This window comes from Bacillus sp. ISL-51 (genome assembly GCF_018613535.1).
Classification (GTDB): domain Bacteria; phylum Bacillota; class Bacilli; order Bacillales; family Bacillaceae; genus Bacillus.
In genome coordinates this window covers 1-57544 of record NZ_JAGGQB010000004.1, presented here as the reverse complement: position 1 = coordinate 57544, position 57544 = coordinate 1, and the positions used below count along the sequence as shown (strand labels likewise).

Sequence of the window (57544 nt, the reverse complement as noted above, 5' to 3'; positions counted from 1 at the left end):
CATTAGTATCATCGGGTTAGTTGTGAATATATTGGTCGCATGGATTATGCTGAATGGTGGAGATACAAAGAATAATCTGAACATAAGAGGAGCTTATTTACATGTGATAAGTGATATGCTCGGATCTGTAGGTGCCATTCTAGCTGCGGTACTTATTATCTTCTTTGGGTGGGGCTGGGCAGACCCATTGGCTAGTATAATTGTGGCTCTTCTTGTTCTAAGAAGCGGTTACAATGTGACTAAAGATTCCATTCACGTATTAATGGAAGGAACTCCAGAAAATATTGATGTTACTGACATCATTCATACAATTGAAGAGACAGAGGGAATTCAAAACATTCATGATTTACACATATGGTCTATCACAAGCGGATTGAATGCTCTTTCTTGCCACGCTGTTGTTAACAATCAACTGACCATTTCAGAAAGTGAAAGTATTTTACACAAAATTGAACATGAGCTTGAGCATAAAGGCATTACGCATGTAACTATTCAAATGGAAACAGCAGCGCATAATCACGACAATACGATCCTTTGTCAGGCGAAAATTGAGAAGCCGCGTGACCACCATCATCATTAAATTTTTTCTCTTATTTTACAGTGAGGAGATTAGTTAGTGTTTTACATATTTTGTCTGCTGGTAATTAAGATAAAATTGGTGGGGTGATTAATGCGTACGACACTATAGTAATCGGAGCTGGCCAGGCAGGAATTTCAGTAGGATATTATCTAAAGCAGTCTGATCAAAAGTTTACCATTTTGGATAAAAGTAATTAGGTGGGGGAAAGCTGGAAAGAACGGTATGACTCATTAATTTTGTTTACTTCTAAAATGTATAGCTCTTTGCCTGGAATGCATCTTGAAGGAGAAAAGCATGGATTTCCTTCAAAAAATGAAATTGTTGCTTATCTAAGAAATATGCTGAAAGATTTGAAATTCCAATCCAATTACGGACAGAAGTAATAAGTGTCCTAAAATTAAAGAATCATTTCTTAATAAAAACAGATCGGGAAGACTTCATTCAAAAGAAAGGCGATCCTGTATTTGGCTATGAATTAAAACATGCAATAAAACAGAAGGAGATCATCTAAAAAAAAGAGTAATATCCGGAAAAGAAAATGAAATCATTTTTAAAGATTCATCTACTTATTTGGGCTACTGGTTTTAGTAATCCCCTTTGTCGGATAAAAATAAAAGGTGTTTTGGATAAAGAAATACATCATAGAGGTGTTTCACCTGTAGAGGGATTGTGCTTTATTGGTTCAGCGTTGCTTCAAGGTGTAGGAAATATGCTGAATACATTGTAAAACAAATTAACAGTGAATAAACTGAGCAGAGCAGTAACTCATATATTTACTGCTCTATTTTTGTGTGAATAAGTGTAGTTAGGTTACTGTGTCAATCCGCAAAAGTTTCGCTGTAACCGCTGGTATCTCCTGACTTTTAATAAGAGGCACCCTGGCTCACTGATTGTGCAACATTCTGCCGTACTTCCCGAGCTAAATGTGCGGCACGTAAGGAAGCCTCCCAAATAGCCGAACTAACTGCAGATTGACTGATTGATAAGGCCTGTTGTGTGGATGGAACCATTGGTCTTAGGAGATTTTCTGCCTCGTCTACAGATGACGCGTATTGGCGGCCGGCTGCTCTTCGCAGGTCTGCTATAGCTGCAGGAAAGTTTGACCATAGACGAAGTATTGAATTCATGCAGCCAACCATAAGAGGAAAATGAGGAGCCCGGCCTTGCCCGGAGGCTAGAAGCTCCGCTGCTCCTAAGGCGGAATATACGTGATAACTCAATGGAGTAAGGTATTTCGCGTGTACAATATGAAGTTCACGTAATCCCCAGGTATCTGGAAGGAATCTGAATTCCGAACTCATACCGCATCCCAGAGCAAGTGCTCTGCTGACAACTTGCAAATGTTTCACTACTGCAGCCATTGATTTTTGGAAGGAGGATGAGTGTATTGGAATTTGTTGAATCGTAGATAAAAGGCTTCGCATTTTATGATTTGCCTGACTTAAATCAGGCTGTTGTCTGAAATCATAAAAATAATACGGGTTAGAATAATAATACATATCTGTACACCTTTCATTAAAGACTTTTAGGAGCAGGATATGCACCTAACTCGTTTTTGATAAGGGCATTTGCCCAAATTAAGCAATCAAAATATTGTTGAGCCTAAATACTTTGTAAGTGTTTAGCCCACGCATATTCAGTTTAAGAAAAACTCCTTGTTAAAAGGGCTTTTCTATTCTTAAAATATGGGTTCACATAGAATGCGTGCTTTCACTTCACGTTTTGCCTTTCTAATTTAATCCTTACGAGTACAAGTCGAAATAGTTCAAATAACAAGAAGTTAAAAAACATCCAAACCCCGCCATATACATATCCACTCACTATGCCGCTTAATATTTACAATCGCGAAACCTATTAATAAGAGTAATCCTGTTAAAGGAGCCACAATGGGTAAATCATTTTTTTTTCGAAGAAGCAAAAATATGCAAGTTCCATAAATGATAATCATCATAGTGGCATTTAGATCTGGAAAATTGGCGGAATGAAATTTCCCTTATGAAAAGTGAAATTGTTTTATAAACGGTGTGATCATATAATTGAATGAAAAAAGGAAGCGTATCATGCCGATCAATTCTTTTGAAAACTATCCGATGAGCTGGAAGCCGACGATTGATAAAACGGAAAAGCCCATTTATAAAGCAATTGCAGGGAAATTGGAACGTCTGCACGGGCAAAAACGCAAGGGAAAATAGATGTTTTAGTTGCCCTAGCAGTAGCTTCTGGTGGTGCTCCCTCCGGCATGGCAGTGGCTAATGCAAGTTATGCAATACTATCTTTAGCAGGAGGGCTATTGTCCTTAATTCTTATTCCAGTTGTCATTTGGTCAAGGAAAGCTTGAGGTAAGTTTATGAACCTTAATGGTTACTGAACATTTGGAATAATCGTGTCAAAGTAACCAATGAGCCGCAAGAGCTTATGATCCAGCAGCCATTTTTGATGGCTGTTTTTATTAAGCCAGCGACAGGTTAATATAACTTTAACGTAAGCATTTGTTTATGTTTTAAACTTTACATGGGGGAATCTTTATGATATGGTACTTATTACTAATGTTGACAAGAAAGAGGTGAAAGCAATGATAACCGTTTTTAGAATTTTGTATGGTAAAGATGCAAAAATTGGAAATCGTTTGGCGTACAAAGGGAGCAGTCTGTCCTTTTTTAAGCCAAATAACCATACAAAAACAGTTATCGGAGCTTTTTCTCTATGGCAAATAAACTATAGTTCAATGACATAATGTCCTTGTTTATTTGTGCATAATTATTTAAGCGTAACACCGATAATTGTGTCGGTGTTTTTTTGTGCCTAATTTTTATAAAAAGGTTAGATGATAACTCCCTTCTATTTACTCAAACAAACTAGAGTTATATGGAAGGATGAGAAAACATGCAGCAAAAAAACAAGTATATAAGAATTCAAGAGTTCTTAAAGCAGAATAAATTTCCTGATTTTAGAATGAATCAAATCACAAATGCTATATTCCGAGGGAGAATAAATAATTTTAATGAAATAGCGGTTCTTCCTAAATCCCTAAGAAAAATGTTAATTAAGGAGTTTGGAGAGTCGATTTTAAATATTGCTGCTTTAAAAGCACAACATTCTGAACAAGTTACAAAAGTCTTATTTGAAATTTCAGGAGACGAAAAAATAGAAACGGTAAATATGAAATATAAAGCTGGTTGGGAGTCATTTTGTATATCCTCGCAATGCGGTTGTAATTTTGGTTGTAAATTTTGTGCAACAGGGGATATTGGTTTAAAACGCAACTTAACGTCAGATGAAATTACTGACCAAATTTTGTACTTTCATTTAAAAGGACATTCAATTGATAGTATTTCTTTTATGGGAATGGGAGAAGCATTAGCTAATGTACAAGTTTTTGATGCTTTACATGTACTTACAAATCCGGAGTTGTTTGCTTTAAGTCCTCGCAGGTTATCTATTTCTACCATAGGTATTATTCCGGGCATTAAAAAAATGACTCAAAACTATCCGCAGGTCAACCTGACGTTTTCATTACATTCTCCTTTTAATGAACAGCGAAGCAAGTTAATGCCAATTAATGAACGCTACCCGTTATTGGAGGTAATGGACACATTAGATGAGCATATACGTGTGACCTCAAGAAAAGTTTATATTGCTTATATTATGCTGCCGGGGGTTAATGATTCTGTTGACCATGCGAATGAAGTAGTAAACCTTTTAAGAGGCAGATATAAGAGAGGGAACCTGTTCCATGTAAACATCATTAGATATAACCCAACTGTTAGTTCACCTATGAGATTTGAAGAAGTAAATGAGAATCATGTTGAAAACTTCTATAAAAAATTAAAGTCAGCAGGAATTAACGTTACCATCAGAAGTCAATTTGGCATTGATATAGATGCTGCTTGCGGGCAATTGTATGGAAACTATCAAAAAAATAATAACCAATAAATAAAGGCGGGAGTAATGTTTAGAACGGGGGAAGCACCCTAAGAGCTTATTACTGACAATAAATTAAAATGATTAGGCGGGTAATATATTAGGAAGAAAAATAGGCATGGCTCAAGTGTTTAGTGATAGTGAAGATTCTATAGTTGTGACAGTTGTTGAAGTGGAAAAGAATGTTGTGTTACTGAAGAGAACGCAGGAAAGTGACGGATACGATGCAATACAAATTGGATTTACTGATAAAAAAATCCGAACAAAACAGGGATCAGTATAAAGTTAAAAGAGCAATAGCGGAGGGATTTTATCGTTAGTATTAATTCCGGCGGTGATATGGTTTCGGAGAACGAAATGATACGCTTCATTATTCGGTTTGACTTCATATTATTTCATTTGATAACATAAAATGGTTATCGAAAATGAAAAAGCAAGATACTCGTTTTTATAAAAAAAGGAGTCATAACGTTGTTGAAAAGGTTTTTTCTTGTTTTTCTTACGCTGATGATGTCTATATTTGTTTTATTCACGGCTGCTGAGGATTCTCCCGGCGAAAATGTCATTTCATTTGACGAACCTATGATTTTATTGATATCACTTGGAATCATTTTATGTTTATTCATCCCTCCATTAGTCATGTCCTTTTTTGGCAGCTTAGTTGTGAGAATCATATCCGGAGTCTATCAATGTTTTATCGTTCTCACTTTTGCGGGGCTTATTCCAATTGGATTTCTTATTCCCAATGGTTTTTTGACAATCCTTGTTTCCATTGCGGGAACTTTGGTCAGTTTAGCCAGTGTTGCGGTCACCTTATTTGTTGGCAGGACAGAGAACACAAGGAAAATAAGAAATGATACTGAAAATAAGCTTTCGTAAGCGGTCATGCGGTTTGACAACAATAACCCGCGTCCCAAAAACACCAAGTGTCATCGACCTTGGTGTTTTTTTAATTCCGGCAGCACGCCATTTCGAAGGGACTTAGAAAATCAGCAAATTTGGATATATGGTGTGTCTCTTGTTATCGGAGGAATAGCGGAGATCGCCATTTACCAAAATTGCTCCGCTTACGTTGATTGACACCTCACATCATGAATCGAGCTGGTCCATCTTGACGAACTTTATGATAAAGAAAATCGAGGGAACCATAGAGAGGGAACATAACAGCTTTTTCTATCCTATCAATCTTGATTTATCCTTTTTTCAGCTTGACTTTTTTACTGCAGACTTTTAAAGTGTGAAATGTTGCTTAGACTGTGATTAGCGACTTTAATGCTGAAAAGAGGTGGTTTACCCAGATGAACAATAATAAGAATCCTTGGGCTTTATTGCCATTAGTCTTATTCGTAGGGCTTTTTGTCGGCTCTGGTCTGGTGACCGGAGATTTTTATAAATTGCCGATCTTGATTGCAGCGATCATAGCATCAGCTTTTGCGTTATTATTTAACCGGAAGAAATCGCTCAATCAAAAAATAGAATGGTTTGCTTCCGGAGCGGGACATCCTGATATTATCATTATGGTTATGATTTTTATATTGGCAGGTGCCTTTGCTTCAGCGGCTGAGGCGATGGGAGCGGTGCACTCAACTGTCAATCTGGCTTTAAGCATTATTCCGCAGCAGTTTTTGCTGCCGGGGCTGTTCATCATTGCTTGTTTCATTTCTATATCAATGGGAACATCAATGGGAACGATTGCGGCGGTTGCTCCGATCAGCGCCGGTTTGAGCGGAGAGCTTGGCATCTCCGGAGCGATTACGATGGCAGCCGTTGTCGGCGGAGCTATGTTTGGAGATAATCTTTCTTTTATTTCCGACACGACCATTGCGGCAGTCCGGACGCAAAAAACACAGATGATGGATAAATTTAAAACGAACTTTCTGATTGTATTGCCCGCTGCTATTGTAACTGTTATTATATTGTTTTTTATTCCGGCAGGCCACGCAGGCCATGCGGGTGCTGAATCTTACAGCTGGATCAAAGTGCTTCCTTATGTCGCCGTGTTGGTCTTCGCGTTACTCGGTTTTAATGTGATGGCTGTCATTTTCGGCGGATTGGTTTTAACGGGAATCATAGGATTAGCGGGCGGCAGCCTGACGTTTGACTCTTATTTTAAGGCGATTACGGATGGAATTGCCGGAATGTCCGATCTTATCATCCTGTCCATGCTGATCGGCGGAATGGTCGGCGTTATGAAACAAAACGGCGGGATCGACTATTTACTGGAGTTCATTACGAAACGAATCCGTTCGAAAAAAGGTGCTGAAGCCGGCATTGCCGGACTGGTCAGCGTTACGAATCTGGCTGCGGCCAATAATACGATCTCCATTATCGCAGCCGGGCCGATTGCAAAAAACATCGCTGATAAATTTAACATCGACAATAGAAAATCGGCAAGTATTCTGGATATCTTTTCGTGCATGATACAAGGACTGATCCCTTACGGCGCGCAGCTGTTATCGGCCGGGAAATTCGGAAATATTTCACCCGTCAGCATCCTGCCATACTCTTTCTACCCCGTTTTAATCGGGATCTGCGGCATCGCCGCTATTATGTTTGGACTGCCGAAGTTTACAAGAAATACGAAATAAGAGATAAAAAAAGGCGCCGTTCGGTGCCTTTTTTGCATCACTGGGTGGTGAACAGAATGTAACGTGATGTTCATGCTCCGTTCATGTTTTATTTTTAAAGTAATTAGGGCGCGGTATGAATGGCGCTGACTGAAGAGATCATTACTGGTTTAGGTAACGGGTCTCTTTTTTTATGGGAAAATTGCCATTAAAGCTTTGTTTGCCTCACTATTCTTTTCCGTTCATGATGAAATTATTATTGCAATCAGCTGTCCTTAAAAGCGGGCAGAAAAAAATCACAAGATAGGAGTCTTCATATGATTCATAATCTCATTGCGGATAATGACAGACCTATCCTGCCGGGCCGGATGATTATTTGAAGACTTTCGAACCGAAAGAATTAATCTACCGCATAAAAGCATTACTGCAGTACATTCCTGTGTTTGAAAAGGGACAATTAAGTGTCCAAAATCAATTACAGAAGAAAATGTTCCTGTTTTAATGGATATAGAAAAGATGGTTCGTGTTTATGATAATCTCTTTATGAATGCGTTAAAGTACAGTACAAAACCATCTGAGTTATTCATAAGCCTCAAAATAAAAGGTGAGAAAGCGATTTTGAAAGTATCAAACAAAGCCGAAACTGTTCCTTCTGACGATATAAACCAACTGTTTGAACGGTTTTTCAGAGGGGATAAGGCTAGAACAGATAATCAAGGAACCGGACTTGGACTTGCCATCTCAAAAAGAATTGTTGAACTGCATAGCGGTCATATCCATGCAGATTACAGCGATGGCTGGCTGAGTTTTATTGTCGAACATCCAATTTATCATGGCTTGCGGGATTAAACGTTCCATAAGCCTTTTTTCTTAGAATAACTTAAGAATCCTTAAGAAATTTACCGAGTGTTTCTTAATTCTCATTGCTTATCATGTCATTGAAAGCGAGGAGAGTGGAGAAATTGAAAAATAAATTTGTCATATTAGGTTTATGGATTTTAGCCATTTATTGTTTAAAGGAATTTGACTTATTGTCACTTGATATGAATGATTTAACGGAATTTATATCTGGGCATGCAAAATATGCGATGCTGCTGTTTTTGGCACTGTGGGCGGCAAGGCTGCTCTTTTTTATTCCGGGTGTAACTCTGATGTTTTTAGGGGGAATATGTTTTGATCCAATCATTAGTATCTTATTATCAATGGGCGGCCTGTTTCTGAGTGAAACTTTGGTTTATATTTTCTCAAGAAGGTTTGCCAGTAAAAAAACAATTCAGTTTCTAGAACGTAAATATCCGGACTTAAAAACGTTACTGGAGGCTTACAATTATAAGTTTTTAGCATTGGGGATGATTTGTCCGGTAGCCCCTACAGATGTGATTTGTTTTTTATCGGCGGCAGTTGGATTAAAGTACAAGGCATACATTATAACCGTATTGATTTCAAATATCCCTTTATTGATATTATCCAGCTTTGTCGTCATCAACTTTAGTGAGTCTTTTGCAGGCATTGCACTTATTATTGTTTCATTTATATTCGTTACGATCTTAACAGTGAGAATATGGAACAGCATGAAGCGAAATTTTTCATGAAACGTGATTTTTGTTCGGAAAATTACCCTGATGATGGAGGATTTTAAAAGAAGAATACACCAAAAATAAGCTATCAGCTTGGTTCTGACGGCTTATTTTTGGCGAAAGACTATTTCTCTGTGGCGAAATAAAGCAAAGCTATGACCGGAAAAGTGATTCCAATCCATAATGTTATACTCCATCCGCCTGAGGCGTATGCCCATCCTCCAATTGATGATCCTATAGCGCCGCCCAGAAAGAAGATTGCCATAAATAATCCGTTTAATCGACTGCGAAATTCAGGTGCCAACGAAAAAATTGAACGCTGACTGAGTACGAGATTGGCAGATACACCCATATCTAACATAATAGCTGCGGCCACTAGAACTGCTATTCCGACGGGAGAGCTGCTCTGAATCACTAGCGGCAGTAATAAAGAAATGATAACAACACCAAGTGCTATTCCAGTAGCAAGCCGTGTCAAGCCGCGATCAGCCAGACGGCCGCCTGCGGGGGCAGCGGCTGCACCCGCAATGCCCGCCAGTGCGAATAGTGCTATTTCCTTCTGAGAAAAATGAAAAGCAGGACCTGACAATAATAAAGGAACAGTCGTCCAGAACAAGCTGAAAGCTCCAAATATAAACGCATGATAGATGGCGCGGCGGCGTAAGACTGGAGTCGTGCGCAGCAACTTCCACATTGAACCGAGTAAGGCAGTATAGTTTGTGTTTGCGGTCGGTTTTCTTGCAGGGAGCACTTTTGATAATACGGTTGCCAGGACAACAGTTACCGCGGCTGACATAGCAAATATTGCATTCCACCCCCAGATATCAGCGACTAGACTGGATAACGGACGGGACAGCATAATACCGAGTAGCAGGCCGCTCATGACATTGCCGACAACGCGGCCGCGGTCAGCTTCTGAGGCAAGGGATGATGCAAAAGGTACAAGCACTTGTGCTGCGATTGATCCTGCCCCGATGAAAAATGAAGCTGCTAAAAAAAGTGTTCCTTGCTTCACAAATGCTGTTGCAGTCAGAGCCGCTGCGCTTAAAAGCAGTGATACAATGACAAGTTTTTTGTTATCGATAATATCTCCTAAAGGGACAAGAAATAGTAAGCCGGCAACGTATCCAATCTGGGTTAGTGTGACAATCAATCCAGCACTGCTGCCAGAAAGTCCAATTGAAGCACTAATTAACCCTGCCAAAGGCTGTGCATAGTAAAGATTAGCGACAATGATGCCGCATGCAGTTGCGAGAAGTATGGTTAAACTGGGTGAAATCCTCTGATCTGCTGTTTGTTTGGTTACTTTATCCATATGAATGAACTCCTTTTTAAGTGGTTTTTATGATGTTAATTTACTGGATGCTTATTGTGGAGAGCATATGATGTTTGATAAATGATTTGCTGATTCATCTCCTTTACGCAGACTTTTAGTGATAAGGCTTTGGGGATTTTTGAGTTTAATAATGACTTCCCTCAATTTTATAAACTAAACGTTTAGTTTATATTTATAAAGAAATAATATACTAAACGTTCAGTTTTGTAAATGGGTTTCTGTTTTCTTTTTTTATTCAGGTTAAGTATACTGAACGTATAGTTTATATTTAGGGAAGGAATGATTCATGTGCAGAATAAACGAGGACGGCCGCGTGATGAAGGAACGCATAAGGCGATTCTTTCTGCAGCCTATGACCTATTGTTGGAAAATGGCTTTGACGCGGTGACAGTCGATAAAATTGCAGAACGTGCTCAAGTAAGTAAAGCAACGATTTATAAATGGTGGTCTAATAAGGCTGCCGTTGTCATGGACAGCTTTCTTTCGACCGCTGCGGACAGACTGCCTGTGCCAGATACAGGATCGGCAGTAAATGATATTTTAACCCACGCCACGAACTTAGCAAGGTTTTTGACAAGCCGGGAAGGAAACGTTATTACGGAATTAATAGGTGCAGGGCAGTTGGATGCAAAATTGGCAGAAGAATATCGCACACGGTTTTTCCAACCCCGCCGGCTCCAAGCTAAAGACCTTTTAGTAAAAGGGATTCAGAAAGGAGAATTGAGAGAGAATCTTGATATTGGTGTAAGCATAGATCTCATTTACGGACCGATTTTCTATCGTCTGCTTGTAACCGGTGACGAGGTGGACGATTCCTATGTGCATGATTTGGTGATGAATGCGTTTAGAGGAGTTCAAGCTACCTGAATAATAGGTGGAATCAGGTTCAAAGATCATTTGAAAGAGATTTAGACTCCTGCTGCCTATGGGCATCTTTTTCGCTGAATTAGATTTCCAATCTTCAATGATAATTAATTTTGAAACGATGGGGACTCGCTTGGATTTATCCAGATACCAAACAATCCTGATATCTTTTTGGCTTTTCAGCCAAGGACATCCTCAAAAGGAAAATCAGCTTTTTTCAATGATTAAATTAATGCAATTTGTTGCAAATGCTTACGTAGGGGTAGTGGATGGTGGTTAAAAAATGGAATGCCTTATCCACCTCGTGTCATGGCAGAAAAAGGTGGGGAATTGTTAGAGAGGATTGTATAATTACCTACTATCAAAATCCTCCATCGCATCAGTTACCTTCCATTTTCTTGCTGATAGAACAGCTTTCTTTCATAAATGATGAGTTAGAATCAGCAAATGTCCTAGAGAAAGTCCGCTACTCCTGCGGTTAAAGTCATGCCATATTTAGCGAGTTTCTTTTGAAAAATAGGAGGTTAAAACATCATAAACAATAGGCAAAGAAGTAAATCCTTCATTTTCTAAGAAATGACCCCCGTGTTGGACTTCATAAAACGCAGCGTAAATTTGTTGTGCCAGATCCTTGCTCCATGCAAATGGCACAATTTGATCGTCCGTAGAAGCAATGACAGCACGACGCTTTGCGGACTCAATCAATTTCTGATCATCAAACGAACCCTCAGTAAATTCATCCAGCATCTTTAAATTGGGCAATGATTCGGCAAAGCCGGAAACGAGTATGATTCCGCCCAGTTGTTCGCGCAATTGGGTACGTTCCAAAAACCTCAAAATGGCGGGGCACCCTAAGCTGTGCGCAACCAAATAAGTATTTTTATTTAAAGTGTGTTTATACAAAGAAAGAGTATCAAGCCAATTTTCAAGACTTGGCTGGAGCGGATTTTTCTTTCTTCGTTTTGGAACCATACGTTTCCCTGCTGCAGATAAGACAGCCGGTACTAACGTAATTGAAGCTAAAACAGCCATTAATACACTAAGCCCTGCTGTTAAACCCATCGCAGACATAAAAGGAATGTTAACTACAGTCAATCCACAAAGCGCGACGATCAAATTCATTGTAAAGGAAACTGAATGTCCTGACCGTTCTTTTACGAATGAGTAATCCTCACTAAGCGGCATGTGAGTGTCTTAAAGTATTACTGGAGGACCATATGCCGCCATATCTAAAGAGATTGGACGGTATTTAATGACGTTCGATTTATTTGAATCTGATATGAAGTTTAATCTAAAAACGTTCTCAAATATGGTCAGCCATCTTCTCATCAAGCAGGACTAAGTGGTAATAATATTAAATTCCATAATCCAACGGGATACAGCTGGGTAAAGAAATAAATGAACATGCCGGCCATTATTTCTAGCTTCTGGCGATTTTATGCCATGCGAATTTTGTGATGCATGTAATAAACACTCAAAATAAACAGTGAAAATGAGAGGCTATAAAAACAAATGCTGAGGGTGCTGCCCCTCAGCATTTGTTTTATAGGATTGGCAATTCATTCACGTATCAATATTTTGCAAATTCAGCTTGGCTTGTTCGGCTTCCAAGGATGGTACCAGCTTTTTTCCTTAGCATTAAATGGACAGGATTGGGCGTTTTTAAAGTAAAAGAAGCAGAAGAAACAATTCATCTTTAAAATATGTCAAAGTGTACACAACAGACACAAGCTCAGCATATATTGAATGATACTTGTGTTCAGTTTAGAAAGGAGAAAAAAGACTTTGACAACATATCGGATCTTGTCCTTTGACGGAGGCGGTACCTTAGGGGCTTTAAGTTTACAACTTATAAACAGATTGTCTCGACTAACACCAGAGCTAATTAGACGAACCGATGTTTTCTCGGGAAGTTCAATCGGTTCATTTATTGCCCTTGCGTTAGCAAGCGGAAGATCGCCGAAGGAGACCCTCGAGTATTTTAAGGAAAAAATCCTGCCGGCATACAGCATTTCCCGGCCAGGAGGACCTGTTTTTAATCAGCAATTGCCATATTCCGGTTTTATTGAAGCGGTAGAGTCATTTTTTCCATCAGGTCTTCGTCTTAAAAACTTTAGAAAACGAATTGTTGTCCCTGCATTTCATTTATACTCACCGGAGCTGAACCGCTGGACTCCTGTGTTATTCCACAATTATCCCGGCTCTCCCTATTTAAATGAGAAAGCGAGTGATGTCATCCTGCGCAGCAGCGGTGCTCCCGCGACGCAGCGAGCCTATCAAAACTACGTGGATGGGTACGTAGTGGCAACTAACCCTAGTACAGCCAGTATCGCGTTTGCTGTGGGTAAAGCCAACCAGCCGCTGGATCAAATTGCAGTATTATCCATTGGAACGGGTGAAACCCCGACTCAGTTAAGAAGAGATACGAAGGGATGGGGGATGGTGAGTTCAGATAACATACGCCCCGAAAATCTGAAGGACCTTCCTCCGAATTGGGGAGTTCTTTTCGATCGATCGCCCGATGAGCCGTTACTTCCGTTTCTTTCGATTGTCGCTGGCGGAAATGGTTACTATGAATCCATGGTCAGTTCTCAACTTCTGGGAGATCGTTTTTTCCGTTTAGATCCACGGATTCCTAACTACTCCAAAACGGACCCTTCTGTGGTTCCCGCTGTCATATCAATTGCTAACAAAACCGATTTACAACCTGCAATTCAATTTATAGAGAAAAACTGGAGCTGACAATATATTCCGTATTTAAAGAAGAGGGCAGGAGCAGGTATTCCTATCCTCTTCTTTATGCGGTCTATAACATTTGCCGCCTCAAAAGAGGGGATCAAATAATCCCTCTATTTTTAGCAAGAGGTGTTTGCAGATTGTACGGCTGCTTTCTAAATCGAATGATGAGTTCTGCGATGACAAGGTTAAGAACAATGGCTCCATAAACACCAATCGTGTAACTAATATCATGGACCAATCCGAATTCCTTATTGCAGGCTGAAGTAATCAAATGAATAAATAGATTAGTAAAGCAGAATAAATAACTTCTGATGATCCATTCTTGATGCTTGCTGTATTGCTTTCGTCTGGCTTTGAATATTGCAGTAACCGTCATCGCAGGCCAAATGATATTCACGATATTAAAGGCGATGCTTACACTTCTTCCGCCGGTTGAGTAGGGAGCCATATATCCTGATGTAAGTGTCACGATAAGTACCGAAATGAAATAGAAATATCCATTTAGTTTGTGTACCCTAGGTATACCTGTCAACATTCTTCTTGAGAAGTTAATAGCCCCGGTGAACATAGCCAAACACGCAAAAATGACGTGCACATACATGACATTTAACCAAAGCGGCAGGTTAAATGATTCACGCAGCACAGTTTTATGACTCAGAAAAGACGTTGATTTTGGATCCTTTATCAAATTCAAATACAGAGTGTAAAAAATAAATACTAAGATAAAAATGAGAATGGCTGTGTACAAGTGCTTCGTTTTAGAAGCAAGAAACTTACTCTGTTTCAGTTTGCTTTCCTCCTTTAGCTTGCGGTGCAAATGCAATCACGGCAAGGTCAGAACAGACAATATTCGAGACCGAACCGTCCGGTCTCTTTTTTAGTATACATCAGCTGTGTGAATAATCTTTGTGCAAAATTTGAACTTTGCGAAAGGAAAAACGGGATGCGGAAAGGGGAAAAGACCCGAGCTTTTATTATTAAGAAATCTGCCGAATTGTTTAATCAAAAAGGGTATGCCGGTTCCTATGTTAAATCGATTTTAGATGAAGGAGCAGCCAACGGTGAATTTACACATTAAAATGCTGATTCAATCTGATATGAACCGAAAATAAAACATACCAAATGATATTGGTATGTTTTATTTTTATACTGATGACGCGCCGCCAAGGTTAATGAATAATCATCACGTCTCTGAGCGAAATGTTTTTCCTACTTGTCTTCCTAAATCAAAATAATGTCTGAAATTATAAATAAGCGGACTCCATTTTAAAGGGTCAATATGGTTTTCGTTCAATATGATGCTTTCCTCGGCATGAAAATGTATCACTTGTGTTTCTACAATCGCAAATGATGTTTCATATTCTGGAATCCGAATATGTTTCACTTCTGCTTCAATTTGGATAGGGCATTCTTTAATGCGTGTTGGTAAAACTGTTACCGAATCTAATGGTGTTAGCCCTGCCGCCTCGTATTTTTCTTTTTTGTAAGTAAACCCGATCTGTTTCTTCAAAAGCGGTATATCCTTCTTCCCGCTATAAGACGAAATTCTTTCAACGTTCTCCCATAAATCCGGGCTGGGTAAGTTTATGACACATTCCTTGTGCCTTTCAAGATTTTCAATTGCTTTTCCTCCCAGTCCTACTCCAAGGACAATACAGTTTCCGAGAGCCCACGAAGAAGACATAGGGCTAATATTGGTGGTGCCATCCTCATTCAAAGTGTTAAGAAGTAATGTTGAAGTGCCGTAATACATAATTTTTGGTTTGATTTCTTTAAAATGATTGTCCAACGCGTATGCCTCCTTATCATCATTCAATTTTTATTGTAAAGGTTTAACATTTCAATTATCATCGAAATATGAATGTAAGGAGGACAAGCATGAATCCTAATATTGCAAAAACAGTTTCGCTGATATCTGATCCCACACGTTCTTCCATTCTTCTCAGCCTAATGGATGGAAGAATACACCCTGCAGGCGAGCTTGCATATCTCGCTAACATTAAACCTCAAACTGCAAGTTTTCATCTGCATAAATTGCTTGAAGCAAAGCTAATCAGTGCAGAGAAGCATGGAAGGCATCGGTATTATAAATTATCTGACGCCGATACTGCAAAAGTGATCGAACAATTGCTTCATATTTCGCCTGATTCTCAAGTGAGATCGTTAAAGGATTCAAGAGAAAAAAGCGACTTGCATTTTGCCCGCACCTGTTATGATCATTTAGCCGGTTTTATCGGCGTGCAAGTTGCAAATTCAATGATCGAGCAAGGTCTTTTAAAAAAAGCCGATTTAAACTTTGAGGTCACTTCCGAAGGGGTTCTTTTTTTAAAGAATTTTGGTATTAACGAAGAACAACAAAGAAATAAGAGAAGAGCATTTGCGCGCTGCTGCTTAGACTGGAGTGAGCGTACACATCATATTGCCGGGGCATTGGGGAATGCGTTACTAGTAAGAATGCTGGAACAGGAATGGATAGTTCGTAAGCCTAAAACAAGGGCTGTCAAGATTACACAAAACGGAAGAGCCGCATTTGAGAAATACTTCAACATTAATATTTGAAGAAACAAAACGATGAATAGGAGAGACAATAACAGTTCAACATCCAGAACTAAAGCTATCGATTTCCATCGTTTATTGTTTAATCAACGCCCGTTATAATCAGATATAAGGTTTTATGCATTTCGTAATAGGAGGAAATCATGGATAATAAAAATATAGCTTTAATTTTAGTAGATATCCAAAAAGCATTCGATGATAAAAAATGGGGAGAGCGAAATAATCTTAACGCTGAGGAAAACACGTCTAAGATCCTTCAATTGTGGAGGAAGAAAGGATTTACAGTCATCTATATAAAGCACAAGTCAGATAACCCCCGTTCGGTATTCCATCCGGACAATGAGGGATATGCTATAAAAGACATAGTAAAGCCTATTGATGGAGAAGTAATAATAACAAAGAAAGTGAACAGCAGCTTTATTGGCACTAATCTGGAAGAATTTCTAAAAGAGAATAAAATCGAAACAGTTATAATAACAGGCTTGACTACACCTCATTGTGTCTCAACAACTGCAAGAATGAGTGCGAATTTAGGTTTCAACACATATCTGGTTTCAGATGCTGCGGCAGCTTTTGGGATGAAGGACCAAAACGGTACATATTATGATGCGGAAACGATACACAATATATCTTTAGCGACATTACACGATGAATTTGCAACAATACTTACAACAGATCAGCTGCTTAGTTATTGTCATTAAAAGTGCCTGTAAACCAAGTCCGTTTGAGTACAAGAATTACTTTGCCCCTTGTCTCGTAAAATGAGAATAGGAGGCTTTTTTGTATAAGATTATTCTTAATGGAGGGGTTTATATGAATATTGAGCTGCAGGAAATAGAATTGTTACATTCAGATTCCGGTCCTTATGGAATAGCTATCTCACAAGAAGGAAAGGTATGGTTTACTCAACATAAAGCAAACAAAATCAGCTGTCTTACTCAAGATGGAACAATCAAAGAATATATTGTTCCGACTCCTGATGCAAGAGTGATGTGCTTGGCCATATCTTCAATAGGTGATGTTTGGTTTACTGAAAATGAATCTAATAAAATCGCAAAGCTTACAACAGCGGGCATTTTTACAGAGTATCCTTTACCGCAACCGAATTCAGCGCCATATGGAATTGCTGAAGGCCTAAATGGTGATATGTGGTTTACAGAAATGAATGGAAACCGTATTGGGAGGCTGACAGCAGAAGGAGAAATTCATGAATATGAACTGCCGAATAAAGCATCATATCCTTCTTTTATTACACTTGGCTCCGATAACGCCCTTTGGTTTACTGAAAATCAAAACAATGCTATCGGCAAGATAACTGAATCGGGAGAAATAACGGAATATCCAATTCCAACACCGGGAGCAGGACCAGTGGGGCTTACAAGGGGAAATGATGATGCACTTTGGTTTACAGAAATAATAGGGAACAAAATAAGCAAGATTACTATTTCAGGCGACATCACTGAATATGATATTCCTACACCAAATGCACGGCCTCATGCTATTGCTGCGGGAGCAGAATCTGATTTATGGTTCACGGAATGGGGCGCAAATAAAATAGGAAGGTTGACAAGAGAGCAATCTTTTGAAGAGTACCCGATTAAAACATCTAATAGTGAACCTCACGGAATTGGATGCGATAAAGATGGTAACGTATGGTTCGCATTAGAATGCAATAAAATCGGAAAATTAAGCTTGCTGAAATGAGAGGAAGGGGCCATATATAAGGCCCCTAATCTTACGAAGAAACATACCAATCCTGTTTTCTTTTAAGACAAAAGGAATTTTTTCATTTTGTCAGCTTTTATGCAGATATGTCTCCTATCCGCATCCAAGTCCTCTCTGCTGCAGCCAATGATACCAAGGAATTAGAGGCTTTTGGTATTTTTTTATGCGTTCATTTCCTATGAGGATTTGGGCGTTTTTTATGATGACATCAGCTCATGACAGCACATCCGTGAATGGTTTGTCCAGAACAATCATTTACACGCGGCTGTCATGAGCTGTCTTTATTTAGGTATTGTACTTGATGTTACAATTCACAGCTAATCGAAAACAGCTGCAAAGCTATTTTGTTAGATCTCAATGGCCTTCATAATTTGCGTTACTGCCAAATCAATTTTTGAATGACTTACTCCATCTTTCGCTTGTGTTGAAATCCCATACATAAATGCTTCAAACATGGCACACAGAGCTGCAGCATCTGCTGAGTCAGAAATTTCTCCTTCTTCTTGTCCCCGTCGAATACACGTCTCCAATTTACTTCGGATTAAAGAACGTTCATAAGAAAGCAGATCTCTTACGTGATTATTTTTATCTGAACAGACACTTGCCGATAGGACCAGCAAGCAGCCGGAAGGGTGATCAGAATCTGTCTGCATTTTTGCAGATTGCCTTAGTGCTTTCTCAATCGCTTCTTTTGCAGTTATTGAAGTATCGGTCAAACAATCCGTTACTTGTCCATATGAACTTTTGTAGCGGTCAATAACTTCCTTAAACAGCGCCTCCTTGGAGCCGAATGCGGCGTAAAAGCTTGCTGATGAAATACCCATCACCTCTTTTAGCTGAGCGAGGGACGTCGATTCAAATCCTTGTTCCCAGTACAGCACCATGGCTTTAGAAATCGCTTCTTCCTTGTCAAATGCACGCGGACGGCCGGTACGGGCCATAAGGCCACCTCCCCTGAATCATTAATTATATACTAATCGATCCAAAATTAATTGACAAGATTTTATGTATGGCATAACATATGGATTAATCGATCCAAAATTAAATTGAAGGGAGAGCAGCAGCCAACGTATTTAAACAAAATGAAGGAGTTGTATAGATGCCTATGTCAGCTGGTATTCAAGAACAAGCCGCAAAAAAAATCCCTTGGTTTGAATTATTAGCCCTTTCAATGGCCGGCTTTATTTGTATTATGACCGAGACTGTTCCTGCGGGTCTGCTTCCGCAAATCGGTGATGGACTAAATGTATCAGCCTCCTTTGCAGGGCAACTGGTTACGTTGTATGCGCTCGGTTCGTTAGTTGCGGCAATTCCTGTCACATTTGCAACACAGAGCTGGCGGCGCAAACCTTTGCTCCTTTTCGCGATTGTTTTGTTTCTTGTTTTTAACAGCGTCACAGCTTTTTCTTCTAACTATACGGTCACTTTAATTGCCCGATTTTTTGCAGGGGTTGGTGCAGGAATTGTATGGAGTATGTTAACGGGTTATGCAAGACGGATGGTTTCTCAAGAGCTTAAAGGCCGGGCCACGGCCATCGCTATGGTCGGCACCCCGATTGCGCTTAGTCTTGGCGTGCCTATCGGAACTTTTTTAGGGGGGCTGATGGGATGGCGTGCTGTTTTTATAATCATGTCTTTGCTGTCTCTTGTTCTTATCATATGGATTATCCTTAAGGTTCCTGATTTCTTCGGAAATTCAAAAGCTCTGCGTGTCAATGTGTTTAACGTATTAACGATCCCCGGGGTGCGGCCTATTCTAACGGTGGTCATTCTTTGGATGGTTTCTCATAATATTTTGTATACCTATATTGCTGCATTTCTTACCCCGGCAGGCCTAAGCTCACAAACAGGCACAGCGTTATTAGTGTTTGGGGTCTTGTCTCTCATTGGAATTTGGGTTACCGGATTATTCATTGATAAGCGGCTTCGTCTGCTTGTTTTGCTGAGCCTGCTCGGTTTCTCAATCGCTGCATTATTATTTCAATTTTCGGGATACAATTCAATTGTTATCTTTGTCGGTATTGCACTCTGGGGAGTGGCCTTTGGAGGGGCGGCTACCTTATTACAAACAGCGTTAGCCCAAGCCGTTGGGGAAGCTAACGTTGACGCCGCTATGTCTATGAATACAACCGTTTGGAATATCGCTATTGCCGGCGGCGGGATTTTTGGGGGAATTCTTCTTGATCACGCTGGCAGCCAATCCTTTCCTGTCATCATGTTTTTATTAATTTTTGCAGCTTTAATGATTTCATTTGTCAATAAGAAACACGCATTTCCTTCTAAATGAATCATTGCGAACAAGGGCTGTCCCAAAAATTCACCTATCGGCTTTCATGAAGAAACATACCAAATCACGTTGGTATGTTTTTTATTTTCTCTTACACCTCTGTTTGCAAATAGATAGATAGCAGCTCAGTTACAACGTTCAATAAACAGAGAAAAAAGTTTCTTCATATCATCATGTTTCTTTGTGAGCATTTCCGGGTGCCATTGTACACCGACGACAAATAAATCACCTTGTCGTTCTATTCCCTCGATGACACCGTCTTTTGCATAAGCTGTTGCTTTAAATGACGGAGCGACGTCTTTTATGATTTGGTGATGGAACGAATTAACCATTGCTGAATCTCCAAACAAAGAGTGTAGGTGAGAACCGGCTTCAAAAGAGACGCAATGGGTTTTTAAAGACGGCTCTTTCTCCTGGTTATGCTTAATATATGCAAAAGAAGCATATGTCAAATCTTGATATAAACTGCCGCCGAATGTGACATTTAATATTTGCACTCCGCGGCAAATAGCTAAGATTGGCTTATTTAATGCAATAGCTGTTTTTATCAATTGCTGTTCGTACGTATCCCGATCCGGAAACGTTCCGCCTAATGCCTGTAAAGGTTCTTCCCCGTATAATTGCGGATTCACATCTTGGCCGCCTGACAAGATCACGCCATCCAGCCGGGAAATCTGCTGCTTCAGCATTTCCGGCTGCTTAATAACCGGTAATATAAACGGCACACCGCCGGCTTCTGCCACAGACTGAACATAGTCATTATTTACATAAGCCCGATCATAACCCGGAAAAGGGCCGGATTGATCAATCTTGATATTTCCTGTTATTCCAATCAATTGGGGCATCCTTCGTGCACCTGAGCCTTTCTTTGGTGTATATTTTTTTCGTATTATTTCAGGCAGTTCTCATGAACATAGATTTTACGTATGTCTTTCAAATTATTCTTGATTTATCAATAGCTGCAGAGAAAGGGAAAAAGGTTTAGCCGTTATGAAAAAGACCAGAGAATATTCAGAGAAGGCTGCCTTGACTGATTTTACATCCGACGAAAAAGAAACGATTCTTATTTCAATTGAAAACTGTTATTTGCCCTCTTGAATTATACAAATTATCCTTTTTATTCATTTTTTGATGAGATGTTTCTCCTTCATATTCCGTGCTGTTTTAAACCTTGTAGAACCTGTACATAAGTGCTACACTCATCGGAAATGGCGAAACTAATCCTTAAGAATCAGTCTATTCTTTAGGGGGATAGGAGTTAATTCTAATGAATGAGGGATTTAGCGCAAAAAGGTTTGATCACAGATCATGACAGGGAAGTGACGATATGATTGAATTTAACAATGTATCAAAACAGTACAAAGACGGCACGTTTGCTGTGAAATCATTCAATGCAGTGATAAATAAAGGCGAATTCTTTGTCATTATCGGGCCCAGCGGCAGCGGTAAAACGACAACATTGAAGATGATCAATCGCCTCATTGAATTGACCGGCGGTACGATATCTATAAATGATCAAAAAATAAGTGAATATGACATTCATGAGCTGCGCTGGAATATAGGATATGTTCTGCAGCAAATCGCTCTGTTTCCGAATATGAATATTGAAGAAAACATAGCTGTCGTCCCCGAATTGAAAAAATGGAATCGGGAAACAATCAAACAGCGTGTCAATGAGCTCTTAGAAATGGTTGGTTTAGATCCTGAAATATACCGTGAAAGAAAACCTCATGAGCTTTCAGGAGGCCAGCAGCAGAGAATCGGTGTCGTGCGCGCTTTAGCTGCAGATCCTGAAATGATCTTAATGGATGAACCGTTCAGCGCCCTTGATCCGATGACAAAAGTGAAATTGCAGGATGATATGCTGGATTTACAAAGAAGAATACAAAAAACGATTGTCTTTGTCACCCATGATATACAAGAAGCATTAAAGCTTGGAGACCGGATATGCATCATGAATAACGGTGAAATTGTTCAAATCGGCACACCTGATGACATTCTGCATCAGCCTGCCAATGATTTTGTAAGAGACTTTGTCGGAGTGCAAGAAGGTATAACAAATGAAAAAATGAATCTTGAAGACATCGTACAGCAAACAGACGCTGCACAATCGAATACTTCTGAAACAGTTTCTGTATCAACCTCTTTACAGGAGGTTCTGGATAAATTAACACAACATGATCAAGTATTTGCTGAGGGTAATGGTGAGATGATTGGCGTCATCACCAGACAGGCGTTTATACAGTATCTGGCTGATCATATTCAAAAGAGAGGTCACATGAATGAATAGTTTTTTACATGAAGTATCAGACAGGAAAGGACAGCTGATAAACGCGCTGCTGGAGCACATTCAAATTTCTCTGATCGCTCTCTTTTTTGCCGTTATCATATCTATCCCCCTTGGTATTTATCTGACGAGAAAACAAAAGCTGTCAGAAGTCATCATAGGTATAACAGCCGTATTGCAAACCATTCCGTCGCTGGCTCTGCTCGGTCTTCTCATTCCTATAGTCGGTATAGGGAAAATACCTGCTGTTATCGCACTTATTGTTTATGCGCTGCTGCCTATATTAAGAAATACATACACAGGGATTAAGGAGATTGATCCTTCCTTAATTGAAGCTGCCAGAGCTATGGGAATGAACAGCAGAAAGAGGTTAGTAAAGGTAGAGCTTCCTTTGGCGCTGCCGGTAATAATGGCGGGAATACGAACTGCCATGGTTTTAATTATCGGCACTGCAACATTAGCGGCTCTTATTGGGGCCGGAGGTTTAGGTGACTTAATTCTTCTCGGGATTGATAGAAATAATACAGAACTTATTCTTATTGGAGCTATACCGGCTGCCATCCTGGCTATCCTGTTTGATTTCCTGCTTCGGAAGCTTGAAAAAGTTTCTTTTAAAAAATCATTGGCTGGTATTGGAGTACTGGCAGCAGCCGTCTTAATCGTCCTGACCATATCAGTTTCTTTTGGACAGGAGGACAAAAACATTGTCATCGCGGGAAAGCTTGGTTCTGAGCCTGAAATCTTAATCAATATGTATAAGCTTCTTATTGAACAAGAGACCGATTTACACGCGGAATTGAAACCCGGTTTCGGCAAAACTTCATTTGTATTCAATGCATTAAAATCAGGGGATATTGACATTTATCCGGAATTTACCGGCACGGCCATTTCTGAGTTTTTAAAAGAAACACCCGTAAGTACAGATGAAAAACAGGTGTATGAACAAGCGAAAAAAGGAATGCTTAAAACATTTGATATGGAACTGCTCAAGCCGATGAAGTATAACAATACGTATGCATTAGCAGTACCGAAGCAATTAGCTGCCGCATACAATCTTAAAACCATATCGGACTTAAAAAGTCATCAGAACAGCCTGAAGGCCGGTTTTACTTTAGAGTTTGCCGATCGGGAAGACGGATATCGCGGCATTCGGAAAATGTATGGAATCACATTTTCGAATCTGGTGACGATGGAGCCGAAACTTCGTTACAATGCAATCAAAACAGGTGATATTCATGTAGTAGATGCTTACTCAACGGACAGTGAATTAGAACAATATAAATTGTCTGTACTGAAAGATGACAAGCACGTATTCCCGCCATACCAAGGTGCTCCGTTGGTAAGAAAAGAAACATTAAAAAAATATCCAGAGCTGGAGGGCGCGTTAAATAAACTTGCGGGAAAAATAACAGATCAAAAGATGCGGGAAATGAATTATGACGTGAACGTAAAGGGGAAAAGTGCAGAAGCAACAGCCGCAGCATTTTTGAAAGAAGAAGGGCTTTTGAAATAGCTTCATCATAGCAGCCTTAGTAAAAAGCCTCGCGGATGAATCACCCGCGAGGCAGATTGCAACAATACCAAGGGTTTAAGGGCCTTTGGTATTTATTATTTTCTGTTTTGATCAGAAATAAAAATTCAAAACGGCCCGCCCCGTTTTACAGCCGATTTAGTGTTTTTATTTGTTCCGTCAGCTCTTTAAACTTCTTATCGAGTTCTGGGTACGCTTTATCATTCGGGGTCATGAAACTAAGCTTTCCCAGCACTTCCTGTCTCTCTGTTTCCAGCTTTAAACGCAATTCATCCTGATCATCTCTTTTTGAAGAGGTTTCTTTCCATTGCCTTTGGACGCTGCTGTTTGACATGACGAGCTGATTGTCCGTTGTTTTTTCGAGAAAGTATCGGTCGTGTGAAACGATGAGCAGCGTTCCGCTATATTGTGCTAATGTGTCTTCGAGCTGCTCGCGTGAAGGCAGGTCAAGGTGGTTTGTCGGCTCATCTAATATAAGCACATCTTTTTCCTCCAGAATATATGCCATCAGCTTGCACTTTACACGCTCGCCCATACTCATCTTTTCGATGGGTTCTGTCCATTGCGATGCCGTGAAACCCAGATGCTTCATGATCGTTTGAACCTTTCCTCTCGCCGCGAATGTTTCTTTATAAAACAGCTGCTCCGGCGTCTGTTCGAGCGGCAAGTCGAATACTTCCTGCGTTAAATAGCCGATATTTGCAGAGGGTGACATCCATATATCGCCTTCCGCTGTTTCCTGTCCGAGGATGACTTTCAATAATGTCGTCTTTCCGCTGCCGTTCGGACCTGTTATGGCAATCTTCTCACCGTGCTGAATGGTGAAATTGACATTTTGAAATAGCGTTCGTCCGCCAAACGATTTTGTTAGATTTTTCACTTCTAAAAACCGCTTTCCCGCCTTATGATTTGTTTCAATGGAAAAGCGCACATCATATTCCGCCTCAACCTGTTCAACTTTTGCTTTTTCCAGCTCTTTTTCAAGGCGTTTCTGTTTTGACTTGATCTGGGCATCCGTACGTTTTGCTTTTACCCGATGGTATTCTTTAGTGCCTTCCTGTTTCGTCGATTGTGCATGGGCTTTTTTCGACCAGGCAGTGAGCTCATTCATTTGGGCTTCGATCCGCTTAATCATGTTCTGCTGATTTTCAAATTCCCGCTGCTGAGTCAGCCTTTTCTGTTTGCGAATCTCCATATAACCGGAGTAATTGCCTTTATGTTCAATCAGCTTTTTTCCTTCAATCGACCATATTTTTGTCGTCACGGCATCTAAAAAAGCGCGGTCATGCGAAACGAAAATAATGGTGCCTTTATAGTTCTGCATTTGTTTTTTAAGGATTTCTAAACTTTGTTTATCGAGATGGTTTGTCGGCTCATCTAATAACAAAAGATCAGCAGCTGTTGAGAAACCTTTTGCCAGCCGTGCTTTCAGCTTTTCTCCGCCGCTTAACTGTGTAAAGTCATGAGCCGGCACATTCCATTTTTCTAATAATTTCACTTCTGAAGGCCCCAGATCCCCGGAAGAGTGCGACTCGGTTTCTTGTTCCACCATAAAAACATTCTGGCCTTGCTGCATCCATTGGATATATCCTTTTGTGGGAGCTGCATCATCGTTGATCAATTGCAGCAATGTAGATTTACCGGCGCCGTTTTTGCCGATGATACCGATGATGTCCCCTTTCTGAACACTGGCATTAATATCTTCAAACATGCAAAAGCTCCCTGCTTCATAGCTGATGCCGATTAATTTTAATAATTCTTTCATAAGATCATTCCCTCGCTTTAAGGGAGAATTAAAAAAATCCTCCCAATTGATTTGGAAGGATTAGCCGTACCTGTACATCATCAAATAAGCTATTTTTCAATAGCTGTGTCATTTATAGAAAATGGGCAGACTAATCCTATTTTTTCTGATTTGAAATATGCGATTTCAAACGTTAAAAATAAGATTAGTTAATCATCGTCCACCCATCATCCCTTCTCATATTAATAAAATCAGTGTATCACACACTTATCCGCAAAGCAAAAGGTAAAAGCCTTTTTATTCCAAACCCGGGGCTTCCCACTCTTCTTCTAAAACGGCATAATAATATTCATCCCACCATTCATTATCATGGGGGATGCATTTTTTGAAAAAGCCTTCCCGTCTCATTCCGATCTTTTCCATCACCCTGTGCGAAGCAATGTTTTCCGGCTGGCATGTCGCAATGATCCGGTGTAATTTCATCTTTGTAAACCCGAATGCCAGCACGGCTCGTGCCGCCTCTGAAGCATATCCTTTGCCCTGATATTCCGGGTGAAACACCCATCCGATTTCATACGTATGATCACCAAAATACTTAAAAAAAGCAATGTGGCCGATGACCGTTTTTTCATCCTTTAATACAACAGGAAACTTCTCGGCATGGTCACCGCTGTTTTCAGTAACGAATTTCTTGGCATCTTCTTGGGTAAAGACACCCTCCGGTATATACTTCATGACATTCAGATTTGACGTGTACTGATAGACATCTTGCCAATCTTCCGGTTCAAATGTCCGGATTACGAGCCTGTCGGTTTTGATATTCATTTTATGTTCTCCCATCAAAAAAAGTGTTCATCTATTACTTCGATCGAAAAGATGTAAAAACCTTTGAGCGGGGAGGGCCGAATATAAAAAAGCTTGCAGAAACACTCTGCAAGCCGTTATTTCTCATTCGCAGCCGACGGCAGCTCCGTAAAGCCGAACTTTCCTCCGACCGCTTCTTTTACCTCATGAATGACAATAAATGATTTAGGATCTATCTTTTGGATGTGATTTTTGATTTTTAACAGCTCATTCTTTTTAATGACAACATAGATAATGCGCTTGTCTTTACTGTCATAATATCCGTATCCATAAAAAATAGTGGCCGCGTTTCCGTATTCGCTGGTGATAGCCTTGGCAATTTCCTCGTATTTATCAGACATGATGGTCAGGGCTTTTTTATTGTGGAAGCCCTCAATGACGATATCAACGATTTTAGCGCACAAATATACGAATATAAACGTATACAGCGTGTTATTGATACCAATGGCGAAAACCGAAGCGAATATAATGACACAGTCCATATAAAACATGCTCTTTGAGATGTTATAGCCCTTCGTATAATTTAATAAATACGCTAAAAGAGTCGTCCCGCCGGTAGAACCGTCAGCAATGAAAATCAAAGCCAGCCCCGTTCCCATTAATAATGCTCCGAACACAATACCGAGCACCATGTCGTGAACGCCAAACGGAATAAAGCTTACGATACTGAGAAAAACAGAGGTCATGCCTGTGCCCAGTATCGTGTATAAAATTGTTTTTTTCGCTAAAAATTTATAAGCCAATCCGATAAAAATAAGATTCACGACCAGAGTGGTGATACTTGCAGGAATATGAAATAAATAATATAAAACGAGAGCTATCCCCACGGTACTGCCGTCACCTAATTGATTTGGGATCACAAAAAATTCAACAGATGCAGCAATAAGAAAGGCTCCGATTATTATCAGCAGGATATCCTTACAAATTGTCTTCATGTGCAAACCTCCTCCGCAGTCAGAATGTATATAGCAAAATAAAAACGCCTCAAAAATTATCTAGTGAAAACTAAATAATTTCTAAGACGAATGTATGTTAAAGCTTGTTAGTTCACTCTGTAAAGAATGTTCAATATCGAAGATTATATAGACACCTGCACTTCTTGTCAATGCTGTAAAAAATCGTTTTTCTGCTTAAGTGAAATACAGATGTCACGCAATGTTTTTTTATTTTAATAAAATAATTTAAGTTTTTTAAGCACATTCTTTGTGTATCAATTAAAAGGTATGTTATATTTTTAATCGTTTTGGATGGTCGTTTCTTCTTTTTATTCTAAATTTGTTTCTCCGCCTCGGAAGAGATAGAAATCATGTTTGATTCGCGCAGGAATAAGGAATGATATTAGAAGAAAGTTTTTTCTATCTATCACCAAGAGACATTTTATGTAATACAACAAAGAAAGGATGATTATGTTGGAAAGAATCTTTATCAGTCCATCAAAGTATGTACAAGGAAAAAACGCAATCGAAAAGATTGGTGAGCATCTGCAAGGCATTGGTGAACAAGCTGTCGTTATCGCAGACAAAATCGTTTGGGATATCGCGGGGCACAAAGTCGCAGATGAATTAAAGAAAAAGAATATTTCCTCAGAGGAGGTTGTCTTTAACGGAGAAGCCTCTCGGGAAGAAATCAAAAGAATTGCCGGCATTGCCAACAACGCAGGCGCATCAATTGTCATCGGTGTCGGAGGCGGTAAAACGCTTGATACGGCCAAAGCCGTGTCGGATGAAATAAACGGCTACACCGTCATTGTTCCGACGGCAGCTTCGACTGATGCACCGACAAGCGGGCTCTCTGTTGTTTATTCCGAGAAGGGCACCTTTGAAAACTATCGGTTTTACAACAAAAATCCTGACTTGGTTTTGGTCGATACGAAAATTGTCGCAGAAGCTCCGCCTCGTTTCTTATCGTCAGGCATTGCTGATGCGATGGCCACTTGGATAGAGGCGCGCAGTGTCATCGAGAATGGCGGTAAAACAATGGCAGGGGGAATCCCTACGATAGCCGGAGCAGCCATTGCGGAAAAATGTGAGGAAGTGCTATTCAAATATGGCCATCTCGCCTATGAATCCGTGAAAGCGAAAGTCGTCACTCCTGCGTTGGAAGCGGTGGTTGAAGCCAATACGCTTCTGAGCGGTTTAGGCTTTGAAAGCGGCGGCTTGGCTGCGGCACATGCCATTCATAACGGTTTCACCGCGCTTGAAGGGGAGATTCACCACCTGACTCACGGAGAAAAAGTAGCGTTCGGCACCCTCGTTCAATTGGCTTTAGAAAAACATTCATTAGAGGAAATTGAACGTTACATTGAGTTTTATATCAGCTTGGGACTGCCTGTTACACTTGAGGATATAAAATTAAAAGACGCCTCTAAAGAGGACATTATGAAAGTGGCCGAGGCTGCAACGATAGAAGAAGAAACAATCCATGCCGGCTTTAATGTCACGGCTGAAGACGTTGCTGATGCGATTATTGCCGCTGACCAGTATTCAAAAGCGTTTAAAGAAAAGCAATCGCGTTAAAACACTGACCGCGTGTCTAATGACCGAGGGCCGTTACGGCCCTTGGTTTTTTAATGTGAAGCTGCAATGACCCCATTTTGCTCCGCAACCATTCTTCTTCGTGTGTTCCTCGCCTGCCATTTATCTTTTTAGCGGTAAAACAGCTTGAAAACATTAAAAAATAAAGAAAAAATTATGATACAATATATAAATGTTTTGCTGAATTATGAGATTATAAAGGAAAGGTGAGAACGATATGCTGCACAATCCGACTGGTAAAGAGCGGCTTGCTCTGGCGTTTCTTCTTGGCATGCTTGCCATACTGGGGCCGCTTAATATAGATATGTACTTGCCGAGTTTCCCGGAGATTGCCGAGGATTTAGGCGCCCGCGCTTCGCTTGTCCAGCTCAGTTTAACGGCCTGTCTGATCGGGCTTACGATCGGCCAGATTATTGTCGGGCCTGTCAGTGACGCACAGGGGAGAAGAAAGCCGTTATTAATATGTATTTTTTTATTTGCCCTGTTTTCACTGTTTTGTGCTCTCGCCCCGAACATTACGACATTAGTCATTGCACGTTTTCTTCAGGGGTTCACTGCGTCGGCGGGGCTTGTCCTGTCCCGTGCCATCGTCAGGGATGTATTTACGGGAAGAGAACTTTCCAAATTCTTCTCGCTGTTAATGGTTATCACTGCCGTTGCCCCGATGGTGGCGCCAATGACGGGCGGCGCGATTTTACTGCTGCCATTTGCCTCATGGCATACGATTTTTCTCTTTTTAACCTTCATTGGATTTTTGCTTGTTCTGATCATTGCGGTCAAGCTGAAGGAAACGTTGCCGCCGGAAAAGCGCATTCCAAGCTCGATCGGGAATTCTGTACGCACAATGGGCGGCTTGCTGAAGGATCGGTCATTTATCGGCTATGCGCTGACGGTCGGTTTTATTCACGGAGGCAGCTTTGCTTATGTATCCGGAACGCCTTTTGTATACCAGGATATTTATGGCGTATCGCCTCAGGTGTTTAGCATTTTATTCGGCATAAACGGTTTGGCCATTATTACCGGAAGCTTCATTATAGGACGTTTCGGAGGGATCATCCACGAGAAAAGCCTGCTTCGAATCGGGGTCATTACAGCTATGCTTGCAACGGCCGTCCTGCTTGTCATGACGATGATTCACGGCCCGCTGGCAGCGCTGGTGATTTCAATTTTTATTTACATGATTACAATCGGAATGACGCTGACAAGCACGTTTACGCTGGCAATGGAAAAGCAGGGGCACCGCGCGGGAAGCGCAAGCGCCTTGTTGGGCATGCTGCCGCTGCTTCTCGGTTCCATCGTTTCGCCGCTTGTGGGCATGAATGAATCGACAGCCGTCCCGATGGGGGCTATCATGTTTACGACGTCCGTTCTCGGTTCTATTGCCTTTTTTACATTAACGAAACAAACGGAGAAAGCCAAAAAGGAGTGAAATGATTTCACTCCTTTTTCGTATGCAGTCATTCATATTTCTTTAATAATATGGCTGAATTGTGGCCTCCAAAGCCGAATGAGTTGGAGAGGCCGAGCGTTAATGCCTTATGCCGAGGGCCATCCGTTACGTAATCCAAATCACACACGGAGTCAGGGCTCTCCACATTAATCGTCGGAGGGATGATTCCGCGTCTCAGGCTTTCTGCCAGAGCAATCGCTTCAACCCCGCCGGCCGCACCCAGCATGTGGCCGAGCATTGATTTATTAGCTGTAACCGGAATGTCATAGGCAAGCTCTCCGAATAGTTTTTTGATTGCCAATGTTTCAGAAAGATCTCCGGCTTTTGTGCTTGTTGCATGGGCGCTGATGACATCAACTTCATCCGCTGACACATTTGCTTTCTTCAAAGCGTTTCTCATTGCTGCATATGCACCTGTTCCTTCCGGGTGGGACGCTACCATATGATAAGCGTCTGAGCTTGCTCCGTAGCCGAGCACTTCACACAATATAGGAGCATTTCTGCCGATTGCGCTCTCCAATGATTCCAGTACTAAGATGCCGGCGCCTTCACTCATGACAAAGCCATCACGATCCGCATCAAACGGTCGGCTTGCGGATGCCGGATCTTCATTTCTCGTTGATAACGCTTGGGCATTGCCGAAGCTTGCTAATGATAAGTTCGTGATCGCTGCTTCTGCACCTCCGGCAAACATAATATCTGCGTCATCGTTTCGGATCGCGTTGAATGCTTCTCCAATGGATGTGTTCCCGATCGAGCATGCTGTGACGGGAGAGAGAGAAGGACCGAGCGCGCCTAATCTGATGCTGATCTGGGCGGCGGCCGCATTCGAGATCATCATGGGCACCAGGCTGGGGCTCACTTTTCGGGGGCCCCGTTCATTTAATACATGAACATTGTCAATCAGTGTGGTGATTCCGCCGATTCCGGAGCCGACATACACCCCGAGACGTTCACGGTCAATCTTATCCAGCTGAATGTGTGAGCTTTCCAAAGCCTGTTCGGCCGCTGCTAAGGCAAACTGACTGAAACGGTCCAGCCGTCTAGCTTCTTTTTTGCCCCATCTTTCTACTGCGTTAAAATCACGGACAACTCCCGCTATTTTTGTTTTGGAGCTGGATACGTCAAACGAATCTATTAAAGATATTCCGGATTTCCCTTGTATGAGATGAGTCCAAAGTGTATCTACATCATTGCCCAGAGGTGAAATAACGCCCATTCCGGTTATGACAACTCTTTTCATAGTCATTCCTCCTTCAATATGTTTCTATTTTAACTTGTCAGTATCCTATTACAAGTTGTTGTTTATCATAGTATAATAAATACTATGTAAGAAAGGAGAGGTAACATGATACCAGAAGCGAGGCTTCAAGCCCTTTCAGAGTTTTTGAAAACGCAGCGGGCTAAAATTTCTCCTCAGATGGCCGGATTGCCGATGGGCACCCGGAGAAGAACACCGGGGCTTCGGAGAGAAGAGGTCGCCCAGTTAGCCGGCGTGAGCACGACATGGTATACGTGGCTGGAGCAAGGAAGAGACATTAAAGTGTCTGCGGCGGTCTCAGATGCGGTCTCAGATGCGTTACAGCTGAATAAAGATGAAAGAAATTATTTATACGCGCTTGCTTTAGACGAAGGCGTAAAACAGACTTTCTCCCCCGAAGAAGAAACCATTATCAGCCCGGCGCTTACGAAAATGGTGCAGGAACTCCGTTATTGTCCAACCATCATTTCGGACAGACGATGTCATATTGTGGGATGGAATCAGGCTGCGGCTCATGTATTTTTAGATTTTGAACAAATACCGCCTGAAAAGCGGAATCTTATTGAGCTGCTGTTTTCGAGAAAAGAATTACGAAGTTTAGCCGTGAACTGGGAGCATTTTGTGAAAGGATTTATTGCCATTTTCAGAACCTATTACGGTCAATATGTAGCGGATAAATGGTATTCACAGTTTATTGAAAAAATGGAGCATGCCTATTCGGAATTTCATACATTGTGGAATGAGAGCGAGGTCAGCTCAGCCCCGGAAGTCTTGATTGAGTTCCGCCACGCAAAAGCCGGAAAAATGGTATTTAACCTGACTTTATTACAGGTTCAGGGCAACAGCGATTTACGATGCAGTGTCTATACCCCGGCAGAAAATACCGAAACAGAATCAAAGCTTAAACGGCTGATTGAAAACAAATAAAAATACGAGGGGCGCCGGCCCCCCGTATCAGGTTATTAAAATAATAGCATCAGCCCGGCGATGGCCGGTGTCAGAAAGATGGCTGACTTCAATATGAATTTTGGCACCAGGTTGGTGAATTTTGCGCCGACATATGCGCCGCACATCGTCCCGATCAAAACTTTTACCAGCAAGATATAATCTACAAATCCTTCAGTAACATAACCAAGCCCTCCGCCTATGGCGAGAGGAATAATGACAAGCATGGTGGTGCCGACCGATTGGCGGATGGATAAATTCAAAAGAATCATCAAACCGATTTGAATGAAAGGAGCTGAACCGATACCGAACGTTCCCGACAGGATACCTGCGATGATTCCCAGTAATACGGCTTTCACCCACATGTGCAGCTTGCTTTGCCGCTCGGAATTCACGGATTTTTCTTTTAATACAAATAACCTGACTAAAATGAGAAGAGCTGATAAAAACAGCATTCCCGCAGTCATGTAATGCAGTAAATCGGCGGGGATAAGGGAAGTGAGTTTTGCCCCGAAAAATGAACCGAACGCCGCGAAGAAACCGACGATTATGCCGATCTTCATCTGAATATTGCCTTCTCGATAGTGACTGAATGCTCCCGATAAACTGGTAAATGCCATGCCGGCAAGGGAAGTCCCCAAAGCCGTATGAATCGGTATATGAAAAAGCATCGTTAAGAGTGCAATAACAAAGCCAGCTCCTCCGGCTCCGATAAAACCGAGGATAATCCCAAGAAGAAACATAACGAGTATAATAAGCACAATTTTCTCCTCCATTAGCTGTCTGAAAGATCTGTTCCATTAGAAACCGCCGATTAAAAAAATCGACTGTCGACCGTCGTTCAATATATTTATTTTATCTCAAATTTTAGACATAGACAAGAACAGTTTATCTCTTCCATACAGAAAATAACAAAAGAAACAGCCGGCTTACAGCTCTTTCACCATCACCTTTTCCCCGTTGCAATCCAGTTCTCCATTGTATTCAAAGCCGAATTTTTGATAAAGGCGCAAAGCATGCTGATTATCCTCAAAAAGGCTTAAATAAATCCGTTTGCATTTATATAACGCAGCAAGGTGCCGGATAAGGGCTTTGAGCATAATGCTGCCCAGCCCTTGTCCTTGATAGCGTTCATCGATGAAATAACGGTCAAGCCACACTCTGCCATATTCATTTTCTTCATCATACTCAGGAAACCAGCCGTACATGGCAAAGCCGACCAAATCTCCGTCACGATAAAGGCCGGCAGGATGATAGTATCGGCATTCCTTTGCCTCCTTTAAGCATTGCTCAGTTGTCTCTATATATGATGTTTGGCTCTCGCTTACATGCAGAGCCAGTATATCGGCACGATGATCTTCCGTGACCGCTTTAATCTCAATGTTCATATGGATTCTCCTCTCTTGCTTTTTCTGTGACGGGTGAAAAACCCTTCCATTTGAAACGCCCGAATATAATGAACAGAGCCGTCAGGCCTTCTGATAATGGAAAGGCCAGCCAGATGGCCATGCTTCCGAATAACATGGGCAGCGTAAAGAGCAATGGGATAAAGAGAATAAGACATCTGGCTAAAATAATGACAGATGAAAGCCTGATTTTTTTAAACGCCTGATAATATTCAGCATAAACCATATTCATCCCCAAGAATACATAGCCGATGAAGTAAAGGGCCATCCCTTTTCGCGTGTAATCTGAGACGTCACTGGGCATATCGCCGAAGAAACGAATCAGCACATCACCGAAAAAGAGGCTCAACACCCAAAAAAATACGCCGAAAACAAGACCTGTCCCAATCCCTAAACGCAAAAAACGCCGTAAGCGGCCGTTCATGTGCATGCCATAGTGGAAGCTGACGATCGGCTGAAGCGCGGAACCGATTGCAATGAATATGACCAGAATCACGGCATGCAGATTATTAATGATGGCAAATGCCGTAATGCCTGAAGCGCCCGCAAAATGCAGAAATGATAAATTGCAGCAGACTGTCATTATCGCGGTCGAACCTTCAATGATAAAGCTCGGCAGACCGGTTTTCAGAATGGCATACATCGTTTTCCAATCCGGTTTGAACCGAATGATCCGTAAGACGCTGTTTTTCCGCAAAAAATGTGTCAGCAGGACGAGTAAACCGATGATTGTGGCAAAAGCAGTGGCAAATGCCGCCCCCTTGATGCCCATATCCATCTTAAAAATGAAAATATAGTTTAAAATCATATTAAAAACGGATGTGATCACAAGCCCGGTCATCGCTAAATTGGGATTGCCGTCATTGCGGATAAAAATGCTCAGCATATTTTCTATGACATAAAACAGCGAGAATCCCAAGAGGATGGTCAAATAATCCGCAGCAAGCGGTAAAATCCCGCCTGAAGCGCCAAGTGCCTCTGCAATCCATTCAGCATGGAAAAAAGAAACCGAAGCAAACGTGCCGATAATCACAAGAGCCAGAACAAGAGAGTGCGTGAAGATATGCCGGCCTTTTTGCGGATTCCCTTCTCCAAGGGCGATAGAATAAAGGGCGGCTCCGCCAATGCCGATTCCGAGTGAAATGGAAAAGATCACGGAATAGACGGGAACGCTAATGTTAACGGCAGCTAAAGCTTCCGGGCCCACCCCATGGCTGACAAACAGCCCATCAACTAAAATATTGACCGCCATGAGAAACATCCCGATACAAGAAGGAATTAAATACGAAAGAAATAATGGGAATGGCTGAGTGTTTGTCATCTTAACAGATGCTGTATTCATGTTTTCACCTATCCTTTTCATTAAGGTTATTTGTGAATCAACCTTCTCTCAGATACAATGATCATCATAAAGTATATGGTTGCCGTATAGTCAAGGAGGTATTATGAGCGAAGACGTCAGAAAATATTTCACCACAGGTGAATTTGCGAAACTGTGCCACGTTAAAAAACAGACCCTGTTTCACTATGATGAGATCGGCCTTTTGTCTCCTGAATTAAAAAAAGAGAATGGGTACAGGTACTATTCCTATAATCAATTTGAACTTTTTCAAGTAATCGGTTTGTTTAAAGAGGTCGGTGTCCCGTTAAAGAACATAAAGCCGCTCCTTAAAGGCAAAACCCCGGGTGATATCACAGCGCTCTTAAAAGAGAAATCTTTAGAAATCGAAAACAAAATCAAAAAGCTCGAGCACTTGCAGACGATGATTCAGACAAAAGTGAAGCTGACAGAACAAGCCTTGGAAACAGACTTTTCCTCTGTCTCTTTTCAGCATTTAGATGAAGAAAAAGTAATGATAGGCCGCCCCGTATTAAACTTGCCGGAACGAAAATACATTGCGGGAATTTCCGAGCTTATCCGCTATGTACAATTAAACGAATTAGACGAGGGATACCCGGTCGGCGGAATATTTGCGCGGGAGCAGATTCTCAACAAAGAATTCTACAATTACACGCATTTTTATATGAAAATTCAAGAAGGAATAGAGAATATACACTACCATGTAAAGCCAAAAGGGCTGTATGCCGTCGGATATCAGAAAGGAGACGAAGCAGAAGCCGCCTACGCCGAAATCATTCAATTCATTGAAGAAAATGGACTGCAAATGGGTGACTATGCATATGAGGAATATATACTTGATGAAGTGGTGGTGGACGGAATTGAAAATCAAATCACAAGAATCCAACTCCAAGTCAAAAGCAGTCAAGACTGACGGTTTGGCAATTTACGGCTGGAAACAGACCTTGTATAATGAAAAAATCAGATTAAAATTGAGGAGAAAAACAGTATGTTTTTAGCGCCCTTATTTGAACATGATGTACCGGCAGCACTTCTCCGCCCTTAATGGAGTAAAGTAGGAAACGGCCGGAGGAACATTCTGGATCGGGGCAATCCTTATTCTCGCGGGCGTCCTGCTCGTGATTAAAGAAAAAAACTGAAATCTATTGATAAAAAGCCATTCATTGATGAATGGCTTTTTTCAGATTGGAAGAATAAAAAGGAGTCAGATGAAGAGAACTTTCGATTTCTTCCCAAATGATCTTGACTCCGTACAGAAGGAACGCCAATCCGAACAAAATATACCGCTGAAGTTTGAAGACGGACTTTCCGACGCTTCTTAAGCCGATTGTCAATAAAACAAGGATATATCAAAGGCTGTTGCCCGCTAAAAATCATGCAGCTACAGAGATCGTTTGCCGGGAGAGCTGATCCGGCGTTTAAATCGGGACCGGGGGTTGCGCAAGTGCCAATTCTAAAAGAAAGAGATGAAACTTGGTTTCCCCTCCTGTTATCTCCTGTTAATTCATCATGCCATTTTTAAAGGATTTGTCTCGGCGTACACAGAAAACAATTAAAGGAGTATTGGGGCTCGGTTTTTCGTTTTTCTTTCTCACGGATTCGGCTTATCCGCTTTCTATCACGGCAAACCTGTGAGTGAGTGTACGTTTATTTTTACAGGAGATAAGCGCGCGGAAATGGATATTACGACGCAAGCGGGCTTCAGGGGGATGGGGCTGGCTCGAATGACAGCTAAGGCATTTATCAATCATTGTCTCACATGTGACCTGACTCCCGGATGGGATGTAAACAACATGGCCTCAGTCTCATTGGCGGAAAAACTGGGATTTAATGAACCGGCAACATTTTCTGTATTCGTGAAAACTTAAAGATCGGCGGGTGATTGAAATGGAGCCTAAATGGCTTGAGTGGGCAAAGCAGCTTCAATCCATGGCGCAATCGGGACTGGCCTATTCAAAGGATATTTATGATTCAGAAAGATTTGAAGAAATAAGAAAGATAAGCATTGATATCATGGCACATCATACAGAAATCGATAAAACGATAATCAAAGATGTATTTGCCGGTGATACGGGATATGCTACTCCGAAGGTTGATATAAGAGCCGCGGTTTTTAAAGATCAAACCATATTAATGGTCAAAGAAAAAAGTGACGGAAGCTGGGCATTGCCGGGCGGCTGGGCCGATATCGGATTAACTCCGGGCGAGGTCGCTGCCAAGGAAGTAAACGAAGAAGCTGGGCTTGACGTGAAGCCTATCCGATTGTTAGCTGTGATGGATAAGAAATGCCATCCCCATCCGCCGTCTGCTGCACACGTTTATAAAATGTTTATCCAATGCGAGATCATCGGCGGAGGGCTTAAGCAGGGAACTGAAACAAGTGCGGCCGCCTTTTTTGCTGAAACGGAACTGCCGCCATTATCGGCCGCCCGCAATACGAAAAGTCAAATTGAGAGAATGTTTACATACCTCAAACATCCTCAAGAACCCGTTTATTTCGATTAGTGTGAAGAAATGATATCAGGGGGCTGATTATGAAGGATTCACGCCGATAATGGATGTATTGGACATTGCCGCAGGCGGGGGACATACGGCTAACGCTCTTGCTCTTTTCGTGCGCTCCGTTACGGCTTATGACCTGACGGAAGAAATGTTGACAACGGCTGCCGAGTTTATTCGCGGAAACGGATGTACGAACGTTAAGTTCATGAAAGGAGACGCAAAAAAGCTGCCGTTTTCCGACACTGCTTTTAATCTTGTGCCCTACAGAATTGCGGCGCTGCGTGTCTTGAAACCGGGAGGCAGGCTGGTTCTGGTTGATCATACCGTGCCGGAGAATCAGAAATTCGATCAATTTTATAACGATATTGAAAAGGAAAGAGACCCGGGCCATTGGAGAGAGCAGGCTATTGGATTGAAGCGTTCGTTTGTTTTCCAAAACCATTTCACTTTTCCGACTGAAAGTTCCGGCCTGTCTGATGAGAAAACGGCATGATTAGAAAAGAAGCTGCTTGAAGCACCGAAGGAACTGCAAGCATTCTTCTCTGTACAAATCAATCAATCAGGTCGGATTTTTGGTTTTACAGGCGAATCTGCCTGTTTGGAGCGACCCGCCCCATCTGATAAACACTGATAAACACGTTAATCCTTAAAAATCGTTTTTGAAAAATCTAACATTCTGCGGGCAGCTTCTGTCGGTTTTTCCTCGGGGACATAATGGCCGCAGCCTTTCACCTCATACCCGCTGACCTCACGAATCGATTCTCTCCATGTGTCAAGCACGGGCAGGCCGGCTACGTTCCCTTTTTCTCCCCACAGCAAAAGTGTCGGGACATCTAGTTTTTTCTGTAATTTCTTTTCTGAACGATATCTCGGCAAATCAATTTGATAAGCGGCTCTGTAGTCATTGAGCGCTGCCTGGACAGCACCGGGCTGCTTCCAGGCGGCTAAGTATCGGTCCCAGGCGCCGTCTGATGTCAGCAGGTCAAAAAGCCCGTCGCCTCTGCTTAATAAAAATCTCAAATATTCCTCTTCTTTTCCGTTAATTAATTCCTCCGGCAGATGAGGAACGACCTGAAACGTCCAGTGCCAGTATTTTCGTGCCGCTTCAGCCGCCGTTAGAGAATCATAGACGTATTCAGTCGGCATGATATCAATAAGCACTAGGCCGGCCGCCAGTTCCGGGGAATCTAAAGCGAGCCGCCGCGCCACCCTTGCGCCTCTGTCATGCCCGGCAATTAACGCTTTTTGCATATGCAGGCGGCGCATCAGGCCTTGTATATCGCTTGCCATCGTTTTGTTATCATAGCCGTTTATGCCGCTTGGCTTTTCAGAATCGCCGTATCCCCTCATATCAACAGCGATGACTCTATGAGAAGCGGCAAGCGCCGGAATCACATATCGCCACGTCACCCAGCTCTGCGGAAAGCCGTGGAGGAGAATGACAGGGGGAGCATCCTCTTTTCCCGCAAAGACGTAATGAAGGCGGATGCCATTTACCTCAATTGAATCATGGGTCACATGTTTCTCAAAACGCTCACGAAAAGAATCCATTTTCTCTCTCCTCATAAAATTATTTTTTTATTTGAGAAATAATAGCGGAAGTGACGTCCTCTGTTGAATGATGTCCTCCGACATCAGGGGTTAAGAAACCATTGCTTGTGACTGTTTCGATCGATTGTAAAAGGCGGCTGCCCAGTTCTTCTTCCCCGAAAGAGTCGAGCATCAATTTCGCAGTCCATATTTGGCCTATTGGGTTAGCGATGCCTTTACCGACAATATCCGGCGCCGACCCGTGAACAGGCTCAAACATTGACGGGTATTTACCGTTCACATTTATATTCGCTGCCGGAGCGATCCCGACACTTCCCATAATCGCTGCCCCGATATCAGTTAACACATCTCCGAATAAATTCGATGCCACTATGACATCAAAGCGTTCCGGGTGAGTGACAAAAAAGGCGGCTAACGCATCAATATGCTGTGAATCGGTCTGAATATCGGAATAATCCCGGCTGACTTCTTTAAAAATGTCATCCCAAAAAGGCATGGAGTGAAAAATCCCGTTCGATTTGGTCGCGCTCGTGACATGTTTCCTTCGATTTGATGCCAAATCAAATGCATACCGCATCGCTCGTTCCGTTCCTTTGCGTGAGAAGATCGCGTTTTGAATGGCAATTTCGTCTTCGCCCCGAAACATTCTGCCGCCGACAGAGCTGTACTCGCCTTCACTGTTTTCACGAACGACTAATAGGTCAAAGTCCCTCGGGTTCACAAGAGGAGATGTGATTCCCGGCAGCAATTTTGCCGGACGCACATTAATCACCTGCTCAAATTCCCGGCGGATCTTAATGAGCAATCCCCATAGCGAAACATGGTCAGGGACGAGTTTTTGATTTCCCACCGCTCCTAAAAACAATGCATCAAAGTGTTTTAACGTTTCTAATCCATCTTCAGGCATCATTGTTCCATGTTCTAAATAATACTCGCAGCTCCAAGGGAAAGAAGTGAAATTGAATTCAATGCCTCCATGTATTGCGGCGATGGCGTTTAATACACGCTCCGCTTGCGGCACAACCTCTTTTCCGACACCGTCTCCGGGGATGCTGGCAATGCTGTATTTTTTCATGATCAATTCACCTCTGGAATCAATTGTTTTCGGTTTACGGTAGTCCGTCGACCGTCGTTTGATACCAACTCATCTTACTCCACATCCGATACGTTGACAACCTTCGGAATGTTGCTTCCATAGATAAACTGTTATATGATTTTGGTAATAAAAAGGCCCAATTTGTTGAAGAGGTATGAAACCACATGGATAATTTTAAATTAGATAAGCCAACTCCATATTATCTGCAATTTTATTCCCAATTGAAAAAAATGATATTCGACGGGACATTCAAGCCGGGAGAGCGGCTGAACGAAACACAGCTGGCTAAAGATTTCGGAGTCAGCCGGTCGCCGATCAGAGAAGCCATGCGGCTGCTTGAGAAGGACGGCCTGCTGACGGCAGACGATAGAAACGGCTTTGTGATATATTCTTTATCTGTTAAAGATGTTGAAGAGATTTATAAAATCAGGATGTCGCTTGAGTCTCTGGCGGTCGAACTCGTCATCGATGAAGCGGCAGACAGCGAACTCCAATTGATTGAAAAACAGCTTCAGGACACAGAAGAAGCAATCAATACAGGCGTAAAAGAGGCTGAGATCATCGCCTTAAACGAAACGTTCCATCATCTGCTTGTAGATTTCAGCCATAACAGCCACCTGGCCAAGCTGCTTGAGCATGTCAATGTGCTGATTCATTTTTGCAGAGTCCTTAATTTTAAAGGGGATGACCGTGCGGCCGTTATTTTGAATGAGCACCGGAAAGTCTTCGAAGAAATGAAAAAAGGCAATAAAACAAAAGCCGTGCAATATATGACTGACCATCTGCAGCATGATTTGGAGCATTTAAAAGGTGTTCTGAAAGACAAAGAAGCAGATGCATAATGACAAAAGACAAGGAATAAAACAGCCTTGTCTTTTTGTTATGTGAAAAAGCGGAGTGTCACTGAATCGCCATAAAGTCCAGGCGTCCCGGCCCATTTGACAAGGATGTTCCTTGCATGAACTTTTCCGCTTATTTTATGATTGCTGTGGAAGCAACGTAAAAAGGGCAAAGGAGCTTGAGAAATGGCGAAGCATATTTTAATGATAAATTTTCCGGCAGAAGGTCATGTGAATCCTACGTTAGGTATGACAAAGGCCTTTGCTGAACAAGGTGATCACGTTCATTATATCTCCACAGAAAAATTCAAAAGCAGACTGGAAGGAGTAGGCGCGACCGTCCATCTTCACCGTGACCTTCTCAGAACGGCGCATATTGAACCGGGCACCCCATCCGGCATTCTTTCTTTTTTAAAGATACATTTGAAAACGTCACTGGACATTTTAGACATCGTACAGCAATTATCAAAAGAAATTCCATTCGACGCTGTGTATTATGATAAATTCGGTGCGGGAGAGCTGGTCAGAGATTATCTCAAAATTCCCGGAATTTCTTCATCGGCGTCGTTCTTATTCAGCGAAGACCGTCTGAAAATATTGCCTCTGCACCCGGAATCCGGCGTACCGTTTAAATTGGACCGGGAATGTGAAGAGCTGTTGGCGGAGATGAAAGAGAAATACGGTGCAGCGCCTGACAATATGGTTCAATTTATGAACAATACAGGCGAGTTAAACATCGTCTATACAAGCCGATACTTCCAGCCTGAGAGTGAGAGGTTCGGCGAAGACTATTTATTTATCGGTCCCAGCTTTCCGAAGAGAAAAGGGACCATCGACTTCCCGATCGAAGCATTAAAAGACGAGAAAGTGATTTATATATCAATGGGGACGGTGTTAGGGAATACGGAAGAGTTTTTCAGCCTGTGTATAGACGCTTTTGCGGATTTTAAAGGCAAGGTCGTCATTGCAGCTGGAGAAAAAGCGGATCTGTCCAAAATAAAACAAGCGCCTGCGAACTTTATCATCGCTCCGTATGTCCCGCAGCTCGAGGTATTAGAGCAAGCGGATGTGTTCATTACTCACGGGGGAATGAACAGTGTAAATGAAGGCATTCATTTTAATGTGCCGTTAGTGGTGATCCCGCACGATAAAGACCAGCCGATGGTCGCACACCGGCTGACCGAGCTAGAGGCCGGCTATACAATCCCGAAAGATGAAGTAAGCGCAAAAGCGTTAAAACAAGCGGCAGAAGAAGTATTGCACAATGAGAAATACAAAAAAGGGATTCAAGCCATCAATGAAAGCTTTGACGATTGTTTAGATATGAAGGATGTCATGGCGCGGATTGATCAGTTTATTGAGAAGAAAGCCAAATAATCTCCGTCCGAAAAAGCCTGTTTCCGCCACCAAAGGGGAAACAGGCTTTTTTATGGATTTCTGACAGTAAGCTCCCGTTCACAGGATGTTATGTTCTTCATTCGCCAGCTTTACAAGGGCCAGAATAGACTCCGATTGCTGTCTGCCGTGCGTTTTTTCCAGCCGTTCTTTTTCAAATAATTGATGGCCGTAAATACTGACTGATGCCTGATCAACCACAGTATGCCAGTTTTTTCGGCCTCCCTCCGCAGGCGGTTTTGAACCCTGCTCAGAAAACAAGAGGACAAACAGCACAAAGGCGAATACAAGCATCGCTCCTGCCTGATGTTTTTTTCTTTGATTGGATGCTGACATATGATGCCCTCCTTTATATCGTTTTATGTTATTAGATCATATATGAGCTGTCTTTGAAAGAGTAGGGAAGTCATCATTTCGTTTGGTTCAATTGGCATAAACGGTGCCTGAGAGGGGATAAGAAATGAATATTAATATGCTCAACAGAGAACAGTTTGAGAGCGGCTTAGAGGAGATCGGCTGCAGGCATCAAGCGGAAGATATTATCGAAAAAATGAAAGCCTGCGTGACGGAATGCGCCGCTTCGTCGGAACGCTTCCTCATTGAAATACAAACCAAGATGAATCAATACAAGGCGGTTGTCTATGTGATGTTTTCAACGATGGAAATGGCCGGCGCAAAGGAGAACGAGAAGCATGTTGAGTTTGAAGCCTGCATGTTACTGTGTGAATAAGTGACGTGTGAAAACCGCCCGAATACGCCTCCATAGGTATTTCTTCATGCGAGGTAAGAATGGCCTTTTGTCCTGCTTGACGATAAGTGTTTCTAAATAAACTGAGCTGATATGATCTTTTTTGGCTTTCCAATACAAATTTTTTCCGCGGTTTACAGAAAATATATCGGCACATACTCATTTCAAGATGACACACATGCATCTGTGACGGTAAAAGAAACCCGTCTGTCTATAAAAATAGACGAACAAACTGGAACTAACCGCAGCACATTTTATCTTGTTTCAGGACGGCAGGGAAGAAACAGCGATCCGCTTAACAAAATGACATACAAACTAAAATCGCCGTCCTCAATAGACGGCGATTTTTAATAAAAGGTCAGGACCCTTTCACAATGTGAAATCTTCTTTTCGGCTTTGCCATAAAAATAGTAGAGAAAATCATAGCCCCAAGCATCGTTATGTATTCCATATATAGAGAAATATCTGCCAATACAATCCCTGTAACCATCAAAATAACGCCCAATACCACCGTAAAAACCTTCGTTTTCATGATGAGATCCCCCCATTTGCTAATAATTGAATTATACAGCATTTCCATTAATGTGTACATTTTGTGAACAAATTCACCTGTTCAATGACGCAATCTTATAAATCCAAGAGTCATATGGAGGTTTTGCGGACCTCCATAGAGTATAGAAACTTTAGGGGTGCCTTCAGTGGTGATAAAAATAAAAAAATTTGGTTTTAGGGAAGAGTCATAGGGGTAAAGTAAAAAATCATAGGTAAAGGAGCTCTTAAAAATGAAAGCGAAATCATTCTTATTCAGCATGTTTCTGCTCATTCCCGTCTTGGTGCTTGGAGGGTGCAACAGCCAATCGTCGGGCAGCAGCAAAAAAGGACAAGACAAGGATATGCATTCTCATGAAGACATGAATCATTCAGGCACATCCGAAGTGCCAAAGGGATTAAAGGAAGCGAAAAATCCGACTTATAAAGCAGGCAGCGATGTCATGATTCTGGCTTCTCATATGAAAGGCATGAAAAATGCACAAGGAACCGTAACCGGAGCATATGATACGACTGTTTACAGCGTTTCATATACACCGACAACGGGAGGAAAACGTGTTGAAAACCACAAGTGGGTCATTCAGGAGGAATTGAAGGGCGCCGGAGATAAAACGTTAAAACCGGGTGATAAAGCCGCATTGGAGGCTTCCCATATGAAAGGCATGAAGGGAGCCGAAGCCGTCATTGACTCAGCCAAAAAGACAACCGTTTATATGGTCGACTATACACCGACAACCGGCGGGAAAAAAGTAACCAATCATAAATGGGTGACAGAAGACGAGCTTACAGCCGCAAAATAAAGAAACCGCAAAAGAGCCAAAGGACTATCTTTGGTTTTTTTGCGGTCTTTTCTTCATGCAGATTTACTTTTCAAAGCGGGCCTTGTTAAAGAAAATACGGCTAACCCGACAGCGATGATGACAATCAAACCTCCGCACCATGCCGTTGATATGACGGAGCCTGTTTGTCCGATCACACCGCCCCCAATGGCTGACCCGAGCGCAATGCCGATCTGTAAAGCAGAAGTGTTAAAGCTCTGCTGAATATCGGAGGATTCAGGGGCAATACGGATTAAATAGCTTTGCTGCGCAGGCGCGAGGCTCCAGCTGAGCAATCCCCAAATGACCATCGCAGGCAAGAAAATAACCAGAGACACCGTCGTTAACGGAAGGATGAACAGGATAACGGCAAATGATACGGTCACAAGCAAAATGCTTTTAAACGATCCTAAACGGTCAGAGAGCCAGCCTCCAAACGGTCCTCCGCATACAGCTGATATCCCGAATAGGAAGTAACACACACTGACCCAAACAGAATCCAGATGAAGCGTCGCTTCTAAAAAGGGCGCAAAGTAGGCATAAAGCGTGTAGTGCCCGGCCAATGTAAACAAGGTGACAAGATGTGCGCTCGCAATTTTGGCGCTGCCGATCGTCTTGATTTGCTCACGAAACGGAATCATCTTTTCAGCCGGTATTTTCTCAAAAAAGATGCTGATAATGAGCATGGAGAGAAGAGATAATAACCCGATCCCTAAAAATAAAACACGCCAGCCGAAGGAATTGCTGATGATAATTCCAACCGGCACGCCTAAAGCGATTGCGGAGCTGAAGCCCATGAAAATAATGCCGATCGCCCGCGCTCTGTATTCAGGCGCGACAATTTTAGGCGCAATGGTTAGAGACAGAACCACAATCAGCCCCGTGCTCATGGAAGCCAGCACCCGAGACATCATAAGTACAGCGAAATTCGGGCTGAAGTAAGCGACAAGATTACTCAAAAAGAAGATAAACAGTGCGATTAAATAAAGCCGCTTTCGTTCAGCCTTTGCCGTCGCTGCTAAGAGCAGCGGGCCGGAGATGGCATAACCAAGAGCAAACACGCTGATCAGCTGTCCCGCGCTCACAATGGATATGTGCAAGTCGGAAGCGATTTGGGGGAGGATGCCGCCCACAATTAATTCAACCAATCCGACTGAAATTGTAGATGCTGCAAGCAGAAAAACTTTGAAATTCATATACAGTACTCCTTTTTTTATTTTTTAGAAAATAAAAAATCCTGATTACAAAAAATGTACGAGACAAATTTTTGTAATCAGGATTTTACGGTTCCTGGTAGACACCCTCAAACCATATCATTGAGGTTATACAATAATTCAGTATTCATTGTTTCTGCAAAAAATTCTACCATAATAGTGAGACAGATTCCATAGCAAAATGGAGGAAATCCTTTCAAATTCGATTACAGTCAGATGTAAGAGTCATTGATGAAGAGGTGAAAAAAATTTATGATAGCCGTAAGGAGTCTATAGAGATCAACATTATACAGCCGGAGGAAACCGATGAATAAGTACGAAAGAATCGCCAATGAAATGAGAACGAGGATTAAAAGCAATAGATATGCCATAGATCAGCCGATCCCTGATGAACTGACGCTTGCAGAAGAATTCGGATGCAGCCGGATGACGATGAAGCGTGCTCTTGATACGCTTGCGGCCGAGGGCCTGCTTTTCAGAAAAAGAGGGCACGGCACTTTTATCATTCAATCGGCCATGCAGGACGAGCATGTGCACGTGGTCAGCAATGAAATTCTCGGCTTAAGCAATCTGTTAAAAGACAAAGACGTAAAAAGCAGGGTTATCCGGTTTGAAGTGCAATTTCCGTCACAGGAGGTTGCCGCGCATCTAGCAATTAATGAAAAAACCCCGGTTTATTACGTAGTGAGGCTGAGAATTGTAGAAGGTGAGCCGTACGTTCTGGAAAAAACGTACATGCCGGCAAGCCTGATCCCCGGCATTAATGACGAAGTGCTGAATCACTCCATTTATGATCATATTACGAACGGTCTCCACCTGAAAATCGCCGGAACTCACAGAAAAATCAGGGCGTGTAAATCAGATCAGATGGATCAGCAATATCTTGGCTGCCAATCGGATGACCCGATCCTCGAAGTAGAGCTTAGATAACGGCACGCCCTTCGAATATTCCTTTTCCCGCCACAGCCATGACAAGTTTGTCGTGACGTCTGTGAATATAAAGCGTTAATGAAAAGCTGTCAAAGAGTGAGGCAAATAAACTCGCTCTTTTTTTTTACGGGCTGAATCAGCCGCTCCCCGATTTACACCGCTCTTTTTCTATGTTATATTACCCAATGATAGAATCATCCTACAAATTGAAGAGGTGTTTTTATGGATATATCAAAAACAAGCAGACTGTCGCTCGTAGAGCAGGTCGTGTCTCAAATTGAATCGTTAATTCAGTCGGATAAATGGCCGGTCGGAACGCGTATTCCCCCAGAGCTTGATTTAATGAAGCAGTTTGATGTCAGCCGAAATACGCTGAGAGAGGCTATCCGGGCGCTCGTTCACGCCGGTCTGCTTCAGACAAAACAGGGGAGCGGTACATATGTCAGTTCATCCAGTGCCCTTGGTGCGGCATTTTACCGTCATATTAAAAAATCAAATTTGCTGGAAACATTAGAGGTCAGATATGCGTTAGAACGGGAAGCCGCGCGATTGGCGGCCCTGAGACGCACTGATGAAGATCTCAAAGTGCTCACCGCATGCCTTGATGAATGTGAAGCAGCGATAAAAACCGAAGACCGAAAAGTGTACGCGGAAGCGGATATTAATCTGCATAAAGCCGTCGTGCAGGCGGCCCATAACATTATGCTGTCAGATCTGTATGAGCATATGACAGAGGCGCTCTATATGTCGGTCCATAATCTTTTGGAAATCACCCCTGATATCCGGGTCCACAGTCAGCTCGTTACGGCGATTATCGGACAAAAAGCGGATCAGGCCATGGAGGCCGTGAACCAATACATCACAGGATTTAAAGATACAATACACATGGAGGATTAATATGAATGCTGAACAAGTCGAACATCAAGAGATAAAAGCAAATCAACGTAAGAAAATGATATTGCTGATCATCGGAGTCATTTTTATAGGAGCGAACCTCAGAGCGCCTCTTACATCAGTCGGACCGCTGGTTGCGTCCATTCGGGACAGCTTAGGCATGTCTAATGCGGCTGCCGGAACCATTACGACCGTGCCGCTGCTTGCCTTTGCATGCCTGTCGCCTTTTGTTCCTTTATTATCCAGACGGTTTGGGACGGAACTTGTCTTGCTGTCTTCATTAATTGTACTGACAGCCGGTATCCTTCTGCGATCATCAGCCGGGATCGGCACTCTGTTTTTCGGAACGGTTTTATTGGGATTATCGATCGCCGTATGCAACGTGCTGCTGCCGAGTCTGATTAAACACAGATTTTCGGGGAATTTAGGCGTCATGACCGGCATTTACTCTGTTTCTATGAATCTATGCGGCGCCATTGCGTCAGGTATCAGTGTTCCGATTGCCTCTTTAGCAGGCTTTGGCTGGAAAGGCGCGCTCGGCTGCTGGGGAATTCTTTCTCTTATTGCGCTCGTCATGTGGATTCCGCAAATGAGAGGCCGGGAAATACCTGCCGGCGCGTTAGGTGCGGAAGGCCGGAAGAAAAACAGCCTTTTGCGGTCACCGTTAGCTTGGAAGGTGACATTGTTTATGGGGCTGCAATCCCTTATTTTTTATACAGTGATTGCGTGGCTTCCGGAGATTCTTCAGCAGAAAGGACTCAGCTCAAGCACAGCTGGCTGGATGCTGTCATTAATGCAGTTCTCGGTTCTTCCGATTACCTTTATTGTGCCGATTATCGCGGCTAAGATGAAAAACCAGCGTGCACTCGCCGGACTGACGGCTTTATGTTTCCTCATCGGAATAGCCGGAGTCCTCGGCGGAAGTGCGGCCCTTACTCCATTATGGGTCATCATGATCGGAATAGCCGGGGGGTGCGCGTTCAGTTTGGCGATGATGTTTTTCAGCCTGCGGACACAGCATGTCCATGAAGCCGCCGCGCTTTCCGGAATGGCTCAATCATTCGGATATCTGCTTGCAGCGTTCGGCCCACTCGTGTTCGGACTGCTGCATGACGTCACGCACGGCTGGACGATGCCGTTATTCATGCTGATTGCAGTATCCGTTCTTATTCTCATTTTCGGTTTGGGAGCGGGTAAAGCCGAACAGATTACAACAAAATAAACACGCGAAAAAGCCAAGGACGCAGCCTGAGTCCTTGGCTTTTTATTAAAAAATAAAATGATCCGTTTTGCCGTTTTAAAGATGATTTGTCATGTCGTCAGCTTTAAGCCGACGACGCCGACGAGAATAAGACCGAGCGACACCAGTTGTGACAGATTGAACCGTTCCTTAAACCAAAAAATACCGACGGCTGTCACACCGATGCTTCCCATACCGGTCCAAGCCGCATACGCGACACCTGTCGGGAGAACTTGCATCGCTTTAGAAAGGCAAAAGAATGATAGCATAAAGCCAAGAACCATGACAATCAGCGGCCACTTTTTCTTCATGCCGTCAATATGCTTCATGGCAACGGCCGCCACAACTTCTTCTGCCCCGGCAATAAATAACAACAGCCAAGCCATTAGTGTTCACCCCTTGTTTTATTTTCTTTCGTAAATAATTTCATTCCTAAAATTCCGGACAGCAGCAGGGTCAAAAAGAAGATTTGCCCGATGGAAAAGGATTCGCCTAAAAAGACGCCCGTTACGTAAGTGCCGACAGTGCCTATGCCGACAAAAACGGTGTACGCCGCAGCCATCGGAATTTTTTTGTACGAGCGAATCAGCAGCAGAAAACTGACGGCTATCAACAGAAAGATGATAATCCAATCAAAAAGCGAATCTGCATATTTAAGGGCAGATGCCCAAACTACTTCTAACAGTCCGGCTATCAATACAAGCAGCCAATACATGATTTATACACCTCTATTATGAATGAATGTCAGTCATTATTATGGCGGACAAAAATGATCGGTGCATGCCAATCATTTTTGCAAGCTTCTTTTGAGAAAACTGAAGATCTCTTCTTTATATACATCGAGACCGACGTCCTGTTCACAGCCGATATAAAACCGTTCTGCCGTATTTTCGACAACGTTGATAATCGTTCTGGCCGTCCATCTCACATTAATGCCGCTGATGACCTCATTATGTTGAATCGCTGTACTAATGATGCCCTCAAGCCAAGAATAATAAGGCTGATAGATGGCTTCCCATTTTTCCATGGAATGGTCGATGGCAAGGCCTGAATAACATAGGACGATGATATCTTTATGAAGATGGGTGATGTGAAATGTCTCATCAACCAAAATGTCCAAAACAGTCCAAAAATCCTCAGTTCCGTCTATTTTTCCTTTGATTTTATCCAGCGTCATATGAAGCAGATTCTCTGCAATGGCTGAAATCAATGCGTTTTTAGAAGAAAAATATAAGTAAAAAGTGCCCTGGGCTGTTCCGGCTCTTTTCACGATTTCTGAAATGGAGGCTTTGTCTAAACCCTTTTCAGAAATCACTTCAATCGCCGCTTGCAGGATTTTTTCATATTTTCCCGAGTTTTGTTTTGCCATAGAGAGGCGGCCCTCCTTTTATGAATGACTGTCATTCATTTTATCGTATTTTCTCTTTTTTGTCACCCATAAAACAAAAATACCGGAAAGAAGCAGATCTTCTTTCCGGCATCCTTCATTTATCACTGTCAATCATAGCCTTAGGCAGACCCGTATATTTCGCCCAGTAATAAATACAAAGCGAACCGATCGCAATCAAAATAAGGTCAAGCGGATTACTGATAATACCCAATCCGTGGCCGAAGGACCCGATATAAGAAAAAATCAGCATCATGACGTAAAAACCGACAATCCACCAAGCCGACTTCAACTGCTGCCGTAAGCTGACGTCTTCCTTAGGAGCGTACTTGCTGAAGCAGAGGTAGACCAAAAACATGACAATTTGAGAACCGAGAAGCCAAGAAACGGTGTTCCACCCGGACCAATACACAATATAAGATGTGAATATAAACGACAGCGGCCCGATGATGCTCATGCCTTTCAAATAAAACGGGCGATCAATATTTTTCGCGTTTACCCGCAGTGCGGCCGAGGAAATCGGCGCAATGGCGTAGGAAAGGATTAACGCAACGGAGCACACGTTAACGAGCGCATTCCATGAAGGGAAGGGCAGCGTCCAAAAAACAGCCAGCCCGAACGAGAGCCACAGAGAGGCCCGCGGAGTTCCCGTTTCTTTATTGACCTTGGAAAAAATACTGAATAACGTTCCGTTTCTCGCCCAGGCATAAACGAGGCGTGAAGTCGTATTCATAAAGATATTCCCGTTTCCGCCCGGAGATAAAATCGCATCTAAAATGACCAATGTCGCCAGCCATCCTAAACCGAGGATAACCGCAATATCTTTGAACGGAAGAGAAAGTTCTTTGCCGATCGCCGGCCAGCCATGCTTTAACGTTTCTGCCGGAATGGCACCGATAAAGGTGATCTGCAGAACCGTGTAAATAATGGTGGAAACGATAATACACACAATTAATGCGATCGGGATGTTGCGCTTCGGGTTCTGCACTTCACTTGCGACAGCCACAATGGGGTGAAGACCGAGATAAGCAAACATGACGCCGCCTGTAGAAATCGCGGCCTGAATGCCGGTAAAACCAAAAGGAGCAAATCCGTGAACGGACATATTGCCAGGGTGAAAATGAAAAATCAATACAACAATAACAGTAATCGGAACGACATATTTAAAAATAGAAATAATGAAGTTTGCTTTGGCAAAGGTTTTGACACTCCAATAATTCAGGAGAAAGAACAGGCAAAGCAAAGCAAATTGTAAGATCCAGCCCGCAATTGTCGGCGAATCAGACCCTTTTATCGTTAAACCGGGAAACCAATACGCCACGTATTGGCGGACTGCCGTCACTTCAATGGAAATGAGGCTTGTGTAAGCCACAATGGTAACGAATGAAATTAAATACCCGACGAGATGTCCGTGTGAATAGACGGGATACCGGATAATGCCTCCGGTTCGCGGCAGGGCGGCTCCCAGCTCCGCATACACCAAGCCGATTAACAAAATAATTCCGCCGCCGATCAGCCAGGAAAATGCGCCTGAGGGCCCTGCTTTGGATGCAACATTACTGACGGCAAACAGCCAGGCTGAACCGAATATAGCTCCCATGCCGATTAAAATGAGATCAAAAAGTGAGATTGATTTCTGAAAGTTTCCTTGCTTAGACATTCGCTGCCTCCTTAGAAAAGACATTGTTACTTTTACATAGTTCCCATTATCATTTGAACATACCCATCGATAGGCTGGAAAATTAGGTAAACATTCTCCGTCAAGCGGATCGGAGATGAAGGTATGTATAGAAGGGTGTTCAAACAATGGAGAGACTTGATACGGCCGTATGTCAAGATCTCCACGCTTATATTCCCCCTTTTTGTCACAATCAAACATCATTCCGTTTACAATTCAACAAAAAAGAACCCAAGCTCGTCACTTGGGCGCCTCTTTACGCGTTCATATCTTTCAGTCCGGGACTGTGCTCATTCGGCAGTTCAGGCAGCTCAGGAACAGGGAATTCGTTAGGCGGCTCTGACACACTTAATTCGCCCCCGTTTCTGCTTGGGGTCGTTCCCTGCAGAATTTCTCCGATCCGGGTGGAATCCAATCTGAAATTAAATTGGGTATTATGATACCCCATCTCGACAAATTTACGGCATTCCGGATATTTCTCAATATCATAATTCGGAACAGGGAATAATTTGCCCCATTCAACGCCGAGTGTTTCCAGCGCTTTTGTGAACGCGTTTTGATGGGCGTTGTCACGAACAATCAGGAAACCGAGTGTTTCTCTGAACGTCTGATTAGAGCTCATTTCATAAATTCTTGTTTTTTGCAGCACCCCGGTTGATTCGAGCACTACATTGTCCAATAAGTCGGCGATTAAATTCCCGTGGCTGTATACCCAAGAGCCGTTCCAAGGATTTCCGCCGGCGTCAACGGGCAAAGAGCTTTGCGCTCCGATAATATAATGGTGCGGATTGGCATGTTTCACAGCTTCATCAAGCGGCGCCTGATCTGAAGCCTGATTTCCGGCTCCCTCAGCGCCGCTCTCATCAAGCAGGGCGTTAATCGTATGCTGGACAAGCTCGACATGAGCGATTTCTTCTAAAAATACGCCGCGGAGCAAGTCGCGGAATTGCTTTTCTTTCCCTCTGAAATTAGAGCTTTGGAAAAAGTATTGCATCATTGTGCGCATTTCACCGTAATGTCCGCCTAAAATTTCCTGCAGCACCTTGGCGGCTGCCGGGTCCGGCTTGTCCGGCTTAATAATGTTAATCAGACCTTCTTTGTAATAGTACATAAACAGCACTCCCCATCATGTATATTCGATTTCTGCTGTTAGTGTCTTTACAAATTCGGTTTTTATGTATAAACACAATAAAAAGGGGCGGAAGCACATTCCGCCCATGTCTGATTTAAGCCTCAACCGCTGCCCGAAGCTTATCACTGACAAGCCCTTTCCATCCGTTATCCATCGTACTGTGAATGTCGGAGCTTTTTCGATTCACTTTATTAATGACTTCGTCTGCTTTTTTCCAGCCGCCGTGAATAAGAGTGAATTCCGTATCTCCGTTCTCCATTTCTTTTAAAACAAATGAAACGATCCAGCCCTCCGTATCCCATGAAAAAGAAAGGCGGTAAGGGGGCTCGATATCCAATAGCTTGCACGGAGAAGGGCCGAATGGAGATTCAAGCTGAAACTCGCTGCCCTCTTCAGGCGTAAAATCATTCGGCATAAACCAGAGGGCCAGTCCGTCCGCAGTTGCGACGGTATCCCAGACGACTTGCATCGGCGCCTTTAAAACGACAGTATGGGTTATATCAGGTAATTCTGTATTGTTCTTTTGCTTGTCAGACATCATTCAACCACTCTTTCACTTTTTTTCTTTTTGATCATACTACAACAGGGCGGGAAATTTGAAATGAAACCAAACTTATTCTATGCTTTTTCAAAGCAGTTCAATCAATTTTCATGTTAAGGAGACGTAATGATGACAAATCAATTTAACGCATTGGTAGCGGATCAACAAGAGAAACAATTCTCAGTAAGCGTTAAGAAACTGACTGTTGATGATCTGCCCAAGGGGGAAGTGCTGATAAAAGTTTGCTACTCAGGAGTAAATTATAAAGACAGCCTCGCTGCTATCCCAGACGGAAATATTGTAACGTCTTATCCTTTTGTGCCGGGCATTGATTTAGCAGGAATCGTTCTATCCTCAGAAGATGCCCGTTTTAAAAAAGGGGACAAGGTGATTGCGACAAGCTACGGAATTGGTGTTTCCCATTTCGGCGGTTACAGCGAGCTTGCCCGTATTCCTGCTGACTGGATTGTGCCGCTCCCGGAGGGCCTTACGCTCAAAGAAGCCATGATTATTGGAACCGCCGGTTTTACAGCCGCTCTGTCCGTACAGCGGCTTGAAGAAAATCATGTAACACCTGAAAAAGGCAAGGTGCTTGTCACAGGAGCGACAGGAGGAGTCGGCAGCTTTGCTGTTTCTATTCTCGCTTCCGGCGGCTATGATGTGGAGGCCAGTACGGGAAAAGAAGATGAAAGCGATTATTTAACACAACTGGGCGCGAAAACGGTAATTCACCGGGACGAAGTCTGCGACGGCAAACTAAAAGCATTGCGAAAGCAAAAATGGGCTGCCGCCGTTGATCCGGTCGGGGGTGAACCGCTCGCAGCGCTCCTCAGCCAAATCCAGTACGGCGGCTCAGTGGCAGTAAGCGGACTGACAGCCGGAACAAAACTCCCGGCTACAGTATTTCCGTTCATATTACGGGGTGTAAACCTGCTCGGTATCGATTCTGTCTTTTGTCCGATGGAAACAAGGCAGAAAACATGGCGGCGCTTGGCTGAAAACTTCAAGCCATCCGATCTGGAAGCCTTCATCCAAAATGAAATAACACTAGAACAGCTTCCTGATATTCTTCCTGTTCTGCTGAAAGGCGAAGCGAGAGGAAGAACCATTGTGAAGCTGAACGAAGAATAATAAAAAGTCCTCAATTTGTAAATTGGGGACTTTTATTTGGATGTAACCATTTTCTTGTGGAAAAACGAATGATTATTGAGTATGTTAGGAAAATTTGCTGATTTTAAAATTTATTTGGTCATTTGTAGGTTATATAAAGATAAATTATAAAATTTTCTGAAATATTTATTGACTGAAAGCGCTTTTAAAATTATGATAATTACAGAAGTGCCAATAATATCATTATAACTTTACTATAAAATAACTATAAAATAACAACAATAATATGAAAGGAGAGAGTGGACATTAGCCATTAATGACAACGCTTTCAATTAGAGATTAATCTTTTCCTTCATATAATGCTGTTTTTTGTCGGTCAAAAGAATGAAAAATCAAATTAGGTGCCGGTGTGGATGACTGAATATTTAGAGAATGGTCTTACATGAAAAATAGGAGGATTTGAAGATGAATAAACAAAGCAGCCAGAATTCATTTCTGCGTACCATTATTTTAGTATCAACCTTTGGAGGCCTTCTTTTCGGATATGACACAGGTGTGATTAATGGGGCGCTGCCTTTTATGACGGAAGCCGATCAGCTTAACCTTACAGCGCTGACTGAAGGTATGGTGGCAAGCTCTTTGCTTCTGGGTGCTGCAATCGGTGCGGTTTTCGGAGGACGGCTGTCAGATTTCAACGGCAGGCGGAAAAATATAATCTTGCTTGCCGTATTGTTCTTTGTGTCGACGCTAGGGTGCACGTTAGCGCCAAACGTCACTATGATGATCATCTTCCGTTTTCTGTTAGGTATTGCTGTAGGGGGAGCTTCGGTAACGGTTCCTGCATATCTGGCTGAAATGTCTCCTGCTGAAAGCCGCGGCCGGATGGTCACCCAAAACGAATTAATGATCGTAACCGGGCAGCTGTTAGCCTTCACTTGCAATGCGGTGATCGGCAATGTCCTCGGTGACACCTCTCATGTTTGGCGTTACATGCTTGTCATTGCGGCGCTTCCTGCGGTGTTTTTATTTGTCGGTATGTTCAAAGTGTCGGAGAGTCCGCGCTGGCTTGTTTCTAAAGGAAGAAAAGAAGAAGCTCTTCATGTGCTTAAGCGAATCCGTGATGAAAAGAAGGCCCGGTCTGAGCTGGAAGAAATCGAATCCGCTTTCAATAAAGAAGCAGAAATAGAACAGGCGACATTTAAAGATCTGACGGTTCCTTGGGTGCGCCGTATTGTGTTCATCGGAATCGGGATTGCGGTTGTACAGCAGATAACGGGCGTAAACTCAATTATGTACTACGGCACTCAAATTCTAAAAGACGCCGGTTTCCAAACTGAAGCGGCTCTTGTGGGAAATATCGCGAACGGAGTCATTTCGGTGCTTGCGACTTTTGCGGGGATATGGCTCCTTGGAAAAGCCGGCCGGCGTCCGATGCTGATCACAGGGCTGATTGGAACAACCACGGCGCTTCTGCTTATCGGCATTATGTCTATCTTGCTTGAAGGTTCCCCGGCTCTTCCTTATGTTGTCCTGGCATTAACCGTTAGTTTCCTTGCTTTTCAGCAGGGTGCGATATCTCCTGTGACGTGGCTTATGCTGTCGGAAATTTTCCCGCTTCGTTTGCGGGGTCTGGGCATGGGAGTAACCGTATTTTGTCTCTGGATCGTTAACTTCTTCATTGGTTTAACCTTTCCGGTTCTGCTCGCGAACATCGGGCTGTCCGCCACATTCTTCATATTTGTTGCTTTAGGGCTTGCGTCTATCATGTTCGTGAAAAAGTTCCTGCCGGAAACAAAAGGCTTGTCGCTCGAGCAGCTTGAACAAAACTTCCGTACGTACCATAAAGCGAATAAACAAAATAGCGCCGAAGCAAAAGTAAGCGGCTGATCAAAAGAAAAGCGGGGTTCTTCGGACTCCTGCTTTTCTTAATGGAATATTATATAGAAGAAATGAACAGCTTGAAAAAAGTTTCGTAAAAAGTATTGACCCAATTAATCAGCCATGGTATATTATTAAACGTCGCTGATGAACAACGCGATAACAGCAAGTGAGAAAGTAAAGATAATATCCTTTCTAAAAAAAGCTTTACAAACTTTCTAAAACGTGTATAATAAGTGAGGTTGAGATAAACCTCGAAAGAAAAAATAAAAAAACACTTGACTTCATCGCTGATTGATAGTATGATAGTTAAGTCGCCTGATAAGCGCCCGTAGCTCAATTGGATAGAGCGTTTGACTACGGATCAAAAGGTTAGGGGTTCGACTCCTCTCGGGCGCGCCAATTAAAAATGCGGGTGTAGTTTAGTGGTAAAACCTCAGCCTTCCAAGCTGATGTCGTGAGTTCGATTCTCATCACCCGCTCCATTAAAATGATCTTTGAAAACTAA

General features: G+C 42.5%; 52 protein-coding genes, 2 tRNA genes, 9 pseudogenes and 1 riboswitch (1 of these 64 cut by a window edge). Of the genes and pseudogenes, 37 read left to right on the top strand and 26 right to left on the bottom strand.

The genetic code is table 11. The annotated features are described in order from the left end of the window. A protein-coding gene (locus J7E26_RS03970; protein WP_214813152.1) for a cation diffusion facilitator family transporter crosses the window boundary here: on the top strand, window positions 1–580 show its 3' portion. It extends 356 nt beyond the left edge of the window; the window shows 580 of its 936 coding nt (coding positions 357–936); its start codon lies off the left edge, out of view; its stop codon occupies window positions 578–580. Window positions 581–666: 86 nt separating this feature from the next. After that, window positions 667–1327, top strand: a pseudogene (locus J7E26_RS03965) (NAD(P)-binding domain-containing protein). Window positions 1328–1443: 116 nt separating this feature from the next. On the opposite strand, the gene J7E26_RS03960 reads toward J7E26_RS03965, so the two are convergent. Further along, window positions 1444–2079, bottom strand: coding sequence for a hypothetical protein (locus J7E26_RS03960; RefSeq protein WP_214801499.1), 636 nt, complete (start codon window positions 2077–2079; stop codon window positions 1444–1446). A 561-nt stretch (window positions 2080–2640) separates the two neighbouring features. Here J7E26_RS03960 and J7E26_RS18200 point away from each other — a divergent pair. The 8 genes and pseudogenes from J7E26_RS18200 to J7E26_RS03925 all read left to right on the top strand — a co-directional run. Further along, window positions 2641–2742, top strand: a pseudogene (locus J7E26_RS18200) (hypothetical protein); the annotation flags it as partial. Beyond that, window positions 2742–2918, top strand: a pseudogene (locus J7E26_RS03955) (MFS transporter); the annotation flags it as partial. The pseudogenes J7E26_RS18200 and J7E26_RS03955, both read left to right, overlap by 1 nt. Window positions 2919–3463: 545 nt before the next feature. Further along, window positions 3464–4513 (top strand): Cfr family 23S rRNA (adenine(2503)-C(8))-methyltransferase, encoded by a 1050-nt coding sequence (locus tag J7E26_RS03950; protein ID WP_214801496.1) that lies wholly within the window; start codon window positions 3464–3466, stop codon window positions 4511–4513. A 106-nt stretch (window positions 4514–4619) separates the two neighbouring features. Further along, a pseudogene (locus J7E26_RS03945) lies at window positions 4620–4763 on the top strand (50S ribosomal protein L3); the annotation flags it as partial. A 209-nt stretch (window positions 4764–4972) separates the two neighbouring features. Continuing rightward, a complete protein-coding gene (locus J7E26_RS03940; protein WP_214801490.1) occupies window positions 4973–5380 on the top strand; it encodes a hypothetical protein in 408 nt (135 codons plus the stop codon). Between the two features lie 419 nt (window positions 5381–5799). Next, window positions 5800–7089 carry a Na+/H+ antiporter NhaC family protein gene (locus J7E26_RS03935; RefSeq protein ID WP_214813148.1) on the top strand — a complete coding sequence of 430 codons (1290 nt, stop codon included), beginning with the start codon at window positions 5800–5802 and terminating at the stop codon, window positions 7087–7089. A 406-nt stretch (window positions 7090–7495) separates the two neighbouring features. Then, a pseudogene (locus J7E26_RS03930) lies at window positions 7496–7917 on the top strand (sensor histidine kinase); the annotation flags it as partial. Between the two features lie 104 nt (window positions 7918–8021). Then, window positions 8022–8660: a TVP38/TMEM64 family protein gene (locus J7E26_RS03925; RefSeq protein ID WP_396020014.1), complete on the top strand. Its 639-nt coding sequence runs from the start codon at window positions 8022–8024 to the stop codon at window positions 8658–8660. 109 nt (window positions 8661–8769) lie between these two features. Here the strand turns inward: J7E26_RS03925 and J7E26_RS03920 are convergent, their stop codons facing one another. Next, window positions 8770–9960, bottom strand: a complete 1191-nt coding sequence (locus tag J7E26_RS03920; RefSeq protein WP_214813142.1) for an MFS transporter — start codon at window positions 9958–9960, stop codon at window positions 8770–8772. A 309-nt stretch (window positions 9961–10269) separates the two neighbouring features. Here J7E26_RS03920 and J7E26_RS03915 point away from each other — a divergent pair, with 309 nt between their 5' ends. Then, window positions 10270–10848, top strand: a complete 579-nt coding sequence (locus J7E26_RS03915; RefSeq protein ID WP_214813139.1) for a TetR/AcrR family transcriptional regulator — start codon at window positions 10270–10272, stop codon at window positions 10846–10848. A gap of 226 nt (window positions 10849–11074) precedes the next feature. Next, window positions 11075–11196: pseudogene (locus tag J7E26_RS18195) on the top strand (TetR-like C-terminal domain-containing protein); the annotation flags it as partial. A 144-nt stretch (window positions 11197–11340) separates the two neighbouring features. On the opposite strand, the pseudogene J7E26_RS03910 reads toward J7E26_RS18195, so the two are convergent. Together J7E26_RS03910 and J7E26_RS18190 are read right to left on the bottom strand one after the other, a co-directional pair. After that, a pseudogene (locus J7E26_RS03910) lies at window positions 11341–11793 on the bottom strand (alpha/beta hydrolase); the annotation flags it as partial. Further along, window positions 11767–11991, bottom strand: a pseudogene (locus J7E26_RS18190) (MMPL family transporter); the annotation flags it as partial. The pseudogenes J7E26_RS03910 and J7E26_RS18190, both read right to left, overlap by 27 nt. A gap of 639 nt (window positions 11992–12630) precedes the next feature. Between J7E26_RS18190 and J7E26_RS03905 the strand changes: the two are divergent. Then, the gene (locus J7E26_RS03905; protein ID WP_214801472.1) at window positions 12631–13587 is read left to right on the top strand and encodes a patatin-like phospholipase family protein; all 957 of its coding nucleotides are present in this window, start codon (window positions 12631–12633) and stop codon (window positions 13585–13587) included. A 94-nt stretch (window positions 13588–13681) separates the two neighbouring features. Here J7E26_RS03905 and J7E26_RS03900 read toward each other — a convergent pair whose 3' ends face one another. Both J7E26_RS03900 and J7E26_RS03895 read right to left on the bottom strand, forming a co-directional pair. Continuing rightward, window positions 13682–14320: a DUF2306 domain-containing protein gene (locus J7E26_RS03900; RefSeq protein WP_214801905.1), complete on the bottom strand. Its 639-nt coding sequence runs from the start codon at window positions 14318–14320 to the stop codon at window positions 13682–13684. Between the two features lie 447 nt (window positions 14321–14767). Continuing rightward, window positions 14768–15337, bottom strand: coding sequence for a flavin reductase family protein (locus tag J7E26_RS03895; protein WP_214801903.1), 570 nt, complete (start codon window positions 15335–15337; stop codon window positions 14768–14770). A 125-nt stretch (window positions 15338–15462) separates the two neighbouring features. On the opposite strand from J7E26_RS03895, the gene J7E26_RS03890 reads away from it, so the two are divergent. The 3 genes from J7E26_RS03890 (at window position 15463) to J7E26_RS03880 (ending at window position 17844) form a co-directional block, all read left to right on the top strand. Next, the gene (locus J7E26_RS03890) at window positions 15463–16143 is read left to right on the top strand and encodes an ArsR/SmtB family transcription factor (RefSeq protein WP_214801468.1); all 681 of its coding nucleotides are present in this window, start codon (window positions 15463–15465) and stop codon (window positions 16141–16143) included. A gap of 140 nt (window positions 16144–16283) precedes the next feature. Next, on the top strand, window positions 16284–16841 hold the full coding sequence (locus J7E26_RS03885) for a cysteine hydrolase family protein (protein WP_214801465.1): 558 nt from the start codon (window positions 16284–16286) through the stop codon (window positions 16839–16841). A 112-nt stretch (window positions 16842–16953) separates the two neighbouring features. Next, the gene (locus tag J7E26_RS03880) at window positions 16954–17844 is read left to right on the top strand and encodes a Vgb family protein (RefSeq protein ID WP_214801462.1); all 891 of its coding nucleotides are present in this window, start codon (window positions 16954–16956) and stop codon (window positions 17842–17844) included. A gap of 368 nt (window positions 17845–18212) precedes the next feature. Here J7E26_RS03880 and J7E26_RS03875 read toward each other — a convergent pair whose 3' ends face one another. Next, complete coding sequence (locus J7E26_RS03875; protein ID WP_214801459.1) at window positions 18213–18806, bottom strand: TetR/AcrR family transcriptional regulator; 594 nt, start codon at window positions 18804–18806, stop codon at window positions 18213–18215. 158 nt (window positions 18807–18964) lie between these two features. Here J7E26_RS03875 and J7E26_RS03870 point away from each other — a divergent pair, with 158 nt between their 5' ends. Continuing rightward, window positions 18965–20152 (top strand): MFS transporter, encoded by a 1188-nt coding sequence (locus J7E26_RS03870; protein WP_214813135.1) that lies wholly within the window; start codon window positions 18965–18967, stop codon window positions 20150–20152. A 125-nt stretch (window positions 20153–20277) separates the two neighbouring features. Here the strand turns inward: J7E26_RS03870 and J7E26_RS03865 are convergent, their stop codons facing one another. After that, the gene (locus J7E26_RS03865; RefSeq protein WP_214801454.1) at window positions 20278–20997 is read right to left on the bottom strand and encodes a gamma-glutamyl-gamma-aminobutyrate hydrolase family protein; all 720 of its coding nucleotides are present in this window, start codon (window positions 20995–20997) and stop codon (window positions 20278–20280) included. Window positions 20998–21479: 482 nt separating this feature from the next. Here J7E26_RS03865 and J7E26_RS03860 point away from each other — a divergent pair, with 482 nt between their 5' ends. Both J7E26_RS03860 and opuFB read left to right on the top strand, forming a co-directional pair. Next, window positions 21480–22442, top strand: coding sequence for an ABC transporter ATP-binding protein (locus J7E26_RS03860; protein WP_214801452.1), 963 nt, complete (start codon window positions 21480–21482; stop codon window positions 22440–22442). Continuing rightward, complete coding sequence (gene opuFB / locus J7E26_RS03855) at window positions 22435–23952, top strand: ABC transporter permease/substrate-binding protein (protein WP_214801450.1); 1518 nt, start codon at window positions 22435–22437, stop codon at window positions 23950–23952. Before J7E26_RS03860 ends, opuFB begins: the two co-directional genes overlap by 8 nt. A gap of 145 nt (window positions 23953–24097) precedes the next feature. Here opuFB and abc-f read toward each other — a convergent pair whose 3' ends face one another. The 3 genes from abc-f to J7E26_RS03840 all read right to left on the bottom strand — a co-directional run bounded on the left by abc-f (window position 24098) and on the right by J7E26_RS03840 (window position 27513). Next, a complete protein-coding gene (gene abc-f, locus J7E26_RS03850) occupies window positions 24098–25735 on the bottom strand; it encodes a ribosomal protection-like ABC-F family protein (protein WP_214801448.1) in 1638 nt (545 codons plus the stop codon). 276 nt (window positions 25736–26011) lie between these two features. Further along, window positions 26012–26539 carry a GNAT family N-acetyltransferase gene (locus J7E26_RS03845; RefSeq protein WP_214801446.1) on the bottom strand — a complete coding sequence of 176 codons (528 nt, stop codon included), beginning with the start codon at window positions 26537–26539 and terminating at the stop codon, window positions 26012–26014. A 116-nt stretch (window positions 26540–26655) separates the two neighbouring features. Further along, the gene (locus tag J7E26_RS03840; RefSeq protein ID WP_214801443.1) at window positions 26656–27513 is read right to left on the bottom strand and encodes a YitT family protein; all 858 of its coding nucleotides are present in this window, start codon (window positions 27511–27513) and stop codon (window positions 26656–26658) included. Window positions 27514–27984: 471 nt separating this feature from the next. Between J7E26_RS03840 and J7E26_RS03835 the strand changes: the two genes are divergently transcribed. Both J7E26_RS03835 and J7E26_RS03830 read left to right on the top strand, forming a co-directional pair. Then, complete coding sequence (locus J7E26_RS03835; protein ID WP_214801440.1) at window positions 27985–29094, top strand: glycerol dehydrogenase; 1110 nt, start codon at window positions 27985–27987, stop codon at window positions 29092–29094. A 235-nt stretch (window positions 29095–29329) separates the two neighbouring features. Continuing rightward, on the top strand, window positions 29330–30541 hold the full coding sequence (locus tag J7E26_RS03830; RefSeq protein WP_214801437.1) for a Bcr/CflA family efflux MFS transporter: 1212 nt from the start codon (window positions 29330–29332) through the stop codon (window positions 30539–30541). A gap of 28 nt (window positions 30542–30569) precedes the next feature. On the opposite strand, the gene fabF is transcribed toward J7E26_RS03830, so the two are convergent. Continuing rightward, window positions 30570–31805 (bottom strand): beta-ketoacyl-ACP synthase II, encoded by a 1236-nt coding sequence (gene fabF, locus J7E26_RS03825; protein WP_214801433.1) that lies wholly within the window; start codon window positions 31803–31805, stop codon window positions 30570–30572. Between the two features lie 105 nt (window positions 31806–31910). On the opposite strand from fabF, the gene J7E26_RS03820 reads away from it, so the two are divergent. Next, a complete protein-coding gene (locus J7E26_RS03820; RefSeq protein ID WP_214801430.1) occupies window positions 31911–32750 on the top strand; it encodes a helix-turn-helix transcriptional regulator in 840 nt (279 codons plus the stop codon). A 35-nt stretch (window positions 32751–32785) separates the two neighbouring features. Here the strand turns inward: J7E26_RS03820 and J7E26_RS03815 are convergent, their stop codons facing one another. The 3 genes from J7E26_RS03815 to J7E26_RS03805 all read right to left on the bottom strand — a co-directional run bounded on the left by J7E26_RS03815 (window position 32786) and on the right by J7E26_RS03805 (window position 35516). Continuing rightward, on the bottom strand, window positions 32786–33529 hold the full coding sequence (locus tag J7E26_RS03815) for a sulfite exporter TauE/SafE family protein (RefSeq protein WP_214801427.1): 744 nt from the start codon (window positions 33527–33529) through the stop codon (window positions 32786–32788). 168 nt (window positions 33530–33697) lie between these two features. After that, window positions 33698–34156, bottom strand: a complete 459-nt coding sequence (gene bltD / locus J7E26_RS03810; RefSeq protein WP_214801424.1) for a spermine/spermidine acetyltransferase — start codon at window positions 34154–34156, stop codon at window positions 33698–33700. After that, complete coding sequence (locus tag J7E26_RS03805; protein WP_214813133.1) at window positions 34146–35516, bottom strand: MATE family efflux transporter; 1371 nt, start codon at window positions 35514–35516, stop codon at window positions 34146–34148. The genes bltD and J7E26_RS03805 overlap by 11 nt, the downstream gene beginning before the upstream one ends. 103 nt (window positions 35517–35619) lie before the next feature. On the opposite strand from J7E26_RS03805, the gene J7E26_RS03800 reads away from it, so the two are divergent. The 4 genes from J7E26_RS03800 to J7E26_RS03785 all read left to right on the top strand — a co-directional run bounded on the left by J7E26_RS03800 (window position 35620) and on the right by J7E26_RS03785 (window position 38529). Then, the gene (locus J7E26_RS03800) at window positions 35620–36447 is read left to right on the top strand and encodes a MerR family transcriptional regulator (RefSeq protein WP_214801418.1); all 828 of its coding nucleotides are present in this window, start codon (window positions 35620–35622) and stop codon (window positions 36445–36447) included. 649 nt (window positions 36448–37096) lie between these two features. Next, on the top strand, window positions 37097–37402 hold the full coding sequence (locus tag J7E26_RS03795) for a GNAT family N-acetyltransferase (RefSeq protein WP_214801901.1): 306 nt from the start codon (window positions 37097–37099) through the stop codon (window positions 37400–37402). Between the two features lie 19 nt (window positions 37403–37421). Beyond that, window positions 37422–38039, top strand: a complete 618-nt coding sequence (locus J7E26_RS03790; RefSeq protein ID WP_214801415.1) for an NUDIX hydrolase — start codon at window positions 37422–37424, stop codon at window positions 38037–38039. Window positions 38040–38088: 49 nt separating this feature from the next. Then, window positions 38089–38529 carry a methyltransferase domain-containing protein gene (locus tag J7E26_RS03785; RefSeq protein ID WP_214984768.1) on the top strand — a complete coding sequence of 147 codons (441 nt, stop codon included), beginning with the start codon at window positions 38089–38091 and terminating at the stop codon, window positions 38527–38529. 146 nt (window positions 38530–38675) lie between these two features. On the opposite strand, the gene J7E26_RS03780 is transcribed toward J7E26_RS03785, so the two are convergent. Continuing rightward, window positions 38676–39587: an alpha/beta fold hydrolase gene (locus J7E26_RS03780; protein WP_214801411.1), complete on the bottom strand. Its 912-nt coding sequence runs from the start codon at window positions 39585–39587 to the stop codon at window positions 38676–38678. Window positions 39588–39606: 19 nt separating this feature from the next. After that, the gene (locus J7E26_RS03775) at window positions 39607–40662 is read right to left on the bottom strand and encodes a tartrate dehydrogenase (RefSeq protein WP_214813131.1); all 1056 of its coding nucleotides are present in this window, start codon (window positions 40660–40662) and stop codon (window positions 39607–39609) included. Window positions 40663–40847: 185 nt separating this feature from the next. On the opposite strand from J7E26_RS03775, the gene J7E26_RS03770 reads away from it, so the two are divergent. After that, window positions 40848–41525, top strand: coding sequence for a GntR family transcriptional regulator (locus tag J7E26_RS03770; RefSeq protein WP_214801405.1), 678 nt, complete (start codon window positions 40848–40850; stop codon window positions 41523–41525). 183 nt (window positions 41526–41708) lie between these two features. Beyond that, a complete protein-coding gene (locus J7E26_RS03765) occupies window positions 41709–42899 on the top strand; it encodes a macrolide family glycosyltransferase (protein WP_214801402.1) in 1191 nt (396 codons plus the stop codon). A gap of 78 nt (window positions 42900–42977) precedes the next feature. On the opposite strand, the gene J7E26_RS03760 is transcribed toward J7E26_RS03765, so the two are convergent. Then, window positions 42978–43253: a hypothetical protein gene (locus J7E26_RS03760; protein ID WP_214801399.1), complete on the bottom strand. Its 276-nt coding sequence runs from the start codon at window positions 43251–43253 to the stop codon at window positions 42978–42980. A gap of 124 nt (window positions 43254–43377) precedes the next feature. Between J7E26_RS03760 and J7E26_RS03755 the strand changes: the two genes are divergently transcribed. Further along, on the top strand, window positions 43378–43647 hold the full coding sequence (locus tag J7E26_RS03755) for a hypothetical protein (protein ID WP_214813128.1): 270 nt from the start codon (window positions 43378–43380) through the stop codon (window positions 43645–43647). 376 nt (window positions 43648–44023) lie between these two features. Here the strand turns inward: J7E26_RS03755 and J7E26_RS03750 are convergent, their stop codons facing one another. Then, window positions 44024–44197 carry a hypothetical protein gene (locus J7E26_RS03750; RefSeq protein ID WP_214801393.1) on the bottom strand — a complete coding sequence of 58 codons (174 nt, stop codon included), beginning with the start codon at window positions 44195–44197 and terminating at the stop codon, window positions 44024–44026. Window positions 44198–44447: 250 nt separating this feature from the next. On the opposite strand from J7E26_RS03750, the gene J7E26_RS03745 reads away from it, so the two are divergent. Further along, window positions 44448–45014, top strand: a complete 567-nt coding sequence (locus tag J7E26_RS03745; RefSeq protein WP_214801390.1) for a YdhK family protein — start codon at window positions 44448–44450, stop codon at window positions 45012–45014. A gap of 53 nt (window positions 45015–45067) precedes the next feature. On the opposite strand, the gene J7E26_RS03740 is transcribed toward J7E26_RS03745, so the two are convergent. Next, complete coding sequence (locus J7E26_RS03740) at window positions 45068–46228, bottom strand: MFS transporter (RefSeq protein ID WP_214813125.1); 1161 nt, start codon at window positions 46226–46228, stop codon at window positions 45068–45070. Window positions 46229–46282: 54 nt separating this feature from the next. Further along, window positions 46283–46382: riboswitch (purine riboswitch) on the bottom strand. Between the two features lie 170 nt (window positions 46383–46552). On the opposite strand from J7E26_RS03740, the pseudogene J7E26_RS03735 reads away from it, so the two are divergent. The 3 genes and pseudogenes from J7E26_RS03735 to J7E26_RS03725 all read left to right on the top strand — a co-directional run bounded on the left by J7E26_RS03735 (window position 46553) and on the right by J7E26_RS03725 (window position 49292). Further along, window positions 46553–47255: pseudogene (locus tag J7E26_RS03735) on the top strand (GntR family transcriptional regulator). 143 nt (window positions 47256–47398) lie between these two features. After that, a complete protein-coding gene (locus tag J7E26_RS03730; RefSeq protein ID WP_214813121.1) occupies window positions 47399–48073 on the top strand; it encodes a FadR/GntR family transcriptional regulator in 675 nt (224 codons plus the stop codon). Window position 48074: 1 nt separating this feature from the next. Continuing rightward, a complete protein-coding gene (locus J7E26_RS03725; RefSeq protein WP_214813117.1) occupies window positions 48075–49292 on the top strand; it encodes a CynX/NimT family MFS transporter in 1218 nt (405 codons plus the stop codon). Between the two features lie 89 nt (window positions 49293–49381). Here J7E26_RS03725 and J7E26_RS03720 read toward each other — a convergent pair whose 3' ends face one another. The 6 genes from J7E26_RS03720 to J7E26_RS03695 all read right to left on the bottom strand — a co-directional run bounded on the left by J7E26_RS03720 (window position 49382) and on the right by J7E26_RS03695 (window position 54045). After that, on the bottom strand, window positions 49382–49696 hold the full coding sequence (locus J7E26_RS03720; RefSeq protein ID WP_214801375.1) for a DMT family transporter: 315 nt from the start codon (window positions 49694–49696) through the stop codon (window positions 49382–49384). Then, window positions 49696–50025 carry a DMT family transporter gene (locus J7E26_RS03715; protein ID WP_214801370.1) on the bottom strand — a complete coding sequence of 110 codons (330 nt, stop codon included), beginning with the start codon at window positions 50023–50025 and terminating at the stop codon, window positions 49696–49698. Before J7E26_RS03715 ends, J7E26_RS03720 begins: the two co-directional genes overlap by 1 nt. Window positions 50026–50097: 72 nt before the next feature. Continuing rightward, on the bottom strand, window positions 50098–50679 hold the full coding sequence (locus tag J7E26_RS03710; protein ID WP_214813115.1) for a TetR/AcrR family transcriptional regulator: 582 nt from the start codon (window positions 50677–50679) through the stop codon (window positions 50098–50100). A 115-nt stretch (window positions 50680–50794) separates the two neighbouring features. Continuing rightward, window positions 50795–52357 (bottom strand): APC family permease, encoded by a 1563-nt coding sequence (locus J7E26_RS03705; RefSeq protein ID WP_214813113.1) that lies wholly within the window; start codon window positions 52355–52357, stop codon window positions 50795–50797. A 274-nt stretch (window positions 52358–52631) separates the two neighbouring features. Further along, window positions 52632–53486 (bottom strand): manganese catalase family protein, encoded by an 855-nt coding sequence (locus J7E26_RS03700; protein ID WP_214813111.1) that lies wholly within the window; start codon window positions 53484–53486, stop codon window positions 52632–52634. A 115-nt stretch (window positions 53487–53601) separates the two neighbouring features. Next, window positions 53602–54045, bottom strand: coding sequence for an SRPBCC family protein (locus J7E26_RS03695; protein ID WP_214813176.1), 444 nt, complete (start codon window positions 54043–54045; stop codon window positions 53602–53604). A gap of 132 nt (window positions 54046–54177) precedes the next feature. Between J7E26_RS03695 and J7E26_RS03690 the strand changes: the two genes are divergently transcribed. From J7E26_RS03690 to J7E26_RS03675, 4 genes are all read left to right on the top strand, one after another. Then, complete coding sequence (locus J7E26_RS03690) at window positions 54178–55179, top strand: NADPH:quinone oxidoreductase family protein (protein ID WP_214813109.1); 1002 nt, start codon at window positions 54178–54180, stop codon at window positions 55177–55179. 444 nt (window positions 55180–55623) lie between these two features. Then, a complete protein-coding gene (locus tag J7E26_RS03685) occupies window positions 55624–57045 on the top strand; it encodes a sugar porter family MFS transporter (protein WP_214813095.1) in 1422 nt (473 codons plus the stop codon). A gap of 316 nt (window positions 57046–57361) precedes the next feature. Then, a tRNA-Arg gene (locus tag J7E26_RS03680) sits at window positions 57362–57438 on the top strand. A 9-nt stretch (window positions 57439–57447) separates the two neighbouring features. Beyond that, a tRNA-Gly gene (locus J7E26_RS03675) sits at window positions 57448–57521 on the top strand. Window positions 57522–57544 lie beyond the last annotated feature (23 nt).

Bases quoted from the DNA above. Each gene is read 5' to 3' on its own strand.
- J7E26_RS03960 (WP_214801499.1), bottom strand. From the start codon at position 2,079: ATGTATTATTATTCTAACCCGTATTATTTTTATGATTTCAGACAACAG.
- J7E26_RS03950 (WP_214801496.1), top strand. From the start codon at position 3,464: ATGCAGCAAAAAAACAAGTATATAAGAATTCAAGAGTTCTTAAAGCAG.
- J7E26_RS03935 (WP_214813148.1), top strand. From the start codon at position 5,800: ATGAACAATAATAAGAATCCTTGGGCTTTATTGCCATTAGTCTTATTC.
- J7E26_RS03920 (WP_214813142.1), bottom strand. From the start codon at position 9,960: ATGGATAAAGTAACCAAACAAACAGCAGATCAGAGGATTTCACCCAGT.
- J7E26_RS03895 (WP_214801903.1), bottom strand. From the start codon at position 15,337: ATGTATTACGGCACTTCAACATTACTTCTTAACACTTTGAATGAGGAT.
- J7E26_RS03890 (WP_214801468.1), top strand. From the start codon at position 15,463: ATGAATCCTAATATTGCAAAAACAGTTTCGCTGATATCTGATCCCACA.
- J7E26_RS03885 (WP_214801465.1), top strand. From the start codon at position 16,284: ATGGATAATAAAAATATAGCTTTAATTTTAGTAGATATCCAAAAAGCA.
- J7E26_RS03880 (WP_214801462.1), top strand. From the start codon at position 16,954: ATGAATATTGAGCTGCAGGAAATAGAATTGTTACATTCAGATTCCGGT.
- J7E26_RS03875 (WP_214801459.1), bottom strand. From the start codon at position 18,806: ATGGCCCGTACCGGCCGTCCGCGTGCATTTGACAAGGAAGAAGCGATT.
- J7E26_RS03870 (WP_214813135.1), top strand. From the start codon at position 18,965: ATGCCTATGTCAGCTGGTATTCAAGAACAAGCCGCAAAAAAAATCCCT.
- J7E26_RS03865 (WP_214801454.1), bottom strand. From the start codon at position 20,997: ATGCCCCAATTGATTGGAATAACAGGAAATATCAAGATTGATCAATCC.
- J7E26_RS03860 (WP_214801452.1), top strand. From the start codon at position 21,480: ATGATTGAATTTAACAATGTATCAAAACAGTACAAAGACGGCACGTTT.
- opuFB (WP_214801450.1), top strand. From the start codon at position 22,435: ATGAATAGTTTTTTACATGAAGTATCAGACAGGAAAGGACAGCTGATA.
- abc-f (WP_214801448.1), bottom strand. From the start codon at position 25,735: ATGAAAGAATTATTAAAATTAATCGGCATCAGCTATGAAGCAGGGAGC.
- J7E26_RS03845 (WP_214801446.1), bottom strand. From the start codon at position 26,539: ATGAATATCAAAACCGACAGGCTCGTAATCCGGACATTTGAACCGGAA.
- J7E26_RS03840 (WP_214801443.1), bottom strand. From the start codon at position 27,513: ATGAAGACAATTTGTAAGGATATCCTGCTGATAATAATCGGAGCCTTT.
- J7E26_RS03835 (WP_214801440.1), top strand. From the start codon at position 27,985: ATGTTGGAAAGAATCTTTATCAGTCCATCAAAGTATGTACAAGGAAAA.
- J7E26_RS03830 (WP_214801437.1), top strand. From the start codon at position 29,330: ATGCTGCACAATCCGACTGGTAAAGAGCGGCTTGCTCTGGCGTTTCTT.
- fabF (WP_214801433.1), bottom strand. From the start codon at position 31,805: ATGAAAAGAGTTGTCATAACCGGAATGGGCGTTATTTCACCTCTGGGC.
- J7E26_RS03820 (WP_214801430.1), top strand. From the start codon at position 31,911: ATGATACCAGAAGCGAGGCTTCAAGCCCTTTCAGAGTTTTTGAAAACG.
- bltD (WP_214801424.1), bottom strand. From the start codon at position 34,156: ATGAACATTGAGATTAAAGCGGTCACGGAAGATCATCGTGCCGATATA.
- J7E26_RS03805 (WP_214813133.1), bottom strand. From the start codon at position 35,516: ATGAATACAGCATCTGTTAAGATGACAAACACTCAGCCATTCCCATTA.
- J7E26_RS03800 (WP_214801418.1), top strand. From the start codon at position 35,620: ATGAGCGAAGACGTCAGAAAATATTTCACCACAGGTGAATTTGCGAAA.
- J7E26_RS03790 (WP_214801415.1), top strand. From the start codon at position 37,422: ATGGAGCCTAAATGGCTTGAGTGGGCAAAGCAGCTTCAATCCATGGCG.
- J7E26_RS03785 (WP_214984768.1), top strand. From the start codon at position 38,089: ATGGATGTATTGGACATTGCCGCAGGCGGGGGACATACGGCTAACGCT.
- J7E26_RS03780 (WP_214801411.1), bottom strand. From the start codon at position 39,587: ATGGATTCTTTTCGTGAGCGTTTTGAGAAACATGTGACCCATGATTCA.
- J7E26_RS03775 (WP_214813131.1), bottom strand. From the start codon at position 40,662: ATGAAAAAATACAGCATTGCCAGCATCCCCGGAGACGGTGTCGGAAAA.
- J7E26_RS03770 (WP_214801405.1), top strand. From the start codon at position 40,848: ATGGATAATTTTAAATTAGATAAGCCAACTCCATATTATCTGCAATTT.
- J7E26_RS03765 (WP_214801402.1), top strand. From the start codon at position 41,709: ATGGCGAAGCATATTTTAATGATAAATTTTCCGGCAGAAGGTCATGTG.
- J7E26_RS03760 (WP_214801399.1), bottom strand. From the start codon at position 43,253: ATGTCAGCATCCAATCAAAGAAAAAAACATCAGGCAGGAGCGATGCTT.
- J7E26_RS03755 (WP_214813128.1), top strand. From the start codon at position 43,378: ATGAATATTAATATGCTCAACAGAGAACAGTTTGAGAGCGGCTTAGAG.
- J7E26_RS03750 (WP_214801393.1), bottom strand. From the start codon at position 44,197: ATGAAAACGAAGGTTTTTACGGTGGTATTGGGCGTTATTTTGATGGTT.
- J7E26_RS03745 (WP_214801390.1), top strand. From the start codon at position 44,448: ATGAAAGCGAAATCATTCTTATTCAGCATGTTTCTGCTCATTCCCGTC.
- J7E26_RS03740 (WP_214813125.1), bottom strand. From the start codon at position 46,228: ATGAATTTCAAAGTTTTTCTGCTTGCAGCATCTACAATTTCAGTCGGA.
- J7E26_RS03730 (WP_214813121.1), top strand. From the start codon at position 47,399: ATGGATATATCAAAAACAAGCAGACTGTCGCTCGTAGAGCAGGTCGTG.
- J7E26_RS03725 (WP_214813117.1), top strand. From the start codon at position 48,075: ATGAATGCTGAACAAGTCGAACATCAAGAGATAAAAGCAAATCAACGT.
- J7E26_RS03720 (WP_214801375.1), bottom strand. From the start codon at position 49,696: ATGGCTTGGCTGTTGTTATTTATTGCCGGGGCAGAAGAAGTTGTGGCG.
- J7E26_RS03715 (WP_214801370.1), bottom strand. From the start codon at position 50,025: ATGTATTGGCTGCTTGTATTGATAGCCGGACTGTTAGAAGTAGTTTGG.
- J7E26_RS03710 (WP_214813115.1), bottom strand. From the start codon at position 50,679: ATGGCAAAACAAAACTCGGGAAAATATGAAAAAATCCTGCAAGCGGCG.
- J7E26_RS03705 (WP_214813113.1), bottom strand. From the start codon at position 52,357: ATGTCTAAGCAAGGAAACTTTCAGAAATCAATCTCACTTTTTGATCTC.
- J7E26_RS03700 (WP_214813111.1), bottom strand. From the start codon at position 53,486: ATGTACTATTACAAAGAAGGTCTGATTAACATTATTAAGCCGGACAAG.
- J7E26_RS03695 (WP_214813176.1), bottom strand. From the start codon at position 54,045: ATGTCTGACAAGCAAAAGAACAATACAGAATTACCTGATATAACCCAT.
- J7E26_RS03690 (WP_214813109.1), top strand. From the start codon at position 54,178: ATGACAAATCAATTTAACGCATTGGTAGCGGATCAACAAGAGAAACAA.
- J7E26_RS03685 (WP_214813095.1), top strand. From the start codon at position 55,624: ATGAATAAACAAAGCAGCCAGAATTCATTTCTGCGTACCATTATTTTA.